The sequence below is a fragment of the Xanthomonas pisi DSM 18956 genome (genome assembly GCF_001010415.1).
Taxonomy (GTDB): domain Bacteria; phylum Pseudomonadota; class Gammaproteobacteria; order Xanthomonadales; family Xanthomonadaceae; genus Xanthomonas; species Xanthomonas pisi.
Genome location: NZ_JPLE01000043.1, coordinates 1 through 55,615 on the forward strand (window position 1 = coordinate 1; position 55,615 = coordinate 55,615).

Genomic DNA, 55,615 nt, shown 5'->3' on the forward strand with positions numbered 1-55,615 from the left:
CGAATTTAGCTTTTGCCATGGGTGCAAGTTCTCGGTAATCGTTTGGAGTTTAAGACGATTGAGTAATGGTGCTCACGAAAGGAATCGAACCTTCGACCTCCTCCTTACCAAGGAGGTGCTCTACCGACTGAGCTACGTGAGCGAGTTTTGCATTATGCCATGCATTTGCGTTCAATGGAGCGGGAGACGGGAATCGAACCCGCACCATCAGCTTGGAAGGCTGAGGTTCTACCGTTGAACTACTCCCGCGCCGGGAACTGCATGCCACAACGTGAAACTGGTGGAGGGAGGTGGATTCGAACCACCGAAGGCGTAAGCCAGCAGATTTACAGTCTGCCCCCGTTGGCCGCTTGGGTATCCCTCCAGCTTTTACTACCGGACCGTGGCGCGGTGAGGCGATTCGGTTCGGGGTGAAGCAGCCCGTTATTTTGTTGTGGGACGCACCCGGTGTCAACAAAAATTTTGAACTCTTCGCCACTACTGAATGCGCGCGACGATCAGCGCCGCGCGCACCGGGTCAGACGTTGAAACGGAAGTGCAGCACGTCGCCTTCCTGGACCCGATATTCCTTGCCTTCCAGACGCAGACGGCCCGCGTCGCGCGCACCGGCTTCGCCGCGATATTTGATGAAATCATCGAAGCCGATCGTCTCGGCGCGAATGAAGCCCTTCTCGAAATCGCTATGGATGACCGCCGCCGCCTGCGGTGCGGTGGAGCCGGCCCTGACCGTCCAGGCACGCACTTCCTTGACGCCTGCAGTGAAGTAGGTCTGCAGGCCCAGCAGCGTGTAGGCCGCGCGGATGACGCGATTCAGGCCGGGCTCGCTCAGGCCGAGATCGGCCAGGAAGGTGTCGCGATCTTCGTCGTCGAGCTGGGACAGCTCCTCTTCGATGGCGGCCGAGACCGGCACCACTTCCGCACCTTCGGTAGCGGCGCGCGCACGCACCGCGTCCAGGTGCGGATTGTTTTCAAAGCCGTCCTCCAGCACGTTGGCGATGTACATCACCGGCTTGAGCGTCAGCAGGAACAGATCGCGTATCAGCGCCTTTTCTTCTTCATCCAGCCCGGCCGCACGCGCTGCCTTGCCGTCGGCCAGCGCGGCCTGCAACTTGGCCAGCACCGGCTTGCGTGCCGCTGCATCCTTGTCACCGCCCTTGGCGCTGCGTTCGGCGCGATTGAGCGCCTTTTCCACGCTGTCCAGATCGGCCAGCGCCAGCTCGGTATCGATGGTTTCGATATCGGCGATCGGGTCGACCTTGTTGTTGACGTGGATGACATCGTCGTTCTCGAAGCAACGCACCACGTGGGTGATCGCATCGACTTCGCGGATGTGGGCCAGGAACTTGTTACCCAGGCCTTCGCCGCTCGCCGCACCGGCGACCAGGCCGGCAATATCGACGAACTCGACCGCGGTGGGAATCAGCTTCTGCGGCTTGACGATCTCGGCCAGCTGGTTGAGGCGCGGATCCGGCACCGGCACGATGCCGACGTTCGGCTCGATGGTGCAGAACGGAAAATTGGCCGCAGCGATGCCCGCCTTGGTCAGCGCATTGAACAGGGTCGACTTGCCGACGTTGGGCAGGCCGACGATGCCGCATTTGATACCCATGGGTCACATCCGGAATTTGGGATTCGGGATTGGAGATTCGCCATGCCGCACGGCTGCAAATCCCCAATCCCCAATCACGCATCCCTGCTGGTATGCAGGCGCTTCATCGCTTCGTTGAAATTGCCGTCGATCGCCAGCGGCAGGACATCGATGGCCGCATCCACCGCAGCACCGATCGCAGCATCGTCCTCGCGCCCTGCCCGCCCCAGCACCCACGGCACCACACGGTCCTTGTGGCCAGGGTGGCCGATGCCGACGCGCAAGCGGTGAAACTTGCCGTGCCCGAGCAGGCGGATCGTGTCACGCAGGCCATTCTGACCGCCGTGTCCGCCGTCGAACTTGAGCCGCGCCGTGCCCGGCGCCAGATCCAGTTCGTCGTGTGCGACGAGCAGCTGCTCCGGCTCGATCTTCCAGAACCGCAGCGCGGCGGTGATCGACTTGCCACTGAGATTCATGAAGGTGGCCGGCTTGAGCAGCCAGACCGGTTGTCCTGCGATATCGACCTTGGCCGTTTCGCCGAACAACTTGCTGTCCAGTCCCCAGCGGGCGCCACTGCGCTCGACGAGGGCATCGACGAAACGAAACCCGGCGTTGTGCCGGGTTTGCGCGTGTTCCGGACCCGGATTCCCGAGTCCGACGATCAGCCGAAGTGCAGACATGCCAGTCACCGCGGCCGATTCCCCGCACATGCGCGGAATCGGCCGACGGATTACTTGGTTTCTGCGCCTTCGCTGCCTTCTTCACCGGCAGCGTCCTCTTCTTCGACGCGCACGTGCTTGGCAGCGACCACGGCAACGTCGTGTTCCTTGCCCAGCTTCAGCTCGGGGATTTCGACGCCAGCCGGCAGCTTGATTTCGGACAAGTGGATCACGTTGCCCACTTCCAGGGCACCGAGGTCGACTTCGATGAATTCCGGCAGGTCCTTCGGCAGGCAGACCACCTGGACTTCGTTGAGCTCATGGGTCACGACCACTTCGCTCGACTTGCCGGCCGGCGAGGTTGCTTCGTTGATGAAGTGCAGCGGCACAGCAGCGCTCAGCTTCTCGTTGGCGCTGACGCGCTGAAAGTCGATGTGCATGATCAGCTGCTTGAACGGATGGCGCTGCATGTCACGCAGCAGCACCTGCTGCACGTCGCCATTGAGGTTCAGGTCCAGGATCGACGAGTAGAACCACTCGTTCTGCTGGGCGAGCCAGATCTGCTCATGGTTGAGCTGGATGCTGACCGGCTCGAGTTCGCCACCGTAGACGATGGCCGGAATGACGCCAGCGTGACGCAGGCGGCGGCTCGCACCCTTCCCCTCGTCTGCGCGGCGCTCGACCTTGATTTCGTGAGTCTTTGCCATGTTGTTTCACTACCTAGATTGGAATACCGCCTCGCGGCGATGAAGCGTCTCACCCGCGACCAGGAGAGACGTAGTACCGGCACCCGGAGATCCGGGCACCGAATGCGGGATCAGTCGACGTAGAGCGAGCTGACCGATTCGCCGAAGGCGATGCGGCGGATCGTCTCGGCCAGCAGCTCTGCCACGCTCAGCTGACGAATCTTCGGGCAGGTGCGCGCCGCTTCGTTCAACGGAATCGTGTCGGTCACCACCAGCTCGTCGAGCTGCGAATTATTGATGTTGTCCACTGCCGGGCCGGACAGCACCGGGTGGGTGATGTAGGCCACCACCTTGAGGGCGCCGCGCTGCTTCAGCGCTGCGGCGGCGGCGCACAAGGTGCCGGCGGTATCGACCAGGTCGTCGACCAGCACGCAGGTCTTGCCCTGCACGTCGCCGATGATGTTCATCACCGTGGCGACATTGGCGCGCGGGCGGCGCTTGTCGATGATGGCCAGGTCGGCATCGTCCAGGCGCTTGGCGACGGCGCGCGCGCGCACCACACCACCCACGTCCGGCGAGACCACGATCAGGTTGTCGGTGCCGTAGGCGCGCCAGATGTCGGCCAGCAGCAGCGGCGAGGCATAGACATTGTCGACCGGCACATCGAAGAAGCCCTGGATCTGGTCGGCATGCAGGTCGACCGTCAACACGCGGTCGGCTTCCATCGCGCAGATCATCTTGGCGGCGACCTTGGCGGTGATCGGCACGCGCGAGGAGCGCATGCGGCGGTCCTGACGCGAATAACCGAAATACGGGATCACCGCAGTGACGGACTGGGCGCTGGCGCGCTTGAGCGCGTCGATCAGCACCAGCAGTTCCATCAGATTTTCTGCGCTCGGCGCACAGGTCGGCTGGATGACGAACACTTCCTGCCGGCGCACGCTTTCTTCGATCTCCACCTGCACTTCGCCATCGGAAAAGCGCGTGACCAGCGCCTTGCCCATGCGCACACCGAGCTCCTTGCAGATGCTCTGGGCAAGCGGCTTGTTGGCATTGCCGGAGAACACCAGCAGGTTACGTTGGTCTTGCATGAGATCTCTCGGGCGGCGGCGAAGAGCGGGGGATCGATGGTGGAGCGTCATAAAGCCGACCCAATGCCGGGCTTTTCTTTCAATCCCCGCACATGGATGTGCGGGCTGTTGCAGGGGACCTGCATATACGGCTGTTGCAGAGGGATCTGCATCTACGACTGCTGCAGAGGGATCTGCAAATTGGCAGGGGCGGTAGGATTCGAACCTACGAATGCCAGGATCAAAACCTGGTGCCTTGGGCCTCTTGGCGACGCCCCTGCATCAAAACGTTGTTGCGTCCAGTACGTCGAGCAATGGCGAGTGCGCTGCACCCTCCACGACCCACGCCCGCAGGCTATCCGGCAACTGCGCCAGGGCCTGCTCTGCAGCAGCGCGCGTGGCGAATTCGACGAAACACCCACTTCCCGACCCGGTCAAACGTGGCGTGCCGATCTGTGACAACGCCTGGAACACCGCCTCGACGGCGGGTTCGCGGCGCCGCAGGACCGGCTCGAACGCATTGTCGAGCAGAGAACCGGAAGCGAAGTCCGCTATTTTCACGGGCGCAGCATCCCGCGTCAATTCCTGTGATTGAAATAACGCCGGCGTAGGCACGTGAACGCCCGGATCGACCAGCACATAGGCGGCCTGCGGGAGGGCGATCCGGGTGAGTTGCTCGCCCACACCCTCGGCCCAGGCGTTGTGTCCGCGGACGAACACCGGCACGTCCGCACCCAGTTGCAGACCCAGCCCGGCCAGTGCATCGACCGGCAAGCCCAGGCACCATAAGGCATTGAGCGCGACCAGCACGGTCGCCGCGTCCGACGAGCCGCCGCCAAACCCGCCACCGGCGGGGATGCGCTTGTCGAGGCGAATCTCCGCGCCGGCCCGTGCGCCGGTGGACGATTGCAGCAGGCGCGCGGCGCGGATCACCAGATCATCGTCCTCGGCAACGCCGGGCAGGCTGTCGCCGATGCGCCGGATCAGGCCGTCACTGCGCACACGAAGATGAATGGTGTCCCCCCAGTCCAGCAGCCGAAACACGGTCTGCAGCAGGTGGTAGCCATCGGCGCGGCGCCCGATGATCTGTAGAAACAGGTTCAGCTTGGCCGGCGCAGGCCATGCCGACCAGCCGTCCGGCGCTGCCATCAGGGCGATACCGTCCACTGATCGACCAGCAGGCGGACCTTGGCGCCGGCGTTATGGGCTTCGATGCGCTGCGGCAGCTCGGGCTGGCCGTCGCTGGCAGGTGCCCAGGCAAGAAATTCGATGGTCCAGCCGTCCTGCTGCACGGTGCGCGGGCGCCCAGCGACGTCGAGATCGACGCGCTGCGCGCCGGCATCGGCAATGCGCAGCGCGCGCACCCAGTCCGGCATCTGGTTGACCGGGATGGTCCAGCCGGTCGCTTCCAGCAGCACCTGCTCGGCATCGGGGCCGCTGCGCGGACCGCCGTCCAGCCCCTCGAGTCGACCGGCGCCGGTGGTGGTGTCGCCAGTGAGCACCCAGCTCTGGCGGGTCACCGGGGCACTGAGCTGCACGCGGTACCGGGTGCCATCCTGCTGCCAGTCGATGCGCCCGCTACCACCGTTGCGGTCCTTACTGATCGCCACCCGCCCTTGAAACGACCATTGCGGATGGGCCTGCAACCAGGCCTGGCGCGCAGCTTCGGCAGTACGCGCTTGATCCGACACGCGCTCGACCACCGCCGCGCCACTGCCCTGCCCGCGCGGCACGCTGACGCAGCCGGACAGGGCGACCAGCACCAGCCCGCCCAGGGCCAGCGGCCGTAGCACAGCGCTCATAGACCGAACTTCTCCGCGGCGCGTTGCAGCGCGCGATTGTCCGGATCCAGCCGACGGGCTTCATCAAAGTAGCGCCGCGCCTCGTCCTGCTTGCCGCTGACCCACAGCACCTCGCCCACGTGCGCGGCGATCTCCGGGTCCTTGGCCAATGCCCAGGCGCGGCGCAGCTGCACCAGGGCCTCCTTGGTGCGGCCCATGCGGTACAGCACCCAGCCGTAGCTGTCGACGATGGCCGGGTTGTCCGGATCGGCGGTGCGGGCACGGTCGATCAGCGCCAGCGCTTCCTTGTAGCGAGTGGTGCGATCGGCCAGGGTGTAGCCCAGCGCGTTCAAGGCCGCGACATTTTCCGGCTCGGCGACCAGGATCTTGCGCAGGTCGGCCTCGGCGCGCGCCACGTCATCGCGCCGCTCCCAGGCCAGGCCGCGGGCGTACAGCAGCGCGCCGTCGTCCGGGTAGGCGGCCAGGCCACGCTCGAAGGCGTCCAGCTCGCCCGGTGCGTCATCGGCGCGCTGATGCAGCTCGGCTTCCAGCACATAGGCATCGCGACGGGCATCGTCGTCGGCGGTGGCATCACCCTGCAATGCACGCACTTCCGCCAGCGCTTCGGGCTTGCGGCCCAGTTCGTACAGGGCACTGGCGGCGCGCAAGCGCGCTTCGCTCAGCTGCGATCCGCCGGGCACGCCGCGGTACCACTCCACCGCCTCGTCATAACGCTTGAGGAATTCGGCGATCTTGCCCAGCAGCAGGCGGCGGTCCGGGTCGGGCTTGGTGGCATTGCTCTTGAGCTCGCCATAGAGCGCCTCCAACGCGGTGCGGTCCTTCTCTTTGGCGAGCATGGACGCACGCAAGCCGTAGGTCTGGGTGTCCTGCGGCCCGGTGGACAGCACGCGCGCAGCCGCTTCGGTCTGGCCCATGGCGTCGTAGGCGAAGGCCAGCGCGCCGCGCAGTTCGGAATCCTTCACCGCCTTCGGTTCGACGTTCTTCAGCAACGCCAGCGCTTCGTCGTTCTTGCCTTCCTGCTGCAGCTGGGTGGCATGCAGCAAGGCCACGCGCGGCTCCTCGGGGAAGCGGCGCACCACCTCGTCGACGATGCGCTTGGCCAGCGCCGGGCGCTCCATGCGCAGCGCGAGCCGGCCAAATTCCTGCCAGACCTCGATCTGGTTGGGGATGGCGCCGGCCTTGACCAGGTCTTCGAGTACGTCGGCCGAGGCTTCCGGCTCGCGGCCGCCGTTGGCCAGCGCGATCAGCGCAAAGCGCCAGCCACGCGGGTCGGGCTCCTTGAGCAGGCCGAGCAGGTCGCGGCGCGCGGTGCGCAGGTCGTTACGGCGCAGGGCCAGCGAGGCTTCGGTGCTGCGCATCGACATCGACGACGGCGCGCGGGCGCGCCACAGCGCCAGGGCCTCGATGGCACGCGGGTCGTCGTTGGCCAGCATGGCGATGCGGGCGGCGCGCTCGGCCAGGCCGGCGTCGCCGGCTTCGGCCTTGGCGGCGTCCAGGTAGGCGCGGGCGGCATCGTCCAGTTGCCCGGCCTGCAAGGCGAATTCGCCGGCGAGCACAGGTTCCAGCGAGGTGGCGCCGGCACTGCTGGCCGGTGGAGCGGGCGGTGCTTTCTTGGGTGCTGCCGTGGCGTTGGCGGACACTGCTACCAGCAAAAGAACACTCAGGATGCGAATCGGTACAGGCATCGGGGGCAACCGGGCCGTAAAATGGGGCCCTGAATGGCCGCCAGCTTATCGCAAGCAACTGAACAATGACGTTGTGGGTGCTCGGACTGAATCACCAGACCGCACCTGTGGACCTGCGCGAACGCGCGGCGTTCGCAGGTGACGCGCTGCCGCGCGCGCTCGAATCGTTGCGTGCGCTGCCGCAGGTGCGCGAGGCCGCGCTGCTGTCCACCTGCAACCGCACGGAGCTGTACGCGATGGCCGACGATGCGCAGACCCTGGCCGGCTGGCTGGACGCACATGCGCCGGGGCTGAGCGGCTATCTGTACCAGCATCAGGACGCCGACGCGGTGCGGCATCTGTTCCGGGTCGCCACCGGGCTGGATTCGATGGTGCTGGGCGAGCCGCAGATCCTGGGCCAGGTCAAGGACGCCTGGGCGGTGGCGCGCGCGCACGGCGCGCTGGGCAGCGGGCTGGATCGGCTGTTCCAGCAGACCTTTTCGGTGGCCAAGCGCGCGCGCACCGACACTAGGGTCGGCGCCAACCCGGTGTCGGTGGCCTCCACCGCGGTGCGGCTGGCGCAGGAATCCTTTGCGCGGCTCAACGAATCGACCGTCTTGCTGATCGGCGCCGGCGAAACCATCGAGCTGGCCGCCAAGCATCTGAGCGAAGGCCGCGTGCGCCGGCTGCTGATCGCCAATCGCACCCTGGCGCATGCGCAGACACTGGCAAGCCAACACGGCGGCTATGCCTTGCCGTTGACCGATCTGGAACGCCATCTGGCCGAGGCCGACGTGGTGTTCTCGGCCACTGCCGCACACGAGCCGGTGGTAACGCGGGCGCAGGTGGAACAGGCGCTGCGTGCGCGCAAACGCAAGCCGATGCTGTTGTTCGACCTGGCGGTGCCGCGCGATATCGAAGCCTCGGTGGCGACGCTGAGCGATGCCTACCTGTACACCGTGGACGATCTGGAGCGCGCGGTGGAAGACAACCGCCGCAGCCGCCGCGAAGCCGCAGACCAGGCCGAGGCGATCATCGACCTGCAGGTGGCGCGCTATGTCGAGACGGTGCAGGCCAACGCGCGCCAGGCACCGCTCAAGCGGCTGCGTGCGTTCGGCGACAGCACCCGCGACGAACTGCTGGCCAAGGCACGCCAGCAACTGAGCAACGGCAAGCCGGCCGACGAGGTGCTGGAGCAACTGGCGCATGCGCTGACCAACCGCCTGTTGCACCCGCCGACCGCCGCGCTGCGCGATGCCGCGCTCAACAACGACCTGGAATTGACCAGCGCGGCCGACCGGCTGTTCCCGGAAAAACCCGGTTACCAACATCCCCCTGTAGCTACCCCGATCGTGAGGACTGATGACGCCGACCCTGCGCCGTAAGCTCGAAGCGCTGGCCGAGCGCCGCGAAGAACTGCAGCACCTGTTGTCCGACCCGGACGTGGTGAGCAACAACGACAGGTTCCGCAGCTTGTCGCGCGAACTGTCGCAACTGGAACCGGTGGCCGTGGCGCTGGAAGACGAGGCGCGCGCCAAGGCCGACCTGAGCGCGGCCGAAGCCATGCGCAACGACCCGGAAATGCGCGAGTTGGCCGACGAGGAGATCGCCGCCGCACAGGCGCGCCTGGACGAACTGGATGCGCAGCTGGCGTTGCTGCTGGTCCCGCGCGATCCGCGCGACGACGGCAACCTGTTTCTGGAAGTGCGCGCCGGCACTGGCGGGGACGAGGCGGCGATCTTCGCCGGCGACCTGTTCCGCATGTATGCACGCTATGCCGAGCGCCAGGGCTGGAAGGTCGAAATCGAATCCGACAGCCCCGGCGAGCACGGCGGCTACAAGGAAGTGGTGGCACGCGTGGTCGGGCGCGGCGCGTATTCGCGCCTGAAGTTCGAATCCGGCACCCATCGCGTGCAGCGCGTGCCGGCGACCGAGTCGCAGGGCCGCATCCACACCTCGGCGGCGACGGTGGCGATCATCCCCGAAGCCGACGATGTGGAAGAAATCGTGATCAACCCGGCGGACCTGAAAGTGGACACCTTCCGCTCGTCCGGTGCCGGCGGACAGCACGTCAACAAGACCGAATCGGCGATCCGCATCACCCACGTGCCCAGCGGCGTGGTGGTGGAATGCCAGACCGAGCGCAGCCAGCACGCCAATCGCGACAAGGCGATGAAGCGGCTGAAGGCGCAATTGGTGGAAGCCGAACGCAGCAAGGCGGCCGCGGCCGAAGCGCAGACACGCAAGTTGCAGGTCGGCAGCGGCGACCGCAGCCAACGTATCCGTACCTACAGCTTCCCGCAGGGCCGCATCACCGACCACCGCGTGGAAGGGCTGACCCTGTACGACCTGCCCAACATCATCGAAGGCGATCTGGATGCATTGATCGCACGCTTGCTGCACGAGCATCAGGCCGACGAACTGGCGCGGTTGAGCGACAGCCCGTGAGTGCCAACGTGCCGCGCGAGCTGCTGCAGCTGCGCGAGACGGTGCGGCGCCAGCCCGGCGATTTCATTGCGTGGTTGATGCTGGCCGATGCCGAACTGGGCATGGGCGGCATCGCCGCCGGCGAATTGGCCGTGCAACGCGCGTTGGCGTTGCATCCGGGCCACCCGGAAGCGATCGCGCGGCTTGGCCGCGTGCGTTGGGCGCAACAGCGGCATACAGAGGCCTCGCGGTTGCTGCAGCAGGCATCGGACCTGGTGCCACAGCATCCGGGCATTGCGCTATGGCTGGGCCATGCCTTGGAAGACGCCGGTCAGCCGGAGCAGGCGGCGGCAGCCTACGCGCGCGCGTATCAGTTGCTGCCCGACGAGCCGTACATCGCCGCGCAGCTGCTCAACTGGCGCCGTCGGTTATGCGATTGGCGCGCTCTGGACGCCTTGGCCGCACAGGTCCGCACCGCCGTGGCACAGGGCGCAGCGGCGGTGGAGCCGTTCGCATTCCTGAGCGAAGACGCCACTGCGGCCGAGCAACTGGCCTGTGCGCGGACGCGTGCGCAGGCGATCGCCTCAAGCCTGCAACCACTGCCGCCGATCAAGGTACGCAGCCGTGGTGCGTTGCGCGTGGGCCTGGTGTCCAATGGCTTCGGCGCGCATCCCACGGGGCTGTTGACGGTGGCGTTGTTCGAGGCAGTGCAGCAACGCCAACCGGCGCTGCAGTTGCACCTGTTTGCGACCAGCCAGGACGACGGCAGCGCGATTCGCGCGCGCCTGACGCAGGCCACGACGCTGCACGATGTCACCGCGCTCGGGCATCTGGCCATCGCGCAGCACATCCGCGCGCAGGGGATCGACGTGTTGTTCGATCTGCGCGGCTGGGGCGGTGGCGGGCGCCCGGAAGTGTTCGCCCTGCGGCCGGCGCCGGTGCAGATCAACTGGCTGGCATACCCGGGCACCTCCGGTGCGCCGTGGATGGATTACGTGCTGGGCGATGCATTCGCATTGCCGCCGTCGCTGGCGCCGTTCTACAGCGAGCAGGTGCTGCGCTTGAACCGCGTGTTTCAGCCGTCGGACATCACGCGCACGCTTGCCGAGCCGCCACCGCGCAGCGAGTGCGGCTTGCCTGCGCACGGCACGGTATTTTGCTGCTTCAACAACAGCTACAAACTCAACCCGCGCAGCATGGCGCGCATGCTGGCGGTAGTGCGTGCGGTGCCCGGCAGTGTGCTGTGGTTGCTGTCGGGGCCGGGCCAGGCCGATGCGCGCTTGCGTGCGGCAGCACAGGCGCAGGGCGTGGATGCGCAGCGCCTGGTCTTCATGCCGAAGTTGCCCCACCCGCAGTATCTGGCACGTTACCGGCACGCCGATCTGTTTCTGGATACGCATCCATACAACGCGCATACCACCGCCTCCGATGCGTTGTGGGCGGGTTGCCCGGTGCTGACCACGCCCGGCGAGACGTTTGCCGCACGGGTGGCGGGTAGCCTCAATCAGCACCTGGGGATGGAAGAGATGAACGTGGCCGACGACGCGGCGTTTGTGGCCAAAGCGATTGCGTTGGCGAGCGATGCGCAGGCGCTGGCGGATGCGCGCGCGCGTCTGGCGGAGCAACGCTTGGGCAGTGGCGTTTTCGATATGGACGGATTCGCTGATGATCTGGCCGCGCTGCTGCGTGGCGTTGCTCAGCGTAATGGATGGCAGGGGGTTTAGACGTCGGTAGTCAGATGCCGCATCGTCATGGTTTGCGTGAGACGGGTGTGGGTGGCGGCGCGGAGTCTTTCGCCGTCACCAGTCGATAGCCACAGATACACATGGATGCTGGATTCCCTTCTCCCATCGGGAGAAGGTGGCGCGTAGCGCCGGATGAGGGTACGTCTGCGGCAATGGCACTGGCCAACCCTACCCTCACCCCGACTAACCCTACCCCTCACCCCAACCCCTCTCCCGGCGGGAGAGGGGCCAACAGCAACGCGTCGGTCAATGCCTGGCAGTTAGGCGCTGCGTGCAACTTCACACTGCGGCGCTGTACCCCGTCGTCCAGGCTCGCTAGGCTTGGGCCATGCCTTCCAATCTCGACTTCATTCCTCTGCGCCTGTGCGTGCTGACGGTGTCCGACAGCCGCACGCTGGCCGACGACCGTTCCGGCGATTACCTGGCCGACGCCCTCACCCACGAAGGCCATGTGCTGCACGACCGTGCGCTATGCCCTGACGACCGTTACCGCATGCGCGCGATCGTTTCTGCCTGGATTGCCGATGCGCAGGTGGACGGCATCCTGGTCACCGGCGGTACCGGCTTCACGGGCCGCGACAGCACGCCGGAAGCGATCACGCCGCTGCTGGACAAGATCATGCCGGGCTTCGGCGAGATGTTCCGGGCCATCAGCGTGGAAGAAATCGGCACGTCTTCGCTGCAATCGCGTGCGTTTGCGGGGCTGGCCAATCACAGCTTCGTGTTCTGCCTGCCCGGCTCCACCTCGGCGTGCCGCACGGCCTGGGAACAGATCGTGCGTGCGCAGCTGGATGCGCGTACCAAGCCGTGCAATCTGGCGACATTGCGTCCACGGCTGGGCGAATAGCCTGCGCGCTCGATCGCCGAACGGAACGCGCATGTCGCACCTGAAACGCAAGGCCTACAAGAAGTTGCTGGCACCGCTGCAGTTGGAGCTGGTCGGCATGGCACGCTGGCTGCGCCATACCAATCAACGCGCGCTGGTGCTGGTGGAGGGCCGTGATACCGCCGGCAAGGGTGGCGTGATCCAGACCATTGCCAGCCATCTCAACCCACGCCAGTGCCGGGTGGTGGCGCTGCCCAAGCCCAACGACCGCGAAAGTACACAGTGGTATTTCCAGCGCTATGTCGCGCACCTGCCGGCCGGCGGCGAATTGGTCTTGATGGATCGCAGTTGGTACAACCGCGCCGGCGTGGAGCGGGTGATGGGCTATTGCACAGACGCGCAATACGACGCGTTTCTGGAGCAGGCGCCGCGCTTTGAGCAGATGCTGGTCGATGACGGCATCCTGCTGTTCAAGTACTGGTTGTGCGTGGACCAGGCCAAGCAGGAAGAACGCTTTGCCGAGCGCCACGAAGATCCGCTCAAGGGCTGGAAGCTGTCGCCGGTGGATCTGCAGTCGCGCAGCAAGTACGACCAGTACACCGCTGCGCGCGAGCGCATGCTCGAAGCGACCCATACCCCGGATGCGCCGTGGACGCTGGTGGACTTCAACGACCAGAAACGTGGCCGGCTGAGCCTGATCCGCGATCTGCTGGATCGGCTGCCGGACACCTCGGTGCCCGACCAGCCGCTAGCGCTGCCACCCTTGCACGGCAAGCCGCACAAGGAACACTACGGCGTACTGGAACCGATCGAGGATTACGCCGGCCAGTCCTGAGAGACCTCGTCGCTGGCCGTGGTGGCACGCGGCAGCGGATGCAGGCCGGCCTGACGTTCGGCCTGCTCGGCCTGCACCACCAACTGGCTCAGGCGCTGACTGAACAGCTGCATGAAACCGCGGTGCAGCGGGCGCATGGCTTCCATGTAGTCCACATCGTCTGCCTGCGCGCCGAGCGGGCTGCAGGACGACAGCAGCACTTCGTCCAGGCGCAGGGCGCTGTCGGGCAGACGCACCAACGCAGCGCGACGCAACCAGTCGCGCATGCCTTCGCGGTATTCGGCGGCCAGGATGTAGGCCACTTCGACCTGGTCCAGATCCACGTCCGGGTTCCAAGCCAATACCTGGATCACCTGCGAGCGCTCGTCCAGCATGCGGCCTTCGGCAACCAATGCATGCAGTTGCTGCAGCAGCCGCCACTGCACGCCGGCCGCATCGCGTTGCGCAGCCGGCATCGCTTCGATGGCCAAGGCCAGGCGGCGCGCGAACAGCGCCGGGACATCGGCCAGCACGATCGGGCCTGCATCGGCACCCAACAGGAAACGCTCGGTGCGCAGTGCAGCGGTGTCGGGCAGATAACCGTCCTGCAGCGGGCGCATCACGCCGTGATCGAGCAGCGACAGCACCACGTCGAGCCAGTAGCGGCGCTCCTGCTGCAGGGTGCGGTTGACCGACGCGTTTTGCCAGGCAGTGCGCACCTCGTCCAGGCGTGCGATGCAGGCCTGGGCATCCATTGCATCCCACGGCGCACGGGTGGCATCGTTGGGGTCGAAGGTCTCGGCGCTGAGCATGCCGGCGCCGAAGCGGTGCCAGGCAGCGCCACGCTGGGCGTCGGCCGGGTCGAGGCGAGGCGCAACCGGCGCGGCCGGGGCGGCCGGGCGCAGCAACGCCGCGTAGGCATCGGTCCACGATTCGGGCAGGCGTGCCGACATCGGGTAGGTTGCCGATGGCTGCGCCAGCCCCCGACGCGCCAGACGCAGGCTCCACACCACCGCGCCGATCACGATGCCGACAAACGTCCACGCCAGCAGCCAGCTGGTGGCCGCCTGTTCGGGCTGCAGGACGCGGGTGGACGGCTGCACGAACAGCAACCAGCCACTGCCCAGCAGCGCGCCGAGATACAGCCACGGCCCGAACTGCGTCAGCTGGCGATTGCGGCGATATGCCGCCAGTTCGTGCCCGTCGTTGTGATCTTGAGATGGAGCGGCCATTACATTCCCCTGAACGCCTGATCGCGTTGAGAAGGTTATCGGCGAGGCAACGCAACTCTTTTGCCCCGCCATGGCGGCTCGCACTCAGCCAGTTACAAATTCTTCAGTCGGCGCAATTGCGCACGCCGTGCGCGTCACCGACGTCACCTGCGCCGCTGCCGGGCCCTGCCATAGCCACGCTTCCAACGCCTCCAGCGCGGCCTCACTGCCGGCGGCGACCACTTCCACGCTGCCGTCCGGCTGGTTGCGGGCATGCCCGTACAGGCCCAGCGCCAGCGCGCGCTCGCGGGTGGAAGCGCGGTACCACACGCCCTGCACTCTCCCGCTGACCACAAAGCGCGCCGCCTGCATCACCCCGCCTTGCCGGTGATGCCGACCGCCGCTTCGATGTCGCGCGCGGTGACCGGACCGAGGAACTGCTTGGCCACCTTGCCGTCCGGACCGATCAGATAGGTCATCGGCAGGCCGCGCGGGGTGGCGAAGTCCTGCGGCGGCTGATAGGGGTCCAGGATCGCCACCGGATAGGACACCGGGTGATCCTTCAAAAACGCCTGCATGTCGGCGGCGGTGATGTCTTCGTAGGCCAGGCCCACCACTTCGACGCTGTCGCGCATGGTATGCAGTGCCGACAGCTCCGGCATTTCCTTCAGGCAAGGCGCGCACCAGGTCGCCCAGAAGTTGACCACCACCCACTTGCCGCGATGCGCCGCCAGGTCGTAGGTCTCTCCCGCCACCGTCGGCAGCGACAGCTTGGGCATGTCGGCGGTCTGCTGCACCACCGAGGTGTTGGCTGCACCTGCCGGGTTGGCTGCACCTGCCGGGTCGGCGGGTTTTTCGGAGGTCTGGGTGGCCGTAGCAGGCGCAGCCGTCGAATCGGCCGCGGCAGGGCTGCCCTCGCCGGTGGGCTTGCAGGCGGTCAGTATCAACAACGGCAACAGCAGCGCGCACGCGCCGCGCACAAGGCGCATCGTCATGGAGGGTCTCCGGGGAGGTGGGTGTAGAGGTCGCCGACCGGTTGCGCCAGCACGCCGCGCAACGGTTGACGCAATTGTTCCAGCGCGGCGGCGGCGGCCTGGCCGTAGGCATCGTCGCGGCATGGCAGCGGGCGGTCCTCGATCGGCACGCGCAGCTGGCAGTTGTCGTAGAGTTCGGCCAATGGCACCACATCCAGGTCGCGCGCCAGCAGCCATTGGCCGCGCTCGTCGCGCCGCAGCAGGCGGATGCGTTTGAGCTCGCAGAGCAGCTCCTGCATCAGCGTGTCGGTGAGCATCGGCTCCAGCGCAAGAATGCGGTCCTCGTCCAGGCCATTGCCGTGGATGCGCGCCTGCCGGAACCGGCCGAGCAGACGCAACAGGCCGTAGATTTCGAAACCCGGCGGCAGGCGCATGGCTTCGGGCTGATAGCGAAACGCCGACATCGACGATGCCAACGACGCGCCCAGCAACACCGACACCCAGCTCAGATAGATCCACAGCAGCAGGATCGGCAGCGCCGACAGTGCGCCGTAGATGCGTTGATAGGTCTGGAAATTGCCCAGATAGAAGCCGAAGCCCCATTTGACGATTTCCATCAGGATCACCGCCAGCAGCGCGCCCGGCAGCGCGTGGCGCAGCCGCACCGCATGCTGCGGCACCACGCGGTAGATCAGCACGATGCAGACGAACTCCACCGCCATCGGCGCCAGCCGCCAGGAAAATTCGGCCAGCCATTGGCCTTCGGTGGTGCGGAACAGCGGCAGCGCGAACACATAGGCGGCCATCGCCATCGAGGCGGCGGCGAGCATCGTGCCCAGCGTGAGCACCGTCCAGTAAATCAGGAAACGCGTGACCTTGGGCCGGGCAGCTGCCACCCGCCAGATGCTGTTGAAGGTCTGCTCGATGCTGTGCAGGGTAATCAGCAGCGAAGCCACCAGCGCCACCATGCCGGCGACGGTGAACTTGCCCAGATCTTCCAGCGAGCGGTTGAGATAGTTCTGTACCGAGCGCGCGGCGCCGGGCACGAAGTTGTTGAAGATGAAGTCGGTGAGCGCATCCTTCCACTCGTTGAACGCGGGAAACGCCGACAACACGCCGAACACCACGATGGCCAGCGGCACCAGCGCGAAGACCGTGGTGTAGGCCAGCGAGGCCGCTGCCTGGAACAGGCGGTCGTCCAGAAAGCGGCGCCACAGAAAGCGCCCGAAGCTCACCGTCCGCGCGCGATCGCGCAGACGCTCTTTCCATTGGTGGAGTTTGTTCACACGCGACATCGCGCAAGGGTACCCGATGCACCGTCATCGCGGCCTTGCCGCACCTGCGGCGTGCAGGCAGGCGGTGGCATGGCCGATACTGCGGCAACTCAACAGGCGGCAGAGGCACGATGGCGGAGATTCTGGTGCTGTATTACAGCCGTGGCGGCTCGGTGGCGCGGCTGGCGCGGCAGATCGCGCGCGGCATCGGCGAGGTGCCGGGCATGAGCGCGCGGCTGCGCACGGTGCCGCCGGTGGCTGCGGTCACCCAGACCAGCGCCCCGCCGGTACCGGACGAAGGCGCGCCGTATGTGGATCGGGCCGATCTGGCCGAATGCAGCGGCCTGCTGCTGGGCAGCCCGACCCGCTTTGGCAATATGGCCGCACCGATGAAGCACTTCCTCGACAGCCTGGGCGCCGAGTGGGCCACCGGCACCCTCGCGGGCAAGCCGGCAGGCGTATTCACATCCACCGCCTCGATGCATGGCGGCCAGGAATCCACCTTGCTGTCGATGCATCTGCCGCTGCTGCACCACGGCTGCCTGATCGTGGGCATCCCGTTCACCGAGGCCGCACTCAGCCACACCACCAGCGGCGGCACGCCGTATGGCGCCAGCCATGTCTCTGGCGCTGGTGGCGACCCGCAGCCGAGCGAGGACGAAGCCGTGCTGGCGCGCGCCCTGGGGCGGCGGGTGGCCGATGTCGCACGGCGGCTGGCAATCCCGTGAGCGTGCGCGCCATGCATTGGCTGCTGACCGCGGCGCTGCTGGCGCTGGCGGCGTTGTTCGCGGCCTGGTTTCACGACGACCCGCGCCCGCTCGCCGCGCTCATCGTGTTCGTGTTGCCGGCCGCGCTGACCGGCGTATTGGCGGTGCGAAGCGCGCGTGCGCGCTTCTGGGCCGGCGTATTCGCGCTGGGATGGTTCAGCCATGGCGTGATGGCGGCCTGGAGCCAGCCCCAGGCCCGCGGACTGGCCTGGCTGGAATTGCTGCTCGCGCTGGCCGTGGTGGCCCTGGTGGGCGGCCCCGGCATGGCGGCGCGCTTCGGCAAGAAGCGCGCGCCGCATTGATGCCTGCCCCGCTGCGCAGCGCAGATGGCCCAAGCGCATTCGGGTGAAGCCTCAACCCGCAACGATTCAGAGCAGCCGACAAAACGACTGCGCTCACCGCCGCGCGGGCGCGGCCGTTGCCTGGTGCGGCATGTATCTGGCGTGCACTGCCGCTGAGTGGGTCGAAGGCGCAGCGGCGCCCCCAGCGTTCGCGGGACACGCCGTAAACCCGTCCCTGGGGGCTTGATGACGGCATCCATGTCGCCAACGGTGCCGCACTTGGCGAAGACACCGCACCAGACAGTCTGCTCGCTGCTGTATTGAAACCTGTGCGCAGGGCCCCCCTCGACTGGTCCTCGCCGGTCACTGGCGCGGGCTCTTACGCGGCATGGATGCCGCGCAAGAGCTACAAGGATGTACTTGCGGCCTTGCCAGCGCCGGTGAGCAGGCGAGGCCCTGCAGCCGGCCAACAGCCGGCCAGCGTGATGCCGTTTTGTTAGCCCCTCAATTTCCGACCAGCGTGGTCACGCTCTGCGGGTCGACATAGAGCGAGGTCTTGCCGCTGACCACGCTGTAGGTGCCACCGAAGCCGACATTGAGCGTGCTTGAGGTGCTGTATTTGGCGAACTGCGCGGCAGCGCCGGCCGGTAGCGCCAGATCCAGGCGCTGATGGTTGGTGCCGGTATTGACCGCCACCAGTACCAGCTTGTTGTCCGGCGTGCGGTAGGCGGTGAGGGAGACATCGGCATACGGATGTTCGGTGGCACCGATGCGCACCGAGCCGGGCCGCACGAAACGTGCGAACTGCGACATCGCATAGCCGCGCTTGCTCACCGCACCGTTCTCGCCGATCAGCCCGTAGCTGCGCCGGATGTACCACCAGACATAGGCATTGAAATTGGCAGCCATGCTGGCGTGCAGCTCGCTGGCCACGCCCAATGCCGACGGCCAGGCGTTGGCGTCGGTGTTGTCGGTGAAGTGTTCGGTCATCCACACCTGCTTGCCCTTGCTGCGCGCCAGGGCGTAGTCGCGCGGCGTGGCGCCATACAGGTGGCCGGCCACGATGGCGGTGGCCCGGTTGGCAGCAGCGTTGTTGAGCACAGGGTCGGTGATGGAAAAATTGAATCCCACCGACTCGCCGACGATGACGTGGAGGCTGCCGAACTTGCTGCCTTCGCTGCCGAGATAGTTGACGAAATCGCTGCCGCTCCACTCGGCCGACTCGTAGTCGGGATGCCAATCGGGCTCGTTCTGCAGCGAAATCGCAGACAGCGGCGCGCCCTTGCTGGCCATGTAACTGGCGAAATCCAGCAGGTGCGTGGTGTAGGCGCCGTAATAGCGCGGCAGCAATTTTCCGCCGTTGGTCAGGCTGTTGTTGGACTTCATGTAGGCCGGCGGCGACCACGGGCTTGCGAACACCAGCCCGCCCAGCGCATGCACGCGCGCGGCAGTGGGCACCTGGGTCGCCCAGCCGGCGCTGGACGGGTCGATACGCATGCGCAGGATCGACAGCCCGATCTGCCCGTTACCACTGCCATAGGCCAGATCCACCTGTGCGGGCGTCAGGTCGTTGATCCAGCCGGCGCCATTCATGCCGCCGAAGCCGCGTATCGTCTGATAGGTCTGACCTGGCGTAATCGTCACGGTCTGCGCGGCTGCCTGACTCGCCAGCAGGACGCCCAGCACACAGGTCAGCGCGCGCAGCATCGACACGGCATGTTTCATGGAGTTCTCCGGGAACGCAACAAGGGCGGCATCGCAGTGCCGACGGCCCGCCGACTATCGACCGACCAGATGACAAGTCAATTTCTGTCGCCGCGCAGTGTGGCGTTCGTGACGCAGGGCACGCGTCTGGCACGCAGGAACGTTGCAAGGATCACGCGGCGTTTTGCGCTGCCGCATGCGCAAGCTGCGCGCAGGTGGCGCTGGGACGAGGCGCCCGAACACGACCACAGGCCGGTGCCGGATCGACGCGCGCGTTGCCTGGGCCGGCGATCGGCGCAACGATCGCTGCACCTTGAAAGAGCGACGGCGCCGTCCGCATGTCGGTGCGCGCCTGCAGCGAGTCTTCCCCAAGCGCAGGCAGCACCGCCGCATAGCCGGTTACACAAACGGAGGTTTCGCCCACCCTCGCCTCGTCGCGGCCGACGTATGACTGCCAGTGTCCCGGCCGGGCGGTATCATGGCGGCCCTCGCGCGGCCTGCACCGCGCACGTTTGAAGGATTGGCAGCAATGGAAGACCTCCTGATCGTCACCACCGGTGGCACGATCGACAAGATCTACTTCGACGACAAATCCGACTACCAGATCGGCGACCCGCAGATCGGCCAGATCCTCAAGGAGCTGGGCGTGACCTTCCGCTTTTCGGTGATTCCGATCATCCGCAAGGATTCGTTGCACATCACCGAGGCCGATCGCGAGCTGATCCGCGCCACCATCGCCGCCCAGCCGACCCGCCACGTGCTGATCACCCACGGCACCGATTCGATGGTGGAAACCGGCAAGGTGCTGCAGTCGATCGCCGACAAGACCATCGTGATGACCGGCGCGCTCAATCCGGCGCGTTTCCGCGGCTCGGATGCGGAATTCAATATCGGCTGCGCGGTCGGTGCGGTGCAGTCGTTGCCGGCCGGGGTGTACATCGCCATGAACGGGCGCATCTGGAATCCCGAGAAAGTGCGCAAGAACGTCGCCGCCAACCGCTTCGAATCGGTCTGAGGCCATGAGCAAGGCCACCCGCGCGACCAAGGCATTGGACGCTGCCGGCGTGGCCTACGTGCTACACCCCTACGACTATCAACACGATGCAGACGCCAAAGGCCTGCAGGCGGCGGATGCGCTTGGGCTGGCACCGCAGACGGTGCTGAAGACCTTGATGGCCTGGGTCGACGACCTGGCCGTGTGTGCGGTCATTCCCTGCGACCGACGCCTGTCGCTGAAGAAACTGGCCAGCGCGTGCGGCGGAAAGTCCGCACGCATGATGGACGTGGCCGATGCACAACGCCGCACCGGCTACACGGTGGGCGGTATCAGCCCGCTCGGTCAGCAACGGCAGGCGCCGGTGCTGGTCGAAGCCACGGCGCTGGACGCACCGGCGCTGTGGATCAACGCCGGCCAGCGCGGGTTGCTGCTGGAATTGCCCGGCGCACAGCTGCTGCAGGCACTCAGTGCGCGGGCCTGCGCACTGTGCGACTGAGCCGCGGCGGCATCACCGCCGCCACGCAGCTCAATACGCCGCCGTGACGCTGACTCCTGAAAACGCCAACGTCGCCTTCAACCGCACGTAGTACGTACCGGCCGCCGGTGCGTTCACCGTGCAGCTATCGGCATTGCCGGGCAGCAGGCTGCGGCAGCTGTAGGCGGTATCGGTCGGCAGTGCACCTGCGCGTAGCGATAGATCCGCATTGCCGCTGCCGCCGTTGAGGGTCACCTTCAGCGAGCGCGTGCCGGCCGGCACGTTGATCTGGTAATACAGCACATCCGACTGCGCCGCACTCAAGCCGGTACGCGCCACATTCCGGGCAAGGGTGGTCGACTCGATCACCGCGGCAACCGCGCCATCGGCATTGACCAGTCCTGCACCACAGCCCTGCGTGCAGGCAACCGGCAACGGCCGGGCGCTGCTCTTGAGCAGGGCTTTCACCGTGGCCGGCGTCAGCGGATTCAGCGCTACCGATTGCATCAACGCCACCACCCCGGCCACATGCGGTGCAGCCATCGAGGTACCGCTGTACGACGCATACGCCGCGTTCCCCGGCACCGTGGTGCCGCTGTTGAGCGTGGAGACGATGGCCTGTCCCGGCGCCGCGATATCCACGCCCTTGCCGAAGTTGGAGAAGCTGGCCTTGGCGCCCGCCGAGGTGGTGGCCGCCACTGCGATCACGTTCGGGCAATTGGCCGGCACGCTGGTGGACACATCCATATTGCTGTTGCCCGCCGCCACCACTACCGAACTGCCGCGCGTCACCGCACCGGCAATGGCCGTGCTGAGCGTTGTCGAACAACTTCCCGCGCCGCCCAGCGACAGATTGATCACCGTGGCCGGATTCGGGTTGGCCGGCACACCGTTGACCTTGCCGCCCGATGCCCAGACGATCGCGTCGGAGATGTCGGACATGTAACCGCCGCAGCGGCCAAGCACGCGCAGCGGCAGCACCTTCGCATTGAACGCGGTACCGACCACGCCGACCGCATTGTTGCCGACCGCCGCCACAATGCCGGCCACATGCGTGCCATGCCAGCTGGAGCTGGAAGCGGACGCACCCGGCCCGCACTCGTTGGCGGCGGTCCAGTCGCCCTGGTCGGCGGCACTGGCATCGCGCGCATTGCCGTCGCGTGCCGTCGCCGGGTCGATGATGAAGTCGTAGCCCGGCAGGACATTGGCGTCCAGATCCGGATGCTTGGCGATGCCGGTATCGATCACCGCCACCACGATGCCCTTACCGGTGGTGCGATCCCACGCCGGCCGGATAGTCATGCTGGCGGCGGTGGCGCCCATCGCCCATTGCTGCGGCACGCCCGGATCGTTGGGCACCAGCAAGGGGCGCATCAACACGTCCACTTCCACGCGCTTGACGGTCGGGTCGGCGGCAAGGCGCCGCATCAGGCTTTCTGCGTCCACGCGGTCCAGTTTGCGATCGGCCACCAACAGCATCGGGCCCGTGCTGAGCCGGCGAGTAGCCGACAAGCCCAACGCGCGTCCGCGCTGTGCAGGCACGGCGCTGGCGATCTCGCGCCATGGCGCAGACAGCCCGGTCGCACGGCTACTGCCGACGCGGTCCTTGTAGCTGACGATAAAGCGCTGGTGGGTGCTGCTGGAATTCAAGCCTTGCAGACTGACCTCGCCTGCAGCGGCATGAAACGTGCATGACAACGCACAGACGAGTACAACGCGGCGCAGCGCGCCAACTGAGTGATACGACATGAATCCATCCCTCCCCAAGGACCTGGCAACCCGGATGGCATCGCGCTAACGCCACTGCAATGCGCTTTGCCTGATGCGTGGGCATGCATACCTCCGTGCCTCACGTGGAGTGGCTATCGGCGTGCCGTAGGCCGCACTGAAGCGGCCACTCTGCGCTGGCGCGCGCTTCATTCAGCCGGCTCCGCCTGCCCTGCCTGGCACCCCGGCAATTGCCGTTGCCCAAACGCACACTGCCCCGCCGAAGCGGGGCAGTGCAGGTTTCAAAAACACCGACAGTGGCGTCGGGGCAGGCCCGACGTCGATGCCGGCGGTCGTGCCGGCATCGCACCGTCATCGCCGCATTACGGGGTCTGGCTGACTGCGCCGGCCGCATTGACGATGCCAGCACCGCAGCCGCCCGAGCAGGCGCCCGGCAGCGGACGGGCGGTGTTCTTCAACAGCGTTTCCACCGCCGCAGGCGTCAGCGGACGGCTGGCGACCGACTGCACCAGCGCCACCACGCCGGCCACATGCGGGGCCGCCATCGAGGTGCCGTTGTAGGACGCGTAGCTGGCGCTGCCCGGCGTGGTGGTGCCGCTGTTCAAGGTCGACAGGATCGCCGAGCCGGGGCCGGAGATGTCGATGGTGCTGCCGAAGTTGGAGAAGCTCGAACGCGCACCGGCGGAGGTGATCGACGCCACCGAGATCACGTTGGCGCAGCTGGCCGGAGTGAAGTTGGCCACGTTGGCATTGCTGTTGCCGGCCGCCACCACCACTGTCGTGCCACGCGACACCGCGCCATTGATGGCGTTCTGGTAGGTGCTGGAACAGGTGCCACTGCCGCCCAGCGACATGTTGATCACCTCGGCCGGGTTGGCGTTGGCCGGCACGCCGGACACGCTGCCGCCGGAGGCCCAGACGATGGCATCGGCGATATCGGAGGTGGTCCCGCCGCATAGGCCTAGGGCGCGGATCGGCACGATGCGCGCATTGAATGCGGTCCCGGCCACACCGGTGCTGTTGTTGGTGACCGCAGCAATGGTGCCGGCCACATGGGTGCCGTGCCAGCTGGAATTGGCGGCCGGCACGCCGGATCCGCACTGATTGGCGGCACGCCAGTCGCCCTGGTCGGCCGGATTGTTGTCGCGGCCGTTGTTGTCGCGCGCACGCGCCGCGTCGCTGATGAAATCGTAGCCCGGCAGCACGTTCGCATTGAGATCCGGGTGGCTGGTGATGCCGGTATCGATCACCGCCACCACCACGCCGGTGCCGGTGGCGGTGTCCCAGGCCGGGCGCACGTTGATGCTGGAGGCGGTGGTCCCGAAGCCCCACTGCTCGGACAGCCGCGTGTCGTTCGGGGTCAGGGTCGGATACATGATCTGGTCGACTTCCACGTAGTCCACGCTCGGGTCGGCGGCGATGCGGCGCATCAGCGTCTCGGCCTCGGCACGGTCCAGGCCACGGTCGGTCTTGAGCACTTCCGACCCCAGCGCGGTGCGGCGCACGTGGTTCAGGCCCAGCGCGCGACCGGCGCGGGCCGGCACTGCGGTGGCGACGGAATTGAGCGATGCGCGCATCGACGTCGGGCTCACTGCCGGGCTGCTGCCGTCCTTGTACTTGACGATGAAGCGGTCCAGCGTGGGCTGCGATTCCAGGCCGGACAGGTTGACCTGACCGGCAAACGCCGGCACGGCCAGCAGGGAGGTCAGCGCGGAAACACCCAGCACCACCAGTGCGCGTGCAGGTGCACGACGTTGCGACACATTGGACATCGATCGTTCCTCAGTTTTTCATGAAGTGCCGCGGTTGCGGCGAGATGGCCGCCCTTGCCGCAGACTGCGGATCGGGTCGGAATGGACGGGCGCGGGCGCCCGTCGAAACGACTGACCGGTGTCCATTCCGGCCGAGCGGCAATGCCTCGCCAGCGCCTGCCGAAAGGGCAGACGTGGACGGACATCGCAGATGGGAGGCAGCGCCGGGTCGGCGCTGCCTGGCCAGGCGGCCAGACAGCGCAACAGCGTCGAACGACAGGCTTAGTAGCTGGCGCTCAAGGTCACACCGGAGAACGTGCTGTAGGCCTTGACCCGCACGTAATACGTGCCCGAGGGCGCGGTGATGCTGCAGGTTTCGGCATTGCCGCTGCGGTACGGGCGGCAGGTGTAGGTCGTGTCGGTCGGTGCACTGCCGGCGCGCACGTACAGATCCGCATCGCCGGTGCCGCCGCTGATCGCCACGGTCAGCGTGCCGCTGCCGGCGGGAACGGCGATGGTGTAGTTCAGCTCCGCACCGCTGGCCGCACCCAGGCCGGTGACCGGCGTGCCGTTGGTCAGCGTATTGCCGGTTCCGCCACCGCCCCCACCGTTGCTGCCGCTGATGGCCGCCGTCACTGCGGCGTCGGCATTGACGATACCGGCGCCACAACCGCCGGAACAGGCACCCGGCAACGCGCGTGCGGTGTTCTTCAGCAAGGTTTCGACTGCGGCAGGCGTCAACGCGGTCGGCGCAACCGACTGCACCAGCGCGACCACGCCGGCCACATGCGGGGCCGCCATCGAGGTGCCGTTGTAGGACGCGTAGCTGGCGTTGCCCGGGGTGGTGGTACCGCTATTGAGCGTGGACAGGATGCCGGAGCCGGGGGCGGAGACATCGATGCCGGCGCCGAAGTTGGAATAGCTGGCCTTGGCACCGGCCGAGGTCGTGGCTGCCACGGCGATGACATTGGCGCAATTGGCCGGCAGCGAGCCGGACACGTTGGCCGAGCTGTTGCCGGCTGCCACCACCACGGTGGTGCCGCGCGACACCGCCCCGCTGATCGCGTTCTGCATGGTGGTCGAGCAGGCACCGCCGCCGCCGAGCGACATGTTGATGACCTCGGCCGGATTGGCATTGGCCGGCACGCCGCTGACGCTGCCGCCCGACGCCCAGATGATGGCGTCGGCGATATCCGACAACGAACCACCGCACTTGCCGAGCACGCGCACCGGCACGACCTTGGCGTTGTAGGCGGTACCGGCCACGCCGGTGCTGTTGTTGGTCACTGCGGCAACCGTGCCGGCCACATGGGTGCCGTGCCAGCTGGAGTTGGATGCCGGAATCCCGGTACCGCATTCGTTGGCGGCATACCAGTCGCCTTCGTCGGCGGGATTGCTGTCGCGCCCGTTGCCATCGCGCGCCGTGGTGGCGTCACTGATGAAGTCGTAGCCCGGCAGGATGTTGGCGCTGAGGTCGGCATGGGTGGTGATGCCGGTGTCGATCACCGCCACCACCACATTGGCGCCGGTGGCCTTGTCCCAGGCCGGGCGGATGTTGAGGCCGGCATTGGTCGTGCCGAACGCCCACTGCTCGGACAGCCGGGTGTCGTTCGGGGTCAGCGTGGCATGCAGGATCTGGTCGACTTCCACGCTCTGCACGTTGGGGTCGGCGGCCAGCTGGCGCATCAGGGTCTCGGCTTCGGCACGGTCCAGCGCGCGATCGGCCTTGATCAGTTCCGGCCCCAGCGCCAGACGGCGGACGGAGGCCAGGCCCAGCGCCTTGCCGGCCTTGGCCGGCATCGCACGTGCGGCGGTACGCAACGAACTGCTCAACGCGCTCGGACTGGCCAGCGCAGTGCTGCCGTCCTTGTAGGTCACGATGAATTTCTGGTGGGTCTGGGCGGTGGCAAGACCATCCAGGTAGACCTCGCCGGCAAACGCAGGCGTCGCCAGCAACAGGGAGGTCAGCGCGGTGGCGCCCAGGACGGTAAGCGTGCGAGGACGCTTGCGGAAAGACTCGTTCGACATCGAATTCCCTTCCAAATCAAAGAGAACCGCCTTGGCGGTGTAATCCGGCACCGCCTGCATAGGTCAGCGCCGAGTCCCCGGAATCGATCCCCTGTTATCGATCCGTTCAGCGAACCTATCTCACTGCAACCAAACTGGACAATACGAAATCGACACTTTTGAAACTTAAATATCATTTTTGTGACAGGCGTCATGTCTGTTCAGTCCGCTTCCCACAGTTTTTTGACTCCGCGCGTGTCGCACTGCTGCACGGCAGGCAAAAAAAAGCCCCTGCGCTGACGCGCAGGGGCCTGTTTTTGACGATGTACCGCTGACTCAGGACAAGCGCACCAGCCAACCATGCCGATCCGGCAACCGGCCGTACTGGATATCGGTCAGTTCCTGACGCAGCGACATGGTGACGTCGCCAGCCGGCGCCGACAGGTCACCCACGGCAAAGCCTTCGCCCTTGAGCTCACCGATCGGGGTGACCACTGCGGCAGTGCCGCAGGCGAATACTTCGCTGATCTCGCCCGATGCCACGCCCTGCTTCCATTCGTCGATGGACACCTTGCGCTCGATCACGCGCATGCCGCGGTCGCGCGCCAGTTGCAGGATGCTGTCGCGGGTGATGCCTTCCAGGATGCTGCCGGACAATTCCGGCGTCACCAGCGTGCCGTCCCTGTAGACCAGGAACACGTTCATGCCACCCAGTTCCTCGATGTACTTGCCTTCCACCGGGTCCAGGAACAGCACCTGCGAGCACCCCTGCGCGTAGGCTTTCTGCTGCGGCAGCAGCGAGGCGGCGTAGTTGCCGCCGCACTTGGCCGCACCGGTGCCGCCCTTGGCCGCACGTGCGTACTCGGTGGACAACCAGATCGACACCGGCGCCACGCCCTTGGCGAAATACGGACCGGCGGGACTTGCGATGACGTAGTACGAGGCCTTGTGCGCCGCACGCACGCCCAGGAATGCCTCGTCGGCAATCATGAACGGGCGGAAATACAGGCTGGTTTCCGGCGCCGACGGCACCCAGCCGGCATCCACGGCCACCAGCTGGCGCAGCGATTCGACGAACAGGTCCACCGGCAGTTCCGGCAGCGCCAGACGGCGCGCCGAGCGCTGCAGGCGCTCGCCGTTGGCCTGCGGGCGGAAGGTCCAGATCGAGCCGTCGGCATGCCGGTAGGCCTTGATGCCTTCGAAGATTTCCTGGCCGTAGTGCAGCACAGAGGCAGCCGGGTCCAGCTGCAGCGGCCCGTAGGCGCGCACCTGGGCGTCATGCCAGCCCTGCTCGTTGTTCCAGGAAATGGCGACCATGTGGTCGGTGAAATGCAGCCCGAAACCGGGCGCGGCCAGGATCACGGACAGTTCGTCGGCGCTGCGCGGCGACGGAGAACGGGTGGAAGCGAAGGACACGGACACCGGAAGATTCCTGTATGGCGGGCGAAAGGACGCGGCGCCACATCTACGGACATGGCGCCTGACGGTCAGAGCATGCCGGTCTCGAGACGGGCCGCTTCGGACATCATATGCCGGCCCCACGGCGGGTCGAACACCAGTTCGACGTCGGCCTCGGCAATGGTCGGGATCATCTCCACCTTGCTGCGCACGTCGTCGACCAGGATCTCGCCCATGCCGCAACCGGGCGCGGTGAGCGTCATCTTGACGTCCACCCGGCGCTGGTCGTCTTCTTCGCGGTGGCTGACCACCGCCTCGTAGACCAGGCCCAGATCGACGATATTGAACGGGATTTCCGGGTCGAAGCAGGTGCGCAGCTGCTGCCACACCAGGGCTTCCACTTCCTCGTCGCTGGCGTTGTCGGGCAGTTCCAGCCCCGGCGGGGCCTCCTTGCCGATCGCATCGCCATCCTTGCCGGCAATGCGGAACAGATTGCCTTCGACAAAGACCGTGTAGCTGCCACCCAGGGCCTGGGTGATATAGCCATAACTGCCTGCGGGCAGGGTCACCGAATCGCCCTGCGGCACCATGACGGCATCGCAATCGCGTTCGAACTGGACAGGTTCGCTGCTACGGGAGTACATGGGCTGGATATGGGGCCGCGCCGGACGCGCGCAAGTCGGCCATTCTAGCCGACCAAGGCGGTGCCGCTGCCGGCAATGCCGCCGACGCTGCATTCCATCTGAAACACAGTCATCTGCAGTCACCGTGGCGCACGCCGGCAATGCAGCGCAAAGCGCGCCACGCGCTCTATCATGTGCGCACTGTCAGGAGCCCCAATGCCGCCCACTTCCGCGTCCGCCAGAACCGCCCACTGGCTCTGGCCCCCGCTCCTGCTGCTGGGAAGCGTCACCGCCCTCATCGCCTGGTTGCTGATCGCCCTTGCGCTGGGCAACCAGGCCGGCTGGATGGCAGTGCTGGTTGCGCTGGAAGTGGCCTGGATGCTGCGCCTGGGAACGTTACGCGCCGGCCGGTTGCGTATCGGGGTGACAGTGGCGACCACCGCACTGATCATCGTCGGCGCCAACTGGGGCATCGCTTCTGCACAACTGGGCGGATCGCTGGGTCTGGACCCATGGACCTCGGCGCAGAAAATGGGCCCGCGCCTTGCCTGGACGCTGCTGCAACTGGCCAACAACGCGTTCGATCTGCTGTGTTACGTCGCAGCAGTGGTGCTGGCATGGTGGGCTGCGCGTTGAGTCCGCCGCGTTTGTCGCTGCAGGCAAGATCGGCTTTCGTTCAAGCTGATGCGTCGCGTGCGTGAATTCGGGTCGCGCTGCTCTTGAAGTCCGTCGCGTTTGATTGAGCCCACGCCGCGCTGCGAGTTCGCCGCAGGGCCCTCGCCCGCCCACCATCGCAGGACACGCTGCAAGTACGTCCTTGTAAGCTCTTACGCGGCATCCATGCCGCGACGGTGGGCGGGCAAGGACCTGTCAAACTGGTCGGTGCGTGCGGTTGCGGGCAGGGCATGACGTGCACTGGTCAGATCGCTGTGCATCGAGCGGCCTTTCTCCGCCTGCTCATCGCAAGCGGCGCAGCAGGCAGGCTTCCAACACGCAACCTGCAAACCTCATTTGCATAGCGCAGCGCACGCCCGGCAACGCGCTGTCACGAACGCAGCCGGCCAGCTCTCTGGTGCGGTGTCCTCACCGATTGCGGGACCCTTGGCGGCATGGATGCCGCCAAGGAGCCTCCAGGGACGGATTCACGGCGTGTCCCGCGAGCGGTGGGGGCACCGCGCCCTCGACGAGCTGAGCTTTGGACTACCGCTGGACACTGCTGCGACCCGAAAGCTCGGTCGCTTGTTTCCGATTGGCTGGACAGTGCGGATAGAGCACTCGTGAAGCAGCCGATCTGCGGCTTAGCTGCCAGGAATCTGGCAGCGAGCACACCGCCCTCGATCGATCGGCTTATCAAATGCATCCACCACATCAATCGCACGAAGTCTCAGGCTCAATGCCCGCCCCCATCCAGCGCCTTCAACTCGCTGACCAGCGCGCCGGCCGCTTCGGCACCGTCGCCGTAGAGCATGCGGGTGTTGTCGGCGTAGAACAGCGCATTCTCGATGCCGGCAAACCCGGTGCCCTTGCCGCGCTTGATCACCACGGTGTTGCGCGAGTTGACCACGTCCAGGATCGGCATGCCGTAGATCGGGCTGGCCGGGTCGGTCCTGGCGACCGGGTTGACCACATCGTTGGCGCCGATCACCAGCGAGACATCGGTGCTGGCGAACTCGGGATTGATATCGTCCATGTCGGCGATCAGGTCGTAGGGCACGCCGGCCTCGGCCAGCAGCACGTTCATGTGCCCGGGCATGCGTCCGGCGACCGGATGGATCGCGAACTTCACCTTGACCCCGCGCGCGATCAGCCGCTGCGCCAGCTCCCAGATCTTGTGCTGCGCCTGCGCCACCGCCATGCCGTAGCCGGGCACGATCACCACCCGCTCGGCAAACGCCATCATCGCCGCCACGTCGCCTGCCTCGATGGGCTTCTGCGCGCCACTGATCTCCTGCGCCTGCCCGCCGCCACCGAAGTTGGAAAACAGCACGCCGCTGATCGGCCGGTTCATCGCCTTGGCCATCAAACGCGTCAGCAGGATGCCGGCCGCGCCCACCATCATGCCGGCGATGATCAACGCCTCGTTGCCAAGCACATAGCCTTCGAACGCCACCGCCAGACCGGTGAAGGCGTTGTAGAGCGAAATCACCACCGGCATGTCGGCACCGCCGATCGGCAGCGTCATCAACACGCCCAGCGCGAGCGCCACGGTGAAGAAGGCAATGATCGCCAGCGGCTGCAAACTGGTGGCGGCCCAGATACCGAGCGCCAGCACCGCCAGCGCCACCATCACGTTGAACGCCTGCTGGCCGGGAAAGGTCACCCGCCGGTCGAGCCGGCCATCCAGCTTGGCCCAGGCGACGATCGAACCTGACAAGGACACCGCCCCGATCGCCGAGCCGATCACCGCCAGCACCACCGTGGTGGCGTCGGGCCGCCGCGCCGCCAGCTCGGCGATCGCCTGCGCGCTCCAGTGCGCCGTGTCGCGATTGGCGAAGAAGGAAAACCGCAGCAGCTCCACCGCCCCGATCGCCGCCGCCGAGCCGCCGCCCATGCCGTTGTACAGCGCCACCATCTGCGGCATGTCGGTGATGGCCACCTTCTTGGCCGACCACCACGCCACCCCGGTGCCGATCGCCAGTGCGGCCAGGATCAACGGCACGTTGTGCAATTCGGGCAGAAAGAAGGTGGCCACCGTGGCGATCAGCATGCCCAGCCCGGCCCAGCGGATGCCGCTGCGCGCGGTCAGTGGCGAGGCCATGCGCTGCAGGCCGAGCAGGAACAGCGTGGCTGCGATCAGGTAGCTCGACTTGACCAGCCAATCCAGCAATTCGGGGGTGGAGACGTTCATGGCGTCTCCCCGCCAGGCGGCTTACGGCTGGATTTGAACATCTCCAGCATCCGCTCGGTCACCACGTAGCCGCCGGCCGCGTTGCCCGCACCCAGCACCACCGCGACGAACCCCAGCGCTTTTTCCAGGGTGGTATCGGCATGCCCCAGCACCACCATCGCGCCGATCAGCACGATGCCGTGGATGAAGTTGGAACCGGACATCAGCGGGGTATGCAGGATCACCGGCACCCGCGAGATGATGACGTGGCCGGCGATGGCCGCCAGCATGAAGATGTACAGCGCTACGAATCCGTCGCTCATCGTCTTTCGCTCCACTGGCCGTTGCGGCCCGCCGATCATACCCACGCATCGGGCCTGTCAACCGAATCGGCACTGGGCCGTTGACGTCGTATCGTCTTCGCGGAAGCTACGCTGTGCTGGTGGGAACCCCTTTCGATCCGCAGCCTTCTGCAACGGCCGCCGCCGTCCCGGTGTCGCTGGACGCCTTTCTGGCCGGCATCGGGCCACGTGCGTTCCGGTTTGCCGAGGCCGGCCTGCGTCACCGCGAAGACGCACTGGATGCGGTACAGGACGCCATGGTCAAGCTGCTCGGCTACCGCGAACGGCCGGCCGCCGAATGGACGCCGCTGTTCTGGAGCATCCTGCGCAGCCGCATCATCGACCTGCAGCGCCGCCGGAGCTTCCGCCTGAAATTCTGGGCGCCGGCCGAGCGCGCCGATGACGAAGGCCCGATCGACTGGTCCGACCCCGGCATCGGACCGGTCGGCGAGCAGCAACATCAGCAGGCCTACCAGCGACTGGTCCAGGCGCTGCGCACCCTGCCGGCACGCCAGCGCGAGGCATTCACGCTGCGCGTGCTGGAAGACCTGGATGTGGCCACCACCGCCAAGGCAATGGGCTGCTCCGAAGGTTCGGTCAAAACTCACCTGTCGCGCGCACGCGACGCGTTACAAAAACAGTTCGAGGATTTCCTGTGAACCGCTCTCACGATCCGGCACAGTTCGATGCGCAACTGCGCCAACTGCATGCCACCGCGCTCACCAGCCTGCCGCCGCAGACCCTGGCACGCCTGCGCCAGGCCCGTCAGGCGCCGGCCGCGCGCGCCCGACGCGGCTACTGGTTGCTGGCTACCGCCTGTTCCGGCTTGCTGGCCATCGGCATCGGCCTGCAACTGCGACCGGGCGACAACGCCCCCGCAGGTGCGTCCCCGACCCGGGCCGCGACCGTGGCCGGCAATGCCGCCAGCACCGACACCGACGACCTGCTGACCCAGAACCCCGACCTGTATGTCTGGCTCGGGTCCGATACCGCCCTGGCCATGGAATGAGCACGATGACCCGCACCACCCGCCTGTTGTTGACCCTGTTGCTCTGCGCCGGGCCATGCGTGTCGCTGTTGGCGCAGGACCGCCCGCCAGGTCCCCCGGGGCCTGGGCCGATGGACGGACCCGGCCCGCATGGCCCGGGACCGCGCAACGAGACCCCGATGCCGGAATGGGACAAGCTGACCCAGCAGCAGCGCCAGGTGCTGATCGATGCGCTGCGCGAGCGCTGGAACGACGTGCCCGAAGAACGTCCGCGCATGTACCGGCACGCCAGTCGCTGGCTGGACATGACGCCCGAACAGCGCAAGCAGGCCAAGGCCGGGATGGACCGCTTCCGCAACATGAGTCCGGACCAGCGCCGCGAAGCCAAGGCCTTGTTCGACCGCATGCGTACGCTCAACCCGCAGCAGCGCAACGAGCTGCAACAACGCTGGCAGAAGATGAGCCCGGCCGAACGCAGCGCCTGGCTGCGCGAGCACCCGCCGACGGCGGATTGAACGCAGCGCCGCCGCGGCGAGCGCGACGCGCCTTCGCATGGGCGCACCCCGGTCGCAGGCAGACATGCGCGCGGCCATTGCAGGAGCGCGCTGGCACGCGATGAAGCGTTACCGATGAAGCGCCATCGCGCGCCAGCGCGCTGCTACCGGCAAACGCCAGCGTGCGAGGCGCGTGGGGACCGGCGGGCTATGCGGTCGATGGCGCCGACCAGCGCGTCCTGGCCAGCAGCTCATCGTCCCAGTCGAACGACAGTGCGCCCTCCTTGATCAACAACGCCGCGAACGCATACACGTTGCGCGCAAACATCTCGCTGGCATGCACCGCGCCCTGGCTTGCCAGATTGAGCGGCCCGGCGATTACCACGCCATCGAGCTCAAGGGTTTCGCCCGGACGCGTGGCCGCGCAATTGCCGCCGGTTTCTGCGGCCAGATCCACCAGCACGCTGCCGGCGCGCATGCCCTGCACCATTTCGGTGGTCACGATCTTTGGCGCAGGCCGCCCCGGCACGGCCGCGGTGCAGACCACCACATCCACGCCCTTGAGATGCTCGGCCAGGCGGCGCTGCTGCTCGGCGCGCTCGTCGTCGGTGAGTTGGCGTGCATAGCCGCCTTCGCCGGCAGCGCTCACGCCCAGATCCAGAAAGCGCGCGCCCAGGGACGCGATCTGCTCGCGGGTTTCCGGGCGCACGTCGAAGCCTTCCACCTGCGCACCCAGCCGTTTGGCCGTGGCGATCGCCTGCAGGCCGGCCACGCCCGCGCCGATCACCAAGACCTTGCTGGGGCGCATGGTGCCGGCGGCGGTGGTGAGCATCGGGAAGAACCGCGGAGCCAGTTGCGCGGCGATCAGCACTGCCTTGTAGCCGGCCATGCCGGCCTGCGAACTCAGCACGTCCATCGATTGCGCGCGCGTGGTGCGCGGAAGGCGCTCCAGCGGAAACGCAACCAGCTCGCGCGTGGCAAATGCCTGCGCCCGCGCCGGGTCGGCATCGGGGGCAAGCATGCCGATCACCACCGCCTGCGGCTTGCAGTGCAGCAGCAGCTCGGTCGGCGGCGCCTGCACGCACAGCACGAGGTCGGCTTGAGTGAGCGTCTGCGTGTCGGCAAGCTGCGCACCGGCCGCGAGATACGCCGCATCGTCCATGCTGCTGGCGCGACCGGCAGCCGGCTCGATCCACACGCTGGCACCGAGTGCGACCAGCTTCTTGACCGTCTCCGGCGTGGCTGCCACCCGGCGTTCGCCTGCCGCCCGTTCTTTCAGCACCAGCACCTGCACAGCCATGGGTTGCTCCGGTCGCGCGCTTCAGTCGCCGCGATGCTAGCAGAGCGCACCGGCCGCGCCGGCGGTGATGCACGGGTGTGCCATGGAACGCAGACCGCAAGCGCGTGGGCTGCGCGAACGCCTGGCGGCAACGTACCTGCCGCCCTGCAACTGGGTTACGGCTCCAGCAACCCCTTCAACAGGGGCGCCATCACGGTTTCCGGCGCGAAGGCGCGCAATCGCTCGTGCCTGCCGTCGATCACCAGCGAGGCATAGCCGTGCACCGCGCTCCAGCTCAGCAGCGTGCGTTGCTCCAGCAGCGTCGGATCCGGGTCGCTGCCATGGCGGGCGATCCACTGGGCACGCACCGTGTCGCGCAGGTAGGCCATCGCCGCTTCGCTGATCTGCACCAGTCGCGGCAGACCGCTGGCACGCACGTCCAGTCCCAGCATCAAGCGGAACTGCTGCGGATAGTCGACAGCAAAGCGGATATAGCCCAGCCCGCAGCCCAGCAGCGGGTCGTTCACTTCCTGCTGGGTGGCACGGATGCGATCGAGCATGCGCGCGTAGCCATCGGCCGCCAGCTCCGCCAACAGCCCATCCAGCGAGCCGAAGTGGTGCGCCGGTGCGGCGTGCGACACGCCCGCGCGCCGCGCGCACTCGCGCAGGGTGAGTCCACGCAGGCCGGACTCGCCCAGCAACTCCCAGCCGGCACGCCGCAGCGCGGCCGGTAGATCGCCGTGGTGATACGCAGCCGGGGCGTCTGGTCGTGGCATGGCGGTTCGCTTATCGGGACCCCAGTGCAGCAGATAATCTTGACGCTGACAAGATTCAGGCACCAGACTTGGGCCGCATCTTGTCATCGACAAGATGGCTCACTCCCACAAGGAACGCCCATGAGCTCAACCCTCACCAAGCTGCGCGCGAGGTTGCTGCGCAGCCTGCTGGCCGGCGCCAGCCGCCTGGCTCCTGGCCCGACCGGCCGCTATCTGGCACGCCGCTTCGTGACCCCGGGCCCGGCCGGACGTCGACAGGCTGCCGCTATCGCAGCCACGCTGGACGATGTGCAACGCCAGACGCTGCGCATCGACGGCCTCGACATCGCGGTGTACCAGTGGGGTGACCCCGCCCGGCAGCCGTACGTCCTGCTGTCGCATGGCTGGGCCAGCTACGGCTTGCGCTTTGCCGCCTGGGTTCCGCAGCTGCGGGCACTCGGGTATGCGGTACTGGCCTTCGACCAGGCCGCACACGGCCTGAGCAGCGGGCAGATCAGCAACCTGCCGCATTTCGTGAAGATCCTGCGCGAGATGGGCAGCCGTTTCGGGCGCCCCGCCGTCTTTATCGGTCACTCGCTGGGCACCGCCGCCGCGGTGTTTGCCGATGATCCGGCCTGGCGCCCTGCGCGCTATGTATTGATCGCCCCGCTGGTGGAGCCCGCAGGCAGCGCGAGGCGCCAGTTCCAGGCCGCCGGCCTTGCGCCTGCGACCTTTGTGCCGTTCGAGAACTGGCTGATCGAGCTGACCGGCACCTGTTTTGCCGACTTCGACGCGACCTCGCATCTGCCGCTGTTCGATCGCCCGGCGCTGGTCATCCACGACCGCCGCGATCGCGAAACGCCCTGGGAAGAAGGCGCACGCTTTGCCGCACTCTGGCCGGGCGCGCAGCTGTTCAGTACCGAAGGGCTGGGGCATAACCGCATGGTCGATCACCCCTCGGTGATCACGCGCGCACTGGATTTCGTCGGGCCGGCAGCGCCGTAAGCGCACTCCGGCAGGGCGTCAGGGTTGGCCTGGCCGGCAGGCCTCGGATGCCATCCGCATCGGTGGACGGCGCTGGGCGACGCGGTGTCGCGCGCACGCCCGCCAATCGCGAGCAGGCACGTGGGCGATGCGAGTGCTGCAGTCGTTCCGCCGGCCTTGCGGCCAAGGCAACGCCAGCGCGCCTTCAGTGCACCGTGCCGTTGGTGTGCAGCGGGTCCAGCCGATCGATCACGCCCTGCATCGCACTGTCGAACGCGCCATCGTTGATGTGTTCGCGCAGGCGGCCCAGCCGCACCATCACTGCCAGCTCTTCGGGCGAGGCGACGCAGAAACGCACACCGCGGCGGTTGACGAACAACAGCCGCTGCGAGATCGGGCTCACCCACGACAGCTTGCCGGCCTGGACCTTGCCGTCCTTGTCGACAAAATCCAGCCAGGTACCGATGTCCATCGCACGGAAACGTTCGGCGTCGGCACTGTCGATGCTCTGTGCCACAGCTTCGGCACCCAGCACCACGCTGACGCTTTCGGCGGCCGGCGGCGGCAGGTTGACCTGCGGCAGTTCCGGAAGGGCTTTTTCCAGCTCCGGGCGCGCCTCGGCAATGGCCTGCAAGGTGTCGTGCAATGCGGTGATCGCCACCACCACCGCGTCGCCATGCAGGCCCACGCTGGCAAACACGCGATGCAATGCCGGTTGCCAGACCTGCAGCCACGGCTTGCCGATGATGTGACGGCGCGCCTCACCCAGTTCTTCCAGCACGCCATCGGCCAATGCCAATGCCTCCAGCGTGCCGGGGCCTTCGTCGCCGTCGCGCAGGATCGCCATGGTCAGATGATGCAGCCACGGCTGGCGCAGAAAATCTTCCACCGCCTTGGGCAACGGCGCACCGGCCAGCACGCGCTGCTCCAGCTCCGTCAGCGCGCGGCTGCGCGCCAACTCGAGCTTTTCCTGGCCGCGCTGGGTCTCGGTGGCGCGGCGCTCGGCGATTTCCACGCGGCGGCGGTGCTGCGACAGGAAGTCGCGGAACTCTTCTTCCAGGGTCAGGAAGATCGCCAGGTTCTCGTTGAATTCGGCTACCAGGCGGTCGACGATTTCTTCGACCTTGCCCATCAGCACGCGCTCTGCGGCGCTGTCGCCGTTGTTGCCCTCGCAGGCCTCGGCCAGCGAATTGAGCAGGCGCCGCGCCGGGTGGGTCTTCTGCACGAACATCTTGCGGTCCAGCAGCGCCACCTTGACGAAGGGCACCACCAGCCGGCCGATCATCTCGCGCGAGCGGTTCTCCAGATCGCGCTCGTCCAGCATCACGTCGAACAGCATGCCGACCAGGTCGATCGCATCCTCGTCCATCGGGTCCAGCTTTGCGGTGGCCGGGTCCACGCCCAGACGCGTGGCGCTGTTGAGCACTTCGTTCTTCAAACGCTGCGCAAGCGATTCGTTGTCGTCGCCGATGGCCGCCTGCAACGTTGCGCTGGGCGTGGCCTGCAGCAGCGACAACACCGACATCATTTCGCGCTGACTCAGCGGGCGTTGCTGGCCCACCGCCACCGACGCGGCCGACGCCGTGCTGTCGCGCACGCTACGGGTCTGCTGCAACAGCTCATGCAGCGCATCCAGCAGCATGCCCTGGCTGCCGCCCGGATGATCGGCGTCGCCGTCCATGCCGCCGGCGCCAGAACCATCGGCATGGCCGCGTTGCGCGGCGGCCTGCATCCGGCCACGGCTGTGCGCCCAGCGATCCAGGAAGCGATTGGCCCAGGCTGGTGCGTATTGATCGTTCTGATCGTCGCCGTCCGTCTCGGCGTTGTCGCCCTGCGCCTGGGCCTGCGCACGCTCTTCGGGCGTCTGCCCGCGTGGCGGCATGCGCGGTGGCGGGCGCTTGGGCTGCGAAATCTCCGGCATCACGCCGGCCTTGGCCAGGGTTTCGTCCAGGCGCGCATACAACTTGCCGATCGGCTCGGCCAGGTCGCGTTCGCACAGTTTGATCAGCACCAGCCGCACTTCCGGCGCCAGGTCGCAGGTGGCGAACGCCTCGTGGATCGCCACGCCCAGATGTTCCGGACCGATCGGGTTGGTGTCGGCCACCAACTCCAGGCCACCGGCAACCCAGCCCAGGCGGCGGTCGACGCGCGCCAGCACCTGCTTGAAGTCGCGCAACAGCACGGTGGCAAGGTTGCGCACCGCCAACCGCGACTCGAGCACGTGCTCGGGCACCAGACTGAGCGGACCGGTGCCCATGTCGCCGGCCAGCACCACTTCGGCCGACAATGGCGCGCCCAGCAGTAGCGCCTGCCAGCCGTCTTCCAGCTGTTGGCGAAATTGCGTGGTCACGTCCTCGCGCTTGCGGCGCAACTCGCGCATGCCATCGAGAAACAGCAGCTGTGACGCGCCAGCGGACTCGGCGCGATCGAACAGGACATCATCGAAATGTGCGACTGCAGCTGCAAACACCTGCACGAGCGCGGGCACGAACACGTCGTGCGCCTGTTCGAGCAAGCGTTGGTCACGGCCCGGGTGTCCCGACGGACTGGGCTGAAAAGTCATGCGCAAAGGCTCCCCGCCTCTGCAGGCGTGAAAATATTCAAACGAGGAAAAACAGACGCGGCCCCAAATTCCGCCTTCGCATGGTAGGCGTTTCGTTCGTTCGTTAAGTGTGACGCAGCTCTCACTTTACTCGTGACCGCCCAGGGTTTGCGTGTCAAGCCGACATCCTAGCTCGCAACGCTACGGTGGAGCCTGCCGTGGCTCCTTATACGCCTGCGGGGGTTAAGGCTTCAGGTTGGCAGTCGCATCCAGCCCGTCGACCACGCCCTGCATGGCGCTGTAGAAAGCGTCCTCTTCGCGGTGCAGACGCAGCCGGTCCAGCCAGACCATCATGGCCAGCTCTTCGGGCGAGGACACGCACAGCCGCCCGCCCCGGCGATTGACGAACATCAGCCTCCCGGAAATCGGGCTGATCCACGACAGCTTGCCGGGCTGGACGCGGCCTTCGCGGTCGACAAAATCCAGGCTGGTGCCGATCGCCAGGGCGCGAAAGAAATCGGCGGTGACGCGGTCGAATTCCACCTGCGCGCCGGCATCGAGCATCGGCGTCAGCGGCTCTGCCACCGGCTCGGCCAGGCTGGGGGCCAGGCTCAACGCGCTCAGGGTGGGCGCGAGCGGTTCCGCAGCGGCGGCGGCCGGCATGGGCGCCAGCGCGCGCAGCAACTCCTGCAAGGCCTGCTCGGCCTCCCGCGGTCCAAGGCCGGCCAGCGCAAACGCCTGCAGCAGCGCCGTCCGTTGCGCGTCCAGCCCGGTGTCGCTGCGTGCAGGCGTCGACTGCGCCAGCACGGCATCGCCCACTGCAATGGCGGCGTCCAGGGCGGGGCCGGCGCCATCGGCGCGCAGCGCGGCCTGTTGCACGCTCGGATGCCAGACGCGGCTGAGGAAGTGCTCCACCACCGGCGGCAGCGGCCCGCGTGCCAGGCGCTCGGCCAGCGCCTGGGCGGCAATGCCGCGCGCGCGTTCGCGGCGTTCTTCGGCGCGTTGCAGCTCATTGGCGCGGCGCTCGGCAATGTCCACGCGTCGCCGGTATTGCTCGTAACTGGCGCCGAACTCGGCTTCCAGCGCCAGAAAGACCGCTGGATGCTCATCGAAGTCGCGTACCACGGTGGCAACGGCAGACTCCACCTGCGCCAGCAGGGCCTGTTCGGCGGCGGTTTCGCCGCCGTTGCCGTCGCAGGCATCCACCAGCAGATTGAGCAGGCGGCGCGCCGGATGCCCATCGCGCACGAACAGATGGCCGTCGAGCATCGCCATCTTGGCCATCGGCACCAGCAGTTGCCCCAGCAGGCGACGTTGCGCCGCGGAGAGCTGGCTCTGCACCAGGATCGCGTCGAACAGCAGCCCGATCAGATCCAGCGCGTCGGCATCGTTGGGATCCAGGCAGGTGGTGGCCGGGTCGACGCCAAGCGAGGCAGCCGCGCGCATGAGGTGCTGACGCAGCGCGTAAGGCAGGCCCCGTTGCCCGTCGTCGATGCTGTCGAACCCGGCGCCGGGCATGGTCTGCAACAGCGACAACGCCGAGACCACTTCGCGTGGCGACAGCCGCCGCAGCGCGGCCGACTCCGACAGGCCAGCCTCGGGCTCGCGCAGGCCGCGCGCCTGTTGCAGGCGCTGGTGCAATGCGGCCGGCAGCACTTCGCGGCCACTGCGCAAATGCACGTCGATCACCGCCACGCCGACCAGCGCACCCTGCCCGCCGGACCAGTCGGCAAAGAAGCGGGCGATCCAGTCCGGCGTGTCGGCGCTGTCTTCGCCGCCGGCCTGGCCCTGCCGCGGGATGCCGCTGCGGCGCAGCCGCGCCTGCGGCAGCTCGCGCAGACGGGCCACTTGCGCCAGGGCCTGCTCCAGCTCCGCATAACGCTGGCCCACCCGCGGCATCAGCTGCTGCTCGCACACCTTGATCACCGCAAGATGCACCTTCGCCGCCAGCGTCACGCCCTGGAAGGCCTCGTATAGCGCCACACCCAGATGCTCTGGACCGAACGGGTTGCTGTCGCCATCGATGCGCAGCCCGCCGGCGATGAAGCCCAGATAGCGATTGAGCCGCATCAGCTCCGGCCGCCATTGATGCTGCAGGGCGCCGGCCAGATTGCGCACCGCCAGCCGGACTTCCAGATCCTGTTCGGGCAACAGGCTCAGCCCGGCCGCGCCGCGCGCCAGAGTGCGTTCGGCCGAGAGCGGGCGCGCGGACTCCAGGCCCTGCCAGGCCTTGGCCAGATGCCCGCGAAAGCGCGCGGTGATCGGCTCGCGCTGCTGCCGCAAGGCCTGAATGGCTTCCATGAAATCGTTCTGCGCCGCACCGGCGTCGGCCGCCAGCCGGAACAGCGCCTCTGCCAGCGCGTCCTGCACATCGATGAATGCATCGGCCAGCGGCAGCAATACGATCTCGCGCACCTGATCGAGCAATTGCGGGTTGCGGCTGGGTAGCGGCTCGGCGGAAACGAACTGGGTCATCGGACAACGCTGAAAGAGCGGGCAGGAAGGGGCGATGCCATGACTGCAGACATCCCGTGGCCGGCCATCATGCGGACGGCGTTGGGAAGGGCCCGTCTATAATTGACGCATTCGTTGCCCAGAACCGCAAATTATGCACGCACCCTATTCGCTCCAGGCGCTGGACGCGCGTCGCTCGGTCCCTTCCAAACAACTGGGTGAGCCCGGACCGGATGAAGACACCTTGCTGCGCATGCTGACATCGGCCGTGCGCGTGCCCGATCACGGCAAGCTGGTGCCGTTCCGTTTCCTGCGCATCAGCGGCGACGCGCGGCATGCCTTGGGCGACTTTCTGGCCGAACGCACCCAGGCCGCCGATCCGCTGGCGCCGCCGGCGGTGGTCGAGAAAGACCGTAACCGCTTCAGCGATGCACCGCTGGTGATCGTGGTCGTCGCCACGCTACGCCCGGAGCACAAGGTGCCCGAGCAGGAGCAACTGCTCACCGCCGGCTGCGTCTGTTTTGCACTGCTGCAGGCCGCACAGGCGCATGGCTTCGGCGCGCAGTGGCTGACTGCCTGGATGGCCTACGACCCGGCCGTGACCGGCTATCTGGGCCTGGGCGAAAACGAGCGCATCGCCGGCTTCATCCACATCGGCACGCCGCGCATGCAGGTGCCCGAGCGCGAGCGTCCGGACCCGCGTGCCTTGCTGCGCGACTGGACCCCGTGAGCACCCTGTCGGGTGCCATTGCCGCGGCGCTGCCGGGCGGCCCGCGCCCGGAGCCGCTGTACCTGATCGATGCCAGCCTGTACGTGTTCCGTGCCTGGCACTCGATTCCGGACGAGTTTCAGGACGCGCAAGGCTGGCCGACCAATGCGGTGCACGGCTTTGCGCGTTTTCTGCTGGACCTGCTGGAACGCGAGCGCCCGCAGCACATCACCATCGCCTTCGACGAAGCACTGGACAGCTGTTTTCGGCATGCGATCTATCCCGCCTACAAGGGCAATCGCGAGCCGGCACCGGATGCACTGCGACGCCAGTTTGCGCATTGCAAGGCGCTGTGCGCGGCCCTGGGCCTGAGCGTGCTGGCCCACCGCGAGTACGAGGCCGACGACCTGATCGGCAGCGCCTTGCACAGCGTGCGCGCGCAAGGCCTGCGCGGGGTGATCGTGTCGGCCGACAAGGATCTGTCGCAACTGCTGCTCGAACACGACGAACAGTGGGATTACGCGCGCAATCTGCGTTGGGGCATGGACGGAGTCAAGGCACGCCATGGCGTGCACGCGCATCAGATCGCCGATTATCTGGCGCTGTGCGGCGATGCGATCGACAACATTCCCGGCATCACCGGCATCGGCGCCAAATCGGCGGCCGTGCTGTTGGCGCATTTCGGCAGCCTGGATGCACTGCTGGAACGCATCGACGAGATCCCGTTCCTGCGCTTGCGCGGTGCTGCGCAAATGGCCGTACGGCTGCGCGAACAACGCGATCACGCGTTGCTGTGGCGCCAGCTCACCACCATCGCACTGGATGCACCGCTGGGCTTGACCGACGCCGGTTTCACGCGCGCACAGGCCGATGCGGACATGCTGATCGGCTTGTGCGACAGCCTGCGCTTCGGGCCGCTCACGCGCCGCCGCCTGCTGGCCGTGTGCGATGGCGCCGCGCTGCCCCCACCTCCCGCTTCCCTGTCTCAAGGCGCCTGACCATGAACCGACACGACACCCCGCCCACCGTGGTCTACGAAGGCAAGTACCAGCGCATGGTCGTGCGCGGTACCTGGGAATACTCCGAACGCGTGCATGCCGGCGGCCTGGCCGCGATCATCGTGGCGGTGACCCCGGACGATGCGATGTTGTTCGTCGAACAGTTCCGTGTGCCGCTGCAGGCCCGCACCATCGAAATGCCGGCCGGCCTGGTCGGCGACGTGCATGCCGACGAGTCGATCGAGCTGTCGGCGATCCGCGAACTGGAAGAAGAAACCGGCTGGACCGCCGCGCACGCCGAAGTGCTGATGATCGGCCCGACCTCGGCCGGCGCCAGCAGCGAGAAGATCGCCTTCGTGCGCGCCACCGGGCTGCGCAAGGTCGGCGCCGGCGGCGGCGATGCCAGCGAGAACATCACCGTGCACGAGATTCCGTGCACCCAGGTGGGCGCCTGGCTGGTGCAGAAGATGGCCGAGGGCTATCAGATGGACCCCAAGTTATGGGCCGGGCTGTATCTGGTCGATCACGCCCTGGATGGCACGCCGCGTGGTTGATGCCACTGTGAACCCATTGCTGGGCCCGGAAGACCCGCCGGCGTTCACCGTGCACAACGCGCGGGCGGCATCGCCGTGGCTGTTGATCGCCGACCACGCCGGCCAGCGCGTGCCGGCACGGCTGGCCAATCTGGGCCTGCCGCAGTGTGAGCTGGACCGCCATATCGGCTGGGATATCGGAATTGCGCAGGTCACCCGCCTGCTGGCCGAAGCGCTGGATGCCATCGCCATCGTCCAGACCTATTCGCGCCTGGTGATCGACTGCAACCGGCCCGATGGCGCGGCCAGCCGGATGCCGGACATCAGCGATGGCACGTCGATTCCCGGCAACCTGGCGTTGACCGCCGCCGATCGCCAGCAACGTATCGATGCGATCTTCGCGCCATACCACGCGCGCATCGCCGCCGAACTGGATGCACGCGCGCAGCGCGCCCAACCGACGCTGCTGGTGTCGATGCACAGCTTCACCCCGGTGATGGCCGGCAACGCGCGTCCCTGGCATGCCGGCGTGCTGTACCACCGCGACACGCGGCTGGCGCATCGCTTGCTGGATGCCTTGCGTGCGGAACCGGACTTGGTGGTTGGCGACAATCAGCCGTATGCGGTCAGCGATGCCACCGACTACGCCATCCCGGTCCATGGCGAAGGCCGCGGCCTGCTGCATGTGGAACTGGAAATCCGCCAGGACCTGATTGCCGATATCGCCGGGCAAACGGCATGGGCGCAGCGATTGGCGCGTCTTCTTCCACCGTTGGCCGATGGGTCACTGCAGCGCTGATCGGGAGCGAACCAAAAACCTGGATGCAGGGCGCGTTCGACGAAAGGAGCAAGCACGATGACAGAGACTCTGTTCGAAGCCGATGAGCGCACGATGGAGAACCTGATGGAGGGCCCATGGGCCAGCATCGAGGGAAAAACCCATGGGCTGTCGCGCCGGACTGCATTGTTCAACAAGAGCGGCTTCGAAAAATACAGCCACCTTATCGATGCGTATGGGTGTGACGGATTCTCGATCGCGCCTGAGGATGTCGTGCAGGGCGAGTTGAAGGCGCATTTTTCGCCAGATTTCAGCAAGGTAAGAAGGCGCGAGGCGATTGTCGAGATCGGCATACTGGGCAATAGCGTCTTCGCGGAAGACTTCGACTATGACGTGTTCAAAAGCTTCAGCAACGTCAAAGGACTCACGACACAGAACGTGTCTTTCGGCCCCATCCTTCCGACCCTCTTCCCCGCGCTTGAAACGTGGCAGAGCCTTGACTGGAAAAGCAATAAGCTCCACTCCCTCAACGGTAGCTGGACCAAGCTTGCACGCCTTTCCGTCCACGGATTCAGTGGGTCGCTGGACGTGTTCGACGACCGTCCCATTCGCAAGCTTTTCCTGATCTCGTCAACAATAAAGAAGATCGACGAGATTGCACGCTGCACCTCACTTGAAGTCTTGCAGTTTGTCGCCTGCCGCCTTACGGGCGACGTCTCATCACTGTCGCGCCTCGCACAGCTGCGCGCGCTGCGCCTTGAAGGCAAAAATACACTGCAAGGCTGGGAGTCCCTGTACAGCGAAACCTTGCGGAATTTCTGGGCAACGGATCTACCGTGCCGCTTCCGTCCAGAACAATTTCCACACATCGAAAACTATGTCATCAACACCTACCGGAACAAGGACCCGTTCCGAATGGTTGTTGGCGATCCAGACGAGATCGAAGAAGCATTCGCCAGCATCTTCACCGAATAACCCTTCGCATCGACGCCAGGCTGGCCATGGGCGTAGTTGATCGTACGACCGACGCGCTGCCGCGTAGAGGCGGAAACGCAGAAAGATCAACGCTGCGCTCGGTGCGCGCGAGTGGCGTGGCCGAGATCGGCCACGCACCATGGCTGGCGTGATGGTGTGGTGGCTGCCTGCAGCGGCTGCGGCCAGGCCATGATGGCAGCCGCACCCATTGCGATCGCTCAGGCGAACCGGTCCGTGGCGCGCACCAATGCATCGACATTTTCCGGCTCAAACGCCGAGTGCCCCGAGGCCGGGCTGATCTGCAACTGCGCCTTCGGCCAGGCCTTGTGCAGATCCCAGGCGCTTTGCAGCGGGCAGACCACATCGTAACGGCCGTGCACGATCACCCCGGGGATATCGGCAATGCGGTGGGCGTCACGCAACAGCTGGCCCTCCACCTCGAAGAAGCCCTTGTTGACGAAGTAGTGGTTCTCGATGCGTGCGAAGGCCGACGCAAAGTGCGCGTCCTCGTGCCCGGTGACGAAGTCTTCGTCGACGTGCAAAAAGCTGGTGGCGCCTTCCCACACGCTCCAGGCCTTGGCGGCGGCCAGTCGTGTGGCTTCGTCGTCGCTGGTCAGGCGGCGATGGAAGGCGGCGATCAGATCGCCATGTTCGTCGGCCGGAATGGCGTTGATGTAGTGCTCCCATGCGTCCGGGAACAGCCGGCTGGCGCCTTCCTGATAAAACCATTCCAGCTCGAAACGACGCAGCAGGAAGATTCCGCGCAGCACCAGCTCGGTGACCTGCTGCGGGTGGGTTTGCGCATACGCAAGCGCCAGCGTCGAGCCCCAGCTGCCGCCGAACACCTGCCAGCGGTCGATACCCAGATGCGTGCGCAGGCGCTCGATGTCGGCGACCAGATCCCAGGTGGTGTTGTCGGTGAGATCGGCATGCGGGGTGGACCGGCCGGAGCCACGTTGGTCGAACAACACGATGCGGTACTTGGCCGGGTCGTGGAAGCGCCGCATCTTGGCGTTGCACCCGCCGCCCGGGCCGCCGTGCAGCATCACCACCGGCTTGCCCTGCGGATTGCCGCACTGTTCGAAGTACAGCGTGTGGCGGTCATCGACCTTCAGGCTGCCCTGCTCGTAGGGCGTGATCTCGGGATAGAGCGTGCGCATGCGTCGGTCCTGGGCGAAAACCCGCATTGTAGCGATCGACGATAGAGCCGACGGCCAGGTCTTCCCGCAGCGGGGTGTGACCGGACACGCCGGCGCGCAGCGACTGCACCATCAGCGACGCTGCAGCAGATACCTTATGGCGTAGCTCCCGGCTCCCAGCATCCCAAGGTCACCCGATCGCGCTGTTCCAGATCCTGGTGCGTGGCCACCTGCGTAAACCCGCAGGTGCGCAGCAGCTCGGCCACGGCCGCGCCCTGATCCCAGCCATGCTCGAGCAGCAGCCAGCCGCCTGCGCGCAGATGCGCAGGCGCATCGGCCACGATCGAACGGATGTCGTCCAGTCCATCGCTGCCGGAGGCCAGCGCGCTGGCGGGCTCGTAGCGCAGATCGCCCTGCGCAAGATGCGGGTCGCCGGCGGCGATGTATGGCGGATTGCTGGCGATCAGATCGAAGCGCTCGCCGGCCAGCGGCGCGAACCAGTTGCCGTGGCGGCAGTGCACGTTCGATAGACGGTGACTGTCGACATTGCGCTGGGCGACGGCGAGCGCAGCCGCACTGGCGTCGGTGGCGATCACCTGCGCCTGCGGCCGCTCGCTGGCGATCGCCAGCGCGATCGCGCCGCTGCCGGTGCCCAGATCGGCCACGCGCCGGCCGGGCGTAGGGTCCAGCCGCTCCAGCGCCAGCTCGACCAAGGCTTCCGTATCGGCGCGTGGAATCAGCGTGGCGGTGGAGACGGCCAGGTCCAGGGTCCAGAACCCGCGCGAACCGGTCAGGTAGGCCACCGGCTCGCCGGCCAGCCGCCGCTGCACCAAGGCGTCGAAGGCCTGAACGATGACCGGCGGCACTGGCTCGCGGCCGTGCGCGAACAGCCAGGCGCGATCGCGGCTCAACGCGTGCAACAGCAGCGGCTCGGCGTCTCCACGGTCGATCCGTCGCGCGGCCTGCCGCAGCAGCTGCTCGGCGGGGAAGCCTGCAGGATCGTCGCTCATACGTGCCATTCACTTATGCGAAACATCGGCCGACCATTATCGGAGATGGGACACCCCACCCGCAGCACCAGATGCTGCCTGCACAATCGATAGCCAAAAACTATCTATCCAATTCCATCAATCGATTTGAGAAATCTATCGATCCTGCCTACCATGGCGACTGTTCCATCCCCCGCCCCCCTTTCATCACACGAGGAAACTCAATGTCTCTCATCAACACCCAGGTCCAGCCGTTCAAGGCGAATGCATACCACAACGGCAATTTCATCGAAGTCACCGAGGCCAGCCTGAAGGGCAAGTGGTCGGTGCTGATCTTCATGCCGGCCGCATTCACCTTCAACTGCCCGACCGAAGTGGAAGACGCCGCCGACAACTACGCCGCGTTCCAGAAGGCAGGCGCCGAGGTGTACATCGTCACCACCGACACGCACTTCTCGCACAAGGTGTGGCACGAGACCTCGCCGGCCGTGGGCAAGGCAAAGTTCCCGCTGATCGGCGACCCGGCCCACAAGCTGACCCGCGCCTTCGGCGTGCACATCGAAGAAGAAGGCCTGGCCCTGCGCGGCACCTTCATCATCAATCCGGAAGGCGTGATCAAGACCCTGGAAATCCACGACAACTCCATTGCCCGCGACGTCACCGAGACGCTGCGCAAGCTGACCGCGGCGCAGTTCGTGGCCAACAACCCTGGCCAGGTCTGCCCGGCCAAGTGGAAGGAAGGCGCCAAGACCCTGGCTCCGTCGCTGGACCTGGTCGGCAAGATCTAAGCCGCCGCGCATCCCTGGCCCGGTTCATCGGGCCGGGGGTGAACCGGAGCCGGTGCCGGGCTGCCCGCCAGCCATCGCCAGCACGCATTCCCGACATCGCGCCGGCTGCGGTTCACCTCCTTCCTCCCCGGCGACCTGCGCCTGCGCAGCGACGCCACGCCCTCCCCTTGCCCATTCCCAGGAGTTTTCCATGTTGGATGCCAATCTCAAGACCCAGCTGACCGCCTACCTGGAACGGGTGACGCGGCCGATCCAGATCCACGCCTCGATCGACGACAGCGCCGGCTCGCGCGAAATGCTCGACCTGCTCGAGGACCTGGTGCTGCTCTCGGACAAGATCAGCCTGGACATCCACCGCGACGACAACCAGCGCAAGCCTTCGTTCGCGCTGACCACGCCCGGCCAGGACATCTCGCTGCGTTTCGCCGGGCTGCCGATGGGCCACGAGTTCACCTCGCTGGTGCTGGCGCTGCTGCAGGTCGGTGGCCATCCGTCCAAGGCTGCTGCCGAGCTGATCGAGCAGGTGCAGCATCTGGATGGCGACTACCAGTTCGAAACCTATTTCTCGCTGTCGTGCCAGAACTGCCCGGACGTGGTGCAGGCGCTGAATCTTGCCGCCGTGCTCAACCCGCGCATCAAGCACGTGGCCATCGATGGCGCATGGTTCCAGGACGAGGTCGAGACCCGCCAGATCATGTCGGTGCCCACCGTCTACTTGAACGGCGAGCTGTTTGACCAGGGCCGCATGACGCTGGAGCAGATCGTCGCCAAGCTCGACACCAACGCGGCCAAGCGCGACGCCGCCAAGATCGCCGCCAAGGACGCCTTCGACGTGCTGGTGGTCGGCGGCGGCCCGGCCGGTTCGGCAGCAGCGGTGTATGCCGCGCGCAAGGGCATCCGCACCGGCGTGGCGGCCGAGCGCTTCGGTGGCCAGGTGCTGGACACCATGTCGATCGAAAATTTCATCTCCGTGCCGGAAACCGAAGGCCCGAAGATGGCCGCCGCACTCGAACAGCACGTGCGCCAGTACGATGTGGACATCATGAACCTGCAGCGCGCCGAGCAGCTGATCCCGGCCGGTGCCGATGGCCTGATCGAGGTCAAGCTGGCCAATGGCGCCTCGCTCAGGAGCAAGACCGTGATCTTGTCCACCGGCGCGCGCTGGAGGCAGATGAACGTGCCTGGCGAAGACCAGTACAAGAACAAGGGCGTGGCCTACTGCCCGCATTGCGATGGCCCGCTGTTCAAGGGCAAGCGCGTGGCGGTGATCGGCGGCGGCAATTCCGGCGTGGAAGCGGCGATCGACCTTGCCGGCATCGTGGCGCATGTCACGCTGGTGGAGTTCGACGACAAGCTGCGCGCCGATGAAGTGCTGCAGCGCAAGCTACGCAGCCTGCACAACGTGCGCATCATCACCAGCGCGCAGACCACCGAAGTGCTCGGCGACGGGCAAAAGGTCACCGGCCTGGTCTACAAGGACCGCACCGGCGGCGATATCCAGCACATTGATCTGGAAGGCGTGTTCGTGCAGATCGGCCTGCTGCCCAACACCGAGTTCCTGCGCGGCACGGTGGAGCTGTCGCCGCGTGGCGAGATCATCGTCGACGACCGTGGCCAGACCAATGTTCCGGGCGTATTCGCTGCCGGCGACGCCACCACGGTGCCGTACAAGCAGATCGTGATCGCGATGGGCGAAGGCTCCAAGGCCGCCCTGAGCGCATTCGATCACCTGATCCGCTCCAGCGCACCGGTCAGCACCGAAAACGTTGCGCAAGCCGCATAAGCGCAACCGCGGCCATCGCCCGGCCATGCCGGGCGCTAAGCTGCATCGCACGTCAGTCGTTAACCGTCACCGCCATGAGGGCTGCTGCACATGAATCTGCGTGACTTGAAATATCTGGTAGCCCTGGCTGACCACAAGCATTTCGGCCGCGCCGCGACGGCGTGTTTTGTCAGTCAACCGACACTGTCCACCCAGATCAAGAAACTCGAGGACGAGCTGGGTGTGCCGCTGGTGGAACGCGCCCCGCGCAAGGTGATGTTGACCCCGGCCGGCCGCGAGGCCGCCATGCGCGCACGCGGCATCGTGGCCGAGGTGGAACAGATGAAGGAAGCCGCACGGCGCAGCCAGGACCCGGAAGCGGGCACGGTGCGGCTGGGCATCTTCCCCACCCTGGCGCCGTATCTGTTGCCGCATGTGGTGCCGCGCATCCGCGAGCGCTTCCCGCGCCTGGAGCTGCTGTTGATCGAAGAAAAAAGCGACCAGCTGATGCACCAGTTGCGCGAGGGACGCCTGGATGCGGCGCTGCTGGCGCTGCCGTTGCAGGACGATCAGTTGCATGCCGAATTCCTGTTCGAAGAACCCTTCGTGCTGGCGGTGCCGGAAGGCCATCCGTTGGCGCGCCACGACAGCATGACGCTGGACGATCTGTCCGAACAGCGCCTGTTGCTGCTGGAAGACGGCCACTGCCTGCGCGAACAGGCGCTGGATGTCTGCCATCTGGCGGGGGCGCTGGAGAAGTCGGAATTCCAGGCCACCAGCCTGGAAACCCTGCGTCAGATGGTGGCTGCCAATGTCGGCGTCACCCTGCTGCCGCTGCTGGCAGTCAAGCCGCCGGTTGCCCGCTCGGAAAACATCCGCCTGATCCGCTTCCGCGAAGACAAACAACCCAGCCGCCGCATTGCCATGGCATGGCGTCGCAGCTCGGCCATGACCGCCTTCCTGGAGCAGCTGTCGCAGTTGTTCAAGGAATTGCCGGACAGCCTGTTCACGCTGGAGCAGCCTGTGACCGGTCCGAAGGCGGTTGCGGCTTAGGATTCGGGATTCGGGATTCGGGATTCGGGATTCGGGATTCGGTAAAGCGTTTCACGGCTGTGGTCGCTTTTGGCGACATGCGTAAACGACAAACAACGGCGGCGCGGAACCGGCGCCTTTTGTTTTTCTTCCGCTGCTGTCTTCCACCGCTGCAGATTCATCCGTGCAGCCGCTTCCATCTGGTGCTTGCATGCGCAGGCGTTCGATCCTGCCATCTGCGCCCTGGGCCTCTGTCGCAGCGCTCGCTTGATCGACACGCCAATCCTGGCGCCCTGCGACGTCGCATCGCCCTTCGCAAGTCAGTCTCACCGCTGCGCCAGGCGGCATGTATTGGGATCGGACGACGGCGCCCTCATCTTGTCGATGCCGCTTGCCGTGTTGGCGAGCCGTATTCGTCAGGAGAGTGCCATGACTTCGCAACATCACAGCGGCTTGCCGCCATCGATTCTTGTCTCCAGCCACGACCTCGCACGTCTTGAGGCCTTGCTCGATTCCCCCGCGTTCAACAAACATCCCGCCGCCACCGCGCTGAGCGACGAACTGGGCCGCGCACGCGTGCTGCCGCCCGACCAGATTCCCGGCGATGTCGTCACCATGCACTCGCGCATCGAATGCGAAGACCAGCTGTACGGCGAACGGCATACGCTCACCCTCGTGTACCCGCATGAGGCCGATGTCCAGCACAGCCGCATCTCGGTGCTGGCGCCGGTCGGCAGTGCGCTGCTTGGCCTGTCGGTCGGCCAGAGCATCGACTGGCGCACGCCCGACGGGCGCGACCTGCGCCTGCGCGTGACGGCCGTGCACGATCAACCCGCTGCCGCGGGCGACTTCCAGCGCGCGGCGCGCTAACGTAGCGCGCTGCGTCCTATCCACGACCCGTTCCACGATTCGAGAGAACCCGCATGACTGCATCCCCCTCCAAGCTTGCCCAACTGCGCGACCTGTCGGTCGTCGTTGCCGACACCGGCGATTACGACGCCATCAAGCGACTGAAGCCGGTCGACTGCACCACCAATCCCACCCTGGTCAAGAAGGCGCTGGACCTGCCGGTCTACGCCGATCTGATCGAACGCGAACTGGCCTGGGGCCGCGAGCACGGCGGCGACGATCGCACCGCCACCATCCACGAGGTCGCCGACCGCCTGACCATCGGCGTGGGCGTCAAGCTGGCCGAACTGGTGCCGGGCCGCGTCTCCACCGAAGTGGACGCCGACCTGGCCCACGACACGCAGGCCACCATCGCCAAGGCGCGCAAGTTCATCGCGATGTACGCCGAGCGTGGCGTGTCCAAAGACAAGATCCTGATCAAGATTGCCGCGACCTGGGAAGGTATCGAAGCCGCCCGTCAGCTGCAGCGCGAAGGCATCGACTGCAACCTCACGCTGATCTTCAATCGCTCCCAGGCACTGGCCTGCGCGGAAGCCGGCGTGTTCCTGATTTCCCCGTTCGTGGGCCGCATCCTGGATTACTACGTCGCCCAGGGCCAGACCCCGGCCAGCATCGACGAAGATCCGGGCGTGGTGTTCGTGCGCACCGTCTATAACGAATTCAAGCGGCGCGGCTCGTCCACCGTGGTGATGGGCGCCTCGTTCCGCTCTACCGCGCAGATCGAAGCGCTGGCTGGCTGCGACCGCCTGACCATCTCGCCGGACCTGCTGGAAAAGCTGGATGCCGAACACGGCGAGTTGCCGCGCAAGCTCTCGCCAGCCGACGCCGACAACGCGCAGATCACCCCGATCAACAGCGACAGCTTCGCCACCGACCTGGCCGCCGACCCGATGGCCACCGAAAAGCTGGCCGGTGGGATCGAGACGTTTGCCAAGGATCTACAGGCCCTGCGCAAGACCATCGCCGACAAGCTCGCCGGCTGATCGTCTTGACGTACAAGGACGACACCAGCGCCCGCAGCCAATGCTGCGGGCGTTGTCGTCTTCGGGGATGCAGCGAGGATCGCACCACAGCATTTACTCCTGCTCGCACACCACGGCCCGCGCATCCGATGCACTGCTTGCAGGTCGATACCGCTGCCCGGCGCGCTTCCCCGGCGCCGGTACACGCTGTCTATTGAGGTAACGCAGGTAACGCGACGGATCCGACCCACACAGCATGCCTCGCACAGGGTGGTCACCCTGCTATCCCGCCTGTCTCGCCGGCAGCCTCCGTTCGGCTGGCCGGTGAACCCGGTCGCGATGCCGCCCGCTCCCCCTGCGCATCTGCACACCTTGCTTACAATCGCCGCGCGCGCACTGCCTAGAATCCGGATACCTCAACTGGCGTAACGGACAATGGCAAACATTGCAGTGGTGATGGTCGACGGCGTGGCCGATTGGGAAATCGGCGTGGTGCTGCCAGCGGCGCGCGAATGGTTTGGCGACCAGGTGGCCATTGCCAGCATCGATGGTCAGCCGGTGCAGTCCATCGGCGGTCTGCGCATCGCCCCGGAATTTGCGCTCTCGGACCTGGCGCCGCTGGATGCCGACCTGTGGATCCTGCCCGGCAGCGAGCGCTGGCAGGCGGGCGAGATTCCCGGCTTGAGCGGGCTGTTGGTGGAGCGCGTACAGCACCAGCGCCCGGTCGCGGCGATCTGCGGCGCCACCCTCGCGCTGGCGTATGCCGGCCTGCTCGACAACCGTGCCCATACCAGCAACGCGCTGGCGTTTTTGCAGGAACACGTGGTGCCGTATGCCGGCGCCGCGCAGTATCGCCACGAAAAAGTCGTCACCGCCGACAGTGTGATTACCGCGCCAGGCACCAGCCCGGTCGGCTTTGCGCTGGCCTGCATGCGCCTGCTGCATCCCGAACGTACCGACACCCTCGCGCAGCTGCGCGGCATGTTTGCCGGCGAATTTGTCTGATCCAACGGAGACAAGCACGCCTGGCGCACCGGCTGCGCTGACTGGATGCAGTGATTCGCCGCACCGATTCCTTGCACCGGTGGGCTGTCGTGATTGGCTATGGTGGTTGACTGTCGTGGTTGACCGCAATAACTGACCGCAATGATTCGCTACGCCGGTTCGTCTCTCAGCCAGACGCGGCGGCGGCGCGTCTGGCGCACGCCGCAAAAAAAGATGGCCACGTCGTCTCCGACGTAGCCATTCAAGTTGCCTGGCATGCACTCCCATGCGCTGCCTGATCGTGATAACGCTGCCGGTCACTCTTGGCCATCGGCGCGCTGCCACGATCACGTGGTTGGCAGCGTTTCAATCCGGCCCGCCTTTCCGTCAGGCATCCAGCCCGATCGGGCAGCTCACTCCCGTGCCGCCAAGCCCGCAATAGCCATTGGGGTGCTTGGCGAGATACTGCTGGTGATCGTCTTCGGCGTAGTAGAACGTCGGCGCCGGGAAACGGATCTCCGTGGTGATTGCGCCATATCCAGCAGCCTCCAGTTGCTGCTGATAGGCATCGCGGCTGGCGCATGCCGCGTCGTATTGCGCCTGCGTCGTGCAATAGATCGCCGAGCGGTACTGCGTGCCGACATCGTTGCCCTGCTGCATGCCCTGGGTGGGGTCGTGGCTTTCCCAGAACGTGCGCAGCAACTGTGCGAACGACACCGATGCTTCGTCGTACACCACCAACACCGCTTCGGTATGGCCGGTCTGTCCCGAACACACTTCGGAGTAGGTGGCATTGGGTGTCTCGCCCCCGGCATAACCCACTGCGGTGGTGTACACCCCCGGCACGTTCCAGAACTTGCGTTCCGCGCCCCAGAAGCAACCAAGCCCGAATTGCACCTGGGCCAGACCGGTGAATTCCCCGCGCAACGGATGACCGTTGATCAGGTGCGTGTTATGCAACGGCAGCGCTTGCTCGCGGCCAGGCAGTGCCTCGCCCGGACGTGGCATACGTTGTTTGAAGGCGCCGATTCCCAGCATGGTGCAACTCCGCAATCGTGAGGATTGCCTGCTGGATGGCGCCGGCCGCAGCAGCTTTCAAGCCTGCCCGGCCGGCACGCGCCGCCGATGCGGCGCTTACTTGGTCTTGGCGACCGCCGCACGGGTGTCCACTTCCGGCATCGCCGAGCTGTGGTGGTTGATGATCAGCCACTTGCCGTCGCGCTTTTCGTACACGAAGGTGTAGCGCGCCTGCACATCGGACTTCTTGCCGTCCTTGTCGGTCAGCGTGAAGGTATACACGCCCGCATCCACCGCGCTGTCGTCATCGAGCACGCGCACGGTGCGGTAATTGACCACGCCCCGCGGCTTTTTGGTCAGGAACATCTCGAAGTACTTTTCGATCTGCTCGCGCGAGGCACGCACTTCGTTGGACACGGTCGGCAGCAGCACGCCGTCCGGCGCATACAGATCGGCCACCTTGTGCGGGTTGCCCGTCGCCAGCGCGGCGTTCCAGGTGTCGAACAGCGCGGCGACTTCACGCTCTTCGCCGCCAGCCGGCAGCGTGGCCTTGTCGGCGTAGTGCATGACGCCGCCGGCCAGCGCCGGGGTGGCAGCCAGAGCCAGAACCAAAGAGGACAGAGTGCGACGCATGGGAAATCTCCGTTGGGTTGTGGTGGGGTGCCTCATCGGGCGAGCTCAGTATCGAAATCAAGCAGCCCCAACAATTCTGCCGACTGGCATATACTCAAATATGCTGATCGGCCTAGAGCGAATTCATGGAAACCCCTACCAATGCTGGCGATTGGCGTCTGAGCTTGCGGCGCGAGGCCTCCGATAGCGCGCGCTGGCAGGCGTTATGGGAGGCGGCGGTAGCCCTGCGTCAGGCGCACACGCCCGAGCACGCCTGCGATGCGGTGCTTGGC

General features: G+C 66.4%; 54 protein-coding genes and 4 tRNA genes (1 of these 58 cut by a window edge). 26 read left to right on the plus strand and 32 right to left on the minus strand.

Annotated elements, in window-relative coordinates:
* Positions 1-66: 66 nt before the first annotated feature.
* From Y887_RS10880 to Y887_RS10930, 11 genes are all read right to left on the minus strand, one after another.
* Positions 67-142: transfer RNA gene (locus Y887_RS10880), tRNA-Thr, on the minus strand.
* A 33-nt stretch (positions 143-175) separates the two neighbouring features.
* Positions 176-249, minus strand: a tRNA-Gly gene (locus tag Y887_RS10885).
* A gap of 29 nt (positions 250-278) precedes the next feature.
* Positions 279-364 (minus strand) — tRNA-Tyr (locus Y887_RS10890).
* 153 nt (positions 365-517) lie between these two features.
* Positions 518-1,609: a redox-regulated ATPase YchF gene (ychF, locus tag Y887_RS10895; RefSeq protein WP_046964353.1), complete on the minus strand. Its 1,092-nt coding sequence runs from the start codon at positions 1,607-1,609 to the stop codon at positions 518-520.
* Positions 1,610-1,683: 74 nt separating this feature from the next.
* The gene (gene pth, locus Y887_RS10900) at positions 1,684-2,268 is read right to left on the minus strand and encodes an aminoacyl-tRNA hydrolase (RefSeq protein ID WP_046964354.1); all 585 of its coding nucleotides are present in this window, start codon (positions 2,266-2,268) and stop codon (positions 1,684-1,686) included.
* A 50-nt stretch (positions 2,269-2,318) separates the two neighbouring features.
* The gene (locus Y887_RS10905) at positions 2,319-2,954 is read right to left on the minus strand and encodes a 50S ribosomal protein L25/general stress protein Ctc (protein ID WP_046964355.1); all 636 of its coding nucleotides are present in this window, start codon (positions 2,952-2,954) and stop codon (positions 2,319-2,321) included.
* Between the two features lie 110 nt (positions 2,955-3,064).
* Positions 3,065-4,024: a ribose-phosphate diphosphokinase gene (locus tag Y887_RS10910; RefSeq protein WP_039411276.1), complete on the minus strand. Its 960-nt coding sequence runs from the start codon at positions 4,022-4,024 to the stop codon at positions 3,065-3,067.
* A 181-nt stretch (positions 4,025-4,205) separates the two neighbouring features.
* Positions 4,206-4,282, minus strand: a tRNA-Gln gene (locus Y887_RS10915).
* A gap of 3 nt (positions 4,283-4,285) precedes the next feature.
* A complete protein-coding gene (gene ispE / locus Y887_RS10920; RefSeq protein WP_084726008.1) occupies positions 4,286-5,170 on the minus strand; it encodes a 4-(cytidine 5'-diphospho)-2-C-methyl-D-erythritol kinase in 885 nt (294 codons plus the stop codon).
* Positions 5,152-5,805, minus strand: coding sequence for a lipoprotein insertase outer membrane protein LolB (gene lolB / locus Y887_RS10925; RefSeq protein ID WP_046964357.1), 654 nt, complete (start codon positions 5,803-5,805; stop codon positions 5,152-5,154). Before lolB ends, ispE begins: the two co-directional genes overlap by 19 nt.
* Positions 5,802-7,490: a tetratricopeptide repeat protein gene (locus Y887_RS10930; RefSeq protein ID WP_046964358.1), complete on the minus strand. Its 1,689-nt coding sequence runs from the start codon at positions 7,488-7,490 to the stop codon at positions 5,802-5,804. The genes lolB and Y887_RS10930 overlap by 4 nt, the downstream gene beginning before the upstream one ends.
* A gap of 65 nt (positions 7,491-7,555) precedes the next feature.
* On the opposite strand from Y887_RS10930, the gene hemA reads away from it, so the two are divergent.
* From hemA to ppk2, 5 genes are all read left to right on the plus strand, one after another.
* The gene (hemA, locus tag Y887_RS10935) at positions 7,556-8,854 is read left to right on the plus strand and encodes a glutamyl-tRNA reductase (protein ID WP_046964359.1); all 1,299 of its coding nucleotides are present in this window, start codon (positions 7,556-7,558) and stop codon (positions 8,852-8,854) included.
* Positions 8,832-9,917 carry a peptide chain release factor 1 gene (gene prfA, locus Y887_RS10940; RefSeq protein WP_046964360.1) on the plus strand — a complete coding sequence of 362 codons (1,086 nt, stop codon included), beginning with the start codon at positions 8,832-8,834 and terminating at the stop codon, positions 9,915-9,917. The genes hemA and prfA overlap by 23 nt, the downstream gene beginning before the upstream one ends.
* Complete coding sequence (locus Y887_RS10945) at positions 9,914-11,620, plus strand: O-linked N-acetylglucosamine transferase, SPINDLY family protein (RefSeq protein ID WP_046964361.1); 1,707 nt, start codon at positions 9,914-9,916, stop codon at positions 11,618-11,620. The genes prfA and Y887_RS10945 overlap by 4 nt, the downstream gene beginning before the upstream one ends.
* A gap of 349 nt (positions 11,621-11,969) precedes the next feature.
* Positions 11,970-12,488: a molybdenum cofactor biosynthesis protein B gene (gene moaB / locus Y887_RS10950; RefSeq protein WP_046964362.1), complete on the plus strand. Its 519-nt coding sequence runs from the start codon at positions 11,970-11,972 to the stop codon at positions 12,486-12,488.
* 31 nt (positions 12,489-12,519) lie between these two features.
* A complete protein-coding gene (ppk2, locus tag Y887_RS10955; RefSeq protein WP_046964363.1) occupies positions 12,520-13,302 on the plus strand; it encodes a polyphosphate kinase 2 in 783 nt (260 codons plus the stop codon).
* Here the strand turns inward: ppk2 and Y887_RS10960 are convergent.
* From Y887_RS10960 to Y887_RS10975, 4 genes are all read right to left on the minus strand, one after another.
* Complete coding sequence (locus tag Y887_RS10960; protein ID WP_046964364.1) at positions 13,284-14,513, minus strand: hypothetical protein; 1,230 nt, start codon at positions 14,511-14,513, stop codon at positions 13,284-13,286. The genes ppk2 and Y887_RS10960 overlap by 19 nt on opposite strands.
* An 84-nt stretch (positions 14,514-14,597) precedes the next feature.
* Positions 14,598-14,864, minus strand: a complete 267-nt coding sequence (locus tag Y887_RS10965) for an acylphosphatase (protein ID WP_046964365.1) — start codon at positions 14,862-14,864, stop codon at positions 14,598-14,600.
* Positions 14,864-15,487, minus strand: coding sequence for a TlpA family protein disulfide reductase (locus tag Y887_RS10970; RefSeq protein WP_046964366.1), 624 nt, complete (start codon positions 15,485-15,487; stop codon positions 14,864-14,866). The genes Y887_RS10965 and Y887_RS10970 overlap by 1 nt, the downstream gene beginning before the upstream one ends.
* The gene (locus Y887_RS10975; RefSeq protein ID WP_046964367.1) at positions 15,484-16,761 is read right to left on the minus strand and encodes a YihY family inner membrane protein; all 1,278 of its coding nucleotides are present in this window, start codon (positions 16,759-16,761) and stop codon (positions 15,484-15,486) included. The genes Y887_RS10970 and Y887_RS10975 overlap by 4 nt, the downstream gene beginning before the upstream one ends.
* Before the next feature lie 110 nt (positions 16,762-16,871).
* Between Y887_RS10975 and wrbA the strand changes: the two genes are divergently transcribed.
* Complete coding sequence (gene wrbA, locus Y887_RS10980; protein WP_046964368.1) at positions 16,872-17,468, plus strand: NAD(P)H:quinone oxidoreductase; 597 nt, start codon at positions 16,872-16,874, stop codon at positions 17,466-17,468.
* Positions 17,465-17,809 (plus strand): DUF2069 domain-containing protein, encoded by a 345-nt coding sequence (locus Y887_RS10985; RefSeq protein WP_046964369.1) that lies wholly within the window; start codon positions 17,465-17,467, stop codon positions 17,807-17,809. Before wrbA ends, Y887_RS10985 begins: the two co-directional genes overlap by 4 nt.
* Before the next feature lie 483 nt (positions 17,810-18,292).
* Here Y887_RS10985 and Y887_RS10990 read toward each other — a convergent pair whose 3' ends face one another.
* Positions 18,293-19,513, minus strand: coding sequence for a glycoside hydrolase family 30 beta sandwich domain-containing protein (locus Y887_RS10990; protein WP_046964370.1), 1,221 nt, complete (start codon positions 19,511-19,513; stop codon positions 18,293-18,295).
* Positions 19,514-19,664: 151 nt separating this feature from the next.
* Entirely contained in the window at positions 19,665-19,916 is a 252-nt protein-coding gene (locus Y887_RS10995) for a hypothetical protein (protein WP_046964371.1), read from the minus strand.
* Positions 19,917-20,021: 105 nt separating this feature from the next.
* Here Y887_RS10995 and Y887_RS11000 point away from each other — a divergent pair, with 105 nt between their 5' ends.
* The gene (locus Y887_RS11000) at positions 20,022-20,507 is read left to right on the plus strand and encodes an asparaginase domain-containing protein (RefSeq protein WP_046964372.1); all 486 of its coding nucleotides are present in this window, start codon (positions 20,022-20,024) and stop codon (positions 20,505-20,507) included.
* A gap of 4 nt (positions 20,508-20,511) precedes the next feature.
* The gene (gene ybaK / locus Y887_RS11005) at positions 20,512-20,985 is read left to right on the plus strand and encodes a Cys-tRNA(Pro) deacylase (RefSeq protein ID WP_046964373.1); all 474 of its coding nucleotides are present in this window, start codon (positions 20,512-20,514) and stop codon (positions 20,983-20,985) included.
* Between the two features lie 30 nt (positions 20,986-21,015).
* Here the strand turns inward: ybaK and Y887_RS11010 are convergent, their stop codons facing one another.
* The 5 genes from Y887_RS11010 to sufT form a co-directional block, all read right to left on the minus strand.
* Positions 21,016-22,713 carry a S8 family peptidase gene (locus Y887_RS11010; RefSeq protein ID WP_046964374.1) on the minus strand — a complete coding sequence of 566 codons (1,698 nt, stop codon included), beginning with the start codon at positions 22,711-22,713 and terminating at the stop codon, positions 21,016-21,018.
* A 341-nt stretch (positions 22,714-23,054) separates the two neighbouring features.
* A complete protein-coding gene (locus tag Y887_RS11015; protein ID WP_046964375.1) occupies positions 23,055-24,464 on the minus strand; it encodes a S8 family peptidase in 1,410 nt (469 codons plus the stop codon).
* A gap of 261 nt (positions 24,465-24,725) precedes the next feature.
* A complete protein-coding gene (locus Y887_RS11020) occupies positions 24,726-26,471 on the minus strand; it encodes a S8 family peptidase (protein ID WP_046964446.1) in 1,746 nt (581 codons plus the stop codon).
* 315 nt (positions 26,472-26,786) lie between these two features.
* Entirely contained in the window at positions 26,787-27,872 is a 1,086-nt protein-coding gene (locus Y887_RS11025; RefSeq protein ID WP_046964376.1) for a branched-chain amino acid aminotransferase, read from the minus strand.
* 65 nt (positions 27,873-27,937) lie between these two features.
* On the minus strand, positions 27,938-28,492 hold the full coding sequence (sufT, locus tag Y887_RS11030) for a putative Fe-S cluster assembly protein SufT (protein ID WP_029219190.1): 555 nt from the start codon (positions 28,490-28,492) through the stop codon (positions 27,938-27,940).
* A gap of 195 nt (positions 28,493-28,687) precedes the next feature.
* On the opposite strand from sufT, the gene Y887_RS11035 reads away from it, so the two are divergent.
* On the plus strand, positions 28,688-29,107 hold the full coding sequence (locus tag Y887_RS11035) for a hypothetical protein (RefSeq protein WP_046964377.1): 420 nt from the start codon (positions 28,688-28,690) through the stop codon (positions 29,105-29,107).
* Between the two features lie 754 nt (positions 29,108-29,861).
* On the opposite strand, the gene Y887_RS11040 is transcribed toward Y887_RS11035, so the two are convergent.
* Positions 29,862-31,319: an NAD(P)(+) transhydrogenase (Re/Si-specific) subunit beta gene (locus Y887_RS11040; protein WP_046964378.1), complete on the minus strand. Its 1,458-nt coding sequence runs from the start codon at positions 31,317-31,319 to the stop codon at positions 29,862-29,864.
* Positions 31,316-31,621 (minus strand): NAD(P) transhydrogenase subunit alpha part 2, encoded by a 306-nt coding sequence (locus Y887_RS11045; protein WP_046964379.1) that lies wholly within the window; start codon positions 31,619-31,621, stop codon positions 31,316-31,318. The genes Y887_RS11040 and Y887_RS11045 overlap by 4 nt, the downstream gene beginning before the upstream one ends.
* A gap of 113 nt (positions 31,622-31,734) precedes the next feature.
* Here Y887_RS11045 and Y887_RS11050 point away from each other — a divergent pair, with 113 nt between their 5' ends.
* Genes Y887_RS11050 through Y887_RS11060 form a run of 3 tightly spaced genes read left to right on the plus strand, consistent with a single transcriptional unit; the run spans position 31,735 to position 33,142 of the window.
* Entirely contained in the window at positions 31,735-32,298 is a 564-nt protein-coding gene (locus Y887_RS11050) for an RNA polymerase sigma factor (RefSeq protein ID WP_046964380.1), read from the plus strand.
* Positions 32,295-32,648 (plus strand): hypothetical protein, encoded by a 354-nt coding sequence (locus tag Y887_RS11055; protein WP_046964381.1) that lies wholly within the window; start codon positions 32,295-32,297, stop codon positions 32,646-32,648. Before Y887_RS11050 ends, Y887_RS11055 begins: the two co-directional genes overlap by 4 nt.
* Before the next feature lie 5 nt (positions 32,649-32,653).
* Complete coding sequence (locus Y887_RS11060; protein ID WP_046964447.1) at positions 32,654-33,142, plus strand: DUF3106 domain-containing protein; 489 nt, start codon at positions 32,654-32,656, stop codon at positions 33,140-33,142.
* A 187-nt stretch (positions 33,143-33,329) separates the two neighbouring features.
* Here the strand turns inward: Y887_RS11060 and Y887_RS11065 are convergent, their stop codons facing one another.
* Positions 33,330-34,421 carry an NAD(P) transhydrogenase subunit alpha gene (locus Y887_RS11065; protein ID WP_046964382.1) on the minus strand — a complete coding sequence of 364 codons (1,092 nt, stop codon included), beginning with the start codon at positions 34,419-34,421 and terminating at the stop codon, positions 33,330-33,332.
* 155 nt (positions 34,422-34,576) lie between these two features.
* Positions 34,577-35,176 (minus strand): TetR/AcrR family transcriptional regulator, encoded by a 600-nt coding sequence (locus tag Y887_RS11070; protein WP_046964383.1) that lies wholly within the window; start codon positions 35,174-35,176, stop codon positions 34,577-34,579.
* A gap of 120 nt (positions 35,177-35,296) precedes the next feature.
* Between Y887_RS11070 and Y887_RS11075 the strand changes: the two genes are divergently transcribed.
* Positions 35,297-36,160: an alpha/beta fold hydrolase gene (locus Y887_RS11075; protein WP_046964384.1), complete on the plus strand. Its 864-nt coding sequence runs from the start codon at positions 35,297-35,299 to the stop codon at positions 36,158-36,160.
* 184 nt (positions 36,161-36,344) lie between these two features.
* Here Y887_RS11075 and pacR read toward each other — a convergent pair whose 3' ends face one another.
* Together pacR and Y887_RS11085 are read right to left on the minus strand one after the other, a co-directional pair.
* Complete coding sequence (pacR, locus tag Y887_RS11080) at positions 36,345-38,702, minus strand: PacR family protein (protein WP_046964385.1); 2,358 nt, start codon at positions 38,700-38,702, stop codon at positions 36,345-36,347.
* Positions 38,703-38,924: 222 nt separating this feature from the next.
* Positions 38,925-41,156 (minus strand): DUF1631 domain-containing protein, encoded by a 2,232-nt coding sequence (locus Y887_RS11085; protein WP_046964386.1) that lies wholly within the window; start codon positions 41,154-41,156, stop codon positions 38,925-38,927.
* A gap of 133 nt (positions 41,157-41,289) precedes the next feature.
* Here Y887_RS11085 and Y887_RS11090 point away from each other — a divergent pair, with 133 nt between their 5' ends.
* Genes Y887_RS11090 through Y887_RS11110 form a run of 5 tightly spaced genes read left to right on the plus strand, consistent with a single transcriptional unit; the run spans position 41,290 to position 45,128 of the window.
* On the plus strand, positions 41,290-41,865 hold the full coding sequence (locus Y887_RS11090) for a nitroreductase family protein (protein WP_046964387.1): 576 nt from the start codon (positions 41,290-41,292) through the stop codon (positions 41,863-41,865).
* Positions 41,862-42,842, plus strand: coding sequence for a 5'-3' exonuclease (locus tag Y887_RS11095; protein WP_046964388.1), 981 nt, complete (start codon positions 41,862-41,864; stop codon positions 42,840-42,842). Before Y887_RS11090 ends, Y887_RS11095 begins: the two co-directional genes overlap by 4 nt.
* A gap of 2 nt (positions 42,843-42,844) precedes the next feature.
* Positions 42,845-43,396, plus strand: a complete 552-nt coding sequence (locus Y887_RS11100; RefSeq protein WP_046964389.1) for an NUDIX hydrolase — start codon at positions 42,845-42,847, stop codon at positions 43,394-43,396.
* Entirely contained in the window at positions 43,377-44,174 is a 798-nt protein-coding gene (locus Y887_RS11105) for an N-formylglutamate amidohydrolase (protein ID WP_104611277.1), read from the plus strand. Before Y887_RS11100 ends, Y887_RS11105 begins: the two co-directional genes overlap by 20 nt.
* Positions 44,175-44,231: 57 nt before the next feature.
* A complete protein-coding gene (locus Y887_RS11110; protein WP_046964390.1) occupies positions 44,232-45,128 on the plus strand; it encodes a leucine-rich repeat domain-containing protein in 897 nt (298 codons plus the stop codon).
* A 218-nt stretch (positions 45,129-45,346) separates the two neighbouring features.
* On the opposite strand, the gene pip is transcribed toward Y887_RS11110, so the two are convergent.
* Entirely contained in the window at positions 45,347-46,288 is a 942-nt protein-coding gene (gene pip / locus Y887_RS11115; RefSeq protein ID WP_046964391.1) for a prolyl aminopeptidase, read from the minus strand.
* A 134-nt stretch (positions 46,289-46,422) separates the two neighbouring features.
* Positions 46,423-47,277: a peptide chain release factor N(5)-glutamine methyltransferase gene (prmC, locus tag Y887_RS11120; protein WP_046964392.1), complete on the minus strand. Its 855-nt coding sequence runs from the start codon at positions 47,275-47,277 to the stop codon at positions 46,423-46,425.
* A gap of 203 nt (positions 47,278-47,480) precedes the next feature.
* Here prmC and ahpC point away from each other — a divergent pair, with 203 nt between their 5' ends.
* The 6 genes from ahpC to Y887_RS11150 all read left to right on the plus strand — a co-directional run bounded on the left by ahpC (position 47,481) and on the right by Y887_RS11150 (position 53,714).
* The gene (ahpC, locus tag Y887_RS11125; RefSeq protein WP_010381556.1) at positions 47,481-48,044 is read left to right on the plus strand and encodes an alkyl hydroperoxide reductase subunit C; all 564 of its coding nucleotides are present in this window, start codon (positions 47,481-47,483) and stop codon (positions 48,042-48,044) included.
* Between the two features lie 190 nt (positions 48,045-48,234).
* The gene (ahpF, locus tag Y887_RS11130) at positions 48,235-49,827 is read left to right on the plus strand and encodes an alkyl hydroperoxide reductase subunit F (protein ID WP_046964393.1); all 1,593 of its coding nucleotides are present in this window, start codon (positions 48,235-48,237) and stop codon (positions 49,825-49,827) included.
* Between the two features lie 90 nt (positions 49,828-49,917).
* The gene (locus tag Y887_RS11135) at positions 49,918-50,859 is read left to right on the plus strand and encodes a LysR substrate-binding domain-containing protein (protein WP_046964394.1); all 942 of its coding nucleotides are present in this window, start codon (positions 49,918-49,920) and stop codon (positions 50,857-50,859) included.
* A gap of 408 nt (positions 50,860-51,267) precedes the next feature.
* Positions 51,268-51,708: a nucleoside diphosphate kinase regulator gene (gene rnk, locus Y887_RS11140; protein ID WP_046964449.1), complete on the plus strand. Its 441-nt coding sequence runs from the start codon at positions 51,268-51,270 to the stop codon at positions 51,706-51,708.
* A 53-nt stretch (positions 51,709-51,761) separates the two neighbouring features.
* Positions 51,762-52,730: a transaldolase gene (gene tal / locus Y887_RS11145; RefSeq protein ID WP_046964395.1), complete on the plus strand. Its 969-nt coding sequence runs from the start codon at positions 51,762-51,764 to the stop codon at positions 52,728-52,730.
* Positions 52,731-53,144: 414 nt separating this feature from the next.
* The gene (locus tag Y887_RS11150) at positions 53,145-53,714 is read left to right on the plus strand and encodes a type 1 glutamine amidotransferase family protein (protein WP_046964396.1); all 570 of its coding nucleotides are present in this window, start codon (positions 53,145-53,147) and stop codon (positions 53,712-53,714) included.
* A gap of 366 nt (positions 53,715-54,080) precedes the next feature.
* On the opposite strand, the gene msrA is transcribed toward Y887_RS11150, so the two are convergent.
* On the minus strand, positions 54,081-54,731 hold the full coding sequence (gene msrA, locus Y887_RS11155) for a peptide-methionine (S)-S-oxide reductase MsrA (protein ID WP_046964397.1): 651 nt from the start codon (positions 54,729-54,731) through the stop codon (positions 54,081-54,083).
* Positions 54,732-54,827: 96 nt separating this feature from the next.
* Positions 54,828-55,343 carry an SgcJ/EcaC family oxidoreductase gene (locus Y887_RS11160; RefSeq protein WP_046964398.1) on the minus strand — a complete coding sequence of 172 codons (516 nt, stop codon included), beginning with the start codon at positions 55,341-55,343 and terminating at the stop codon, positions 54,828-54,830.
* A gap of 125 nt (positions 55,344-55,468) precedes the next feature.
* Between Y887_RS11160 and Y887_RS11165 the strand changes: the two genes are divergently transcribed.
* Positions 55,469-55,615, plus strand: partial view of a helix-turn-helix transcriptional regulator gene (locus Y887_RS11165; protein WP_046964399.1) — the beginning only. The gene runs 561 nt beyond the window's last position; the window shows 147 of its 708 coding nt (coding positions 1-147); its start codon is at positions 55,469-55,471; the stop codon falls past the right edge of the window.

What these genes read in the sequence shown, in the direction of transcription:
- pacR (WP_046964385.1), bottom strand. Translation starts at nt 38,702, where the DNA reads ATGACTTTTCAGCCCAGTCCGTCGGGACACCCGGGCCGTGACCAACGC.
- moaB (WP_046964362.1), top strand. Translation starts at nt 11,970, where the DNA reads ATGCCTTCCAATCTCGACTTCATTCCTCTGCGCCTGTGCGTGCTGACG.
- tal (WP_046964395.1), top strand. Translation starts at nt 51,762, where the DNA reads ATGACTGCATCCCCCTCCAAGCTTGCCCAACTGCGCGACCTGTCGGTC.
- ahpF (WP_046964393.1), top strand. Translation starts at nt 48,235, where the DNA reads ATGTTGGATGCCAATCTCAAGACCCAGCTGACCGCCTACCTGGAACGG.
- Y887_RS10990 (WP_046964370.1), bottom strand. Translation starts at nt 19,513, where the DNA reads ATGAAACATGCCGTGTCGATGCTGCGCGCGCTGACCTGTGTGCTGGGC.
- Y887_RS11110 (WP_046964390.1), top strand. Translation starts at nt 44,232, where the DNA reads ATGACAGAGACTCTGTTCGAAGCCGATGAGCGCACGATGGAGAACCTG.
- Y887_RS11160 (WP_046964398.1), bottom strand. Translation starts at nt 55,343, where the DNA reads ATGCGTCGCACTCTGTCCTCTTTGGTTCTGGCTCTGGCTGCCACCCCG.
- Y887_RS11020 (WP_046964446.1), bottom strand. Translation starts at nt 26,471, where the DNA reads ATGTCGAACGAGTCTTTCCGCAAGCGTCCTCGCACGCTTACCGTCCTG.
- Y887_RS10905 (WP_046964355.1), bottom strand. Translation starts at nt 2,954, where the DNA reads ATGGCAAAGACTCACGAAATCAAGGTCGAGCGCCGCGCAGACGAGGGG.
- wrbA (WP_046964368.1), top strand. Translation starts at nt 16,872, where the DNA reads ATGGCGGAGATTCTGGTGCTGTATTACAGCCGTGGCGGCTCGGTGGCG.
- rnk (WP_046964449.1), top strand. Translation starts at nt 51,268, where the DNA reads ATGACTTCGCAACATCACAGCGGCTTGCCGCCATCGATTCTTGTCTCC.
- Y887_RS11085 (WP_046964386.1), bottom strand. Translation starts at nt 41,156, where the DNA reads ATGACCCAGTTCGTTTCCGCCGAGCCGCTACCCAGCCGCAACCCGCAA.
- Y887_RS10965 (WP_046964365.1), bottom strand. Translation starts at nt 14,864, where the DNA reads ATGCAGGCGGCGCGCTTTGTGGTCAGCGGGAGAGTGCAGGGCGTGTGG.
- prmC (WP_046964392.1), bottom strand. Translation starts at nt 47,277, where the DNA reads ATGAGCGACGATCCTGCAGGCTTCCCCGCCGAGCAGCTGCTGCGGCAG.
- Y887_RS11000 (WP_046964372.1), top strand. Translation starts at nt 20,022, where the DNA reads ATGGAAGACCTCCTGATCGTCACCACCGGTGGCACGATCGACAAGATC.
- Y887_RS11075 (WP_046964384.1), top strand. Translation starts at nt 35,297, where the DNA reads ATGAGCTCAACCCTCACCAAGCTGCGCGCGAGGTTGCTGCGCAGCCTG.
- Y887_RS11060 (WP_046964447.1), top strand. Translation starts at nt 32,654, where the DNA reads ATGACCCGCACCACCCGCCTGTTGTTGACCCTGTTGCTCTGCGCCGGG.
- Y887_RS11090 (WP_046964387.1), top strand. Translation starts at nt 41,290, where the DNA reads ATGCACGCACCCTATTCGCTCCAGGCGCTGGACGCGCGTCGCTCGGTC.
- Y887_RS11010 (WP_046964374.1), bottom strand. Translation starts at nt 22,713, where the DNA reads ATGTCGTATCACTCAGTTGGCGCGCTGCGCCGCGTTGTACTCGTCTGT.
- hemA (WP_046964359.1), top strand. Translation starts at nt 7,556, where the DNA reads ATGACGTTGTGGGTGCTCGGACTGAATCACCAGACCGCACCTGTGGAC.
- Y887_RS11070 (WP_046964383.1), bottom strand. Translation starts at nt 35,176, where the DNA reads ATGCCACGACCAGACGCCCCGGCTGCGTATCACCACGGCGATCTACCG.
- Y887_RS11040 (WP_046964378.1), bottom strand. Translation starts at nt 31,319, where the DNA reads ATGAACGTCTCCACCCCCGAATTGCTGGATTGGCTGGTCAAGTCGAGC.
- Y887_RS10970 (WP_046964366.1), bottom strand. Translation starts at nt 15,487, where the DNA reads ATGACGATGCGCCTTGTGCGCGGCGCGTGCGCGCTGCTGTTGCCGTTG.
- Y887_RS11150 (WP_046964396.1), top strand. Translation starts at nt 53,145, where the DNA reads ATGGCAAACATTGCAGTGGTGATGGTCGACGGCGTGGCCGATTGGGAA.
- ychF (WP_046964353.1), bottom strand. Translation starts at nt 1,609, where the DNA reads ATGGGTATCAAATGCGGCATCGTCGGCCTGCCCAACGTCGGCAAGTCG.
- Y887_RS11035 (WP_046964377.1), top strand. Translation starts at nt 28,688, where the DNA reads ATGCCGCCCACTTCCGCGTCCGCCAGAACCGCCCACTGGCTCTGGCCC.
- Y887_RS11135 (WP_046964394.1), top strand. Translation starts at nt 49,918, where the DNA reads ATGAATCTGCGTGACTTGAAATATCTGGTAGCCCTGGCTGACCACAAG.
- Y887_RS11045 (WP_046964379.1), bottom strand. Translation starts at nt 31,621, where the DNA reads ATGAGCGACGGATTCGTAGCGCTGTACATCTTCATGCTGGCGGCCATC.
- prfA (WP_046964360.1), top strand. Translation starts at nt 8,832, where the DNA reads ATGACGCCGACCCTGCGCCGTAAGCTCGAAGCGCTGGCCGAGCGCCGC.
- sufT (WP_029219190.1), bottom strand. Translation starts at nt 28,492, where the DNA reads ATGTACTCCCGTAGCAGCGAACCTGTCCAGTTCGAACGCGATTGCGAT.
- ppk2 (WP_046964363.1), top strand. Translation starts at nt 12,520, where the DNA reads ATGTCGCACCTGAAACGCAAGGCCTACAAGAAGTTGCTGGCACCGCTG.
- lolB (WP_046964357.1), bottom strand. Translation starts at nt 5,805, where the DNA reads ATGAGCGCTGTGCTACGGCCGCTGGCCCTGGGCGGGCTGGTGCTGGTC.
- Y887_RS10910 (WP_039411276.1), bottom strand. Translation starts at nt 4,024, where the DNA reads ATGCAAGACCAACGTAACCTGCTGGTGTTCTCCGGCAATGCCAACAAG.
- Y887_RS10975 (WP_046964367.1), bottom strand. Translation starts at nt 16,761, where the DNA reads ATGTCGCGTGTGAACAAACTCCACCAATGGAAAGAGCGTCTGCGCGAT.
- msrA (WP_046964397.1), bottom strand. Translation starts at nt 54,731, where the DNA reads ATGCTGGGAATCGGCGCCTTCAAACAACGTATGCCACGTCCGGGCGAG.
- Y887_RS11065 (WP_046964382.1), bottom strand. Translation starts at nt 34,421, where the DNA reads ATGGCTGTGCAGGTGCTGGTGCTGAAAGAACGGGCGGCAGGCGAACGC.
- Y887_RS11015 (WP_046964375.1), bottom strand. Translation starts at nt 24,464, where the DNA reads ATGTCCAATGTGTCGCAACGTCGTGCACCTGCACGCGCACTGGTGGTG.
- Y887_RS10930 (WP_046964358.1), bottom strand. Translation starts at nt 7,490, where the DNA reads ATGCCTGTACCGATTCGCATCCTGAGTGTTCTTTTGCTGGTAGCAGTG.
- ybaK (WP_046964373.1), top strand. Translation starts at nt 20,512, where the DNA reads ATGAGCAAGGCCACCCGCGCGACCAAGGCATTGGACGCTGCCGGCGTG.
- Y887_RS10960 (WP_046964364.1), bottom strand. Translation starts at nt 14,513, where the DNA reads ATGGCCGCTCCATCTCAAGATCACAACGACGGGCACGAACTGGCGGCA.
- Y887_RS11105 (WP_104611277.1), top strand. Translation starts at nt 43,377, where the DNA reads ATGGCACGCCGCGTGGTTGATGCCACTGTGAACCCATTGCTGGGCCCG.
- pip (WP_046964391.1), bottom strand. Translation starts at nt 46,288, where the DNA reads ATGCGCACGCTCTATCCCGAGATCACGCCCTACGAGCAGGGCAGCCTG.
- pth (WP_046964354.1), bottom strand. Translation starts at nt 2,268, where the DNA reads ATGTCTGCACTTCGGCTGATCGTCGGACTCGGGAATCCGGGTCCGGAA.
- ahpC (WP_010381556.1), top strand. Translation starts at nt 47,481, where the DNA reads ATGTCTCTCATCAACACCCAGGTCCAGCCGTTCAAGGCGAATGCATAC.
- Y887_RS11100 (WP_046964389.1), top strand. Translation starts at nt 42,845, where the DNA reads ATGAACCGACACGACACCCCGCCCACCGTGGTCTACGAAGGCAAGTAC.